The organism is Pseudomonas sp. Colony2, assembly GCF_019382755.1.
GTDB lineage: Bacteria > Pseudomonadota > Gammaproteobacteria > Pseudomonadales > Pseudomonadaceae > Aquipseudomonas.
Genome location: NZ_CP080030.1, coordinates 3,036,755 through 3,093,463 on the forward strand (window position 1 = coordinate 3,036,755; position 56,709 = coordinate 3,093,463).

A 56,709-nucleotide genomic window follows, 5' to 3' on the forward strand; every position below is an offset into this window, starting at 1 on the left:
TTGCTCCTGGGGTGGTGGCCAAGGCGATTCGCGCCCTGGTTCGCGATGACTTTTCAGACTTCTTCGACTGGCAGTTGCGCAATGGCGAAGTGCTGAGTCTCAACATCGCCATAGAGCCCAATGTGGCGAGGGAGCTTGCTCCCGTTGGGGTGCGAAGCGCCCCCTGGTAGGCCGCTGCGGTCTTTCAGGATGGGCCGGTCAATGCTTTTGGGGTTGCTGCGCAACCCAGCGGGAGCAAGCTCCCTCGCCACAGTGTGGGTGTGAGTCATGTCTACAGGGGAACGCTCAACGCCTGCGCAAACGCCTGGGGCGTAGGGCTTTCCGGGCAGGTCGGAACACCCTCCGCCAGCGTTACCCACGGCTGCTTGTGCCGCAGCCAGATATGCGCCACCGGCTGCACGGACGGGCTCTCATCCAGTGTCCCGACCCGCAGCACAACCAACCCCGGCGCGGCCGTCGTGGTGTTGCAGATCCGCGTATGGCACACCCCGCACAACCGATGTTCCGAGCGCTGCCCATCAACGTCATAGGCATATTTCGTCAGCGAACCTTCAACCCGCAGCGCATCCGCCGGCAACAGCGCATGCAGGGCAAACGCGCTGCCGCTCCAGGTCTGGCAGTGGCGGCAATGGCAGGCATACACCGCCAGCGGCGCGTCGGTATCGAGGGTGTAGGTCACGCGGGCGCAGCGACATTGGCCGGTGAGTGTCATCAAAAACGATCCTGTGCAAAGTGAGGGCGAAAGCCCCATCGGTTATGCTCGCCAGCATGCCGCAGCCTCCGAACAAAGAACATCCGCCAAAACTGCCCAGCGGCTCACAGGAAATGTATGAACGCCCCGCAACTCCAATGGGAAACCCAGCGCGCCTTCCTCGCCGTGCTGCGCACCGGCAGCCTGTCGGGCGCGGCCCGTTTGCTGGGGATCGCCCAGGCCACCGCGCGGCGAAGGATCGAGGCCCTGGAGCAGAGCGTCGGGGTCAGCCTGTTTATCCGCTCACCCGCCGGGCTATTGCCCACCGACACGGCCAAGGACCTGATCAGCCACGTTGAAGCGATGGCCGTTGCCGCCAACGCCTTCAGCCGCGCAGCCTCGGCCGACACGGCCCTCGCCGGCGGCACGGTGCGGCTCACCAGCGGCAAGCTGCTGGGCGTTGAAGTGCTGCCGCCCATGTTGCGCAGCCTGCGCCGTGATCATCCGCAATTGGCCATCGAACTGAGCGTATCCAATCGGCTGCAGGCACTTGCCCGGCAAGAGGCCGACGTCGCCGTACGCATCCGTCGCCCGGTCGAATCCACGGTGGTCGCGCGCAAGGTCGGCGACCTTCACGTAGGGTTGTACGCCGCACCCGAACTGTTGGCAGAGCAGGGCACGCCGGACACCGTTGCGCAATTGCACGGCTACCCGCTGATCGGGCCGGACCGCAACTTGCTGGAGATCGAATTCCTGGGTGAGCGCGGTTTCGACTGTTCGGCGCCCAGTACGGTGATTCGCACCGACGATCACCTCGCGCAGTTGGCCGCTCTGCGTGCGGGGCTTGGGATCGGCGTGTGTTCAGCCCAGGTGGCACAACGTCACGGGCTGGTGCGGGTGTTGCCCGCGCAGGTGGATTTCAAGGTTGACGTGTGGATCGCCATGCATCAGGACATGCGCAAGGTCCCGCGCATCGCCGTGGTGTTCGATGGCTTGGGCGCGGCCCTGACGGACTTCCTTCAGCCGCGATAACGCAACGCTTCCACCAACAGCGCAAACGCGGGCCAGCCCGTGCGGGCCATTCGCCCCGGCGACACGGTATGGATTGCACCCGGTGTCAAGCATTGGCATGGCGCCACGGCGAACACCGCCATGACCCATATCGCGATCAACGAAATGCTCGACGGCAAGGTGGTGGACTGGATGGAGCAGGTCAGCGACGAACAGTACGCCGCGCAGTAATCGGTCTCACCGCCGCAACTGCGGCTCGCCTTCAATGCAGCTCACCAGAAACTCCATCACCACCTTCACCGAAGGCGAGCGGCGCATATCCGGATACACCGTCAGCCAGATATCGCGAACCGGGCCTTCGGTGGTCGTTGCCAGGCGCACCAATGCCGCGTCGTGATCGCCCACCAGCGTGGGCAACACCACCGCACCCACCTGGGACCGGGCGGCCATTTGCTGGGTGATCAGGTCGCTGGCGGCGAAGGCAATCGTGCGGTTGCCGCGCACCTGATGCATCCACGCCTGTTGGGGCAGATGGTCGCGGGTGGCGTCATAGGCAATGAACGTCCACTGTTCAGCGGGTAACTGCTTGAGCTCGGGCGTGGCATAGAGCCCGAAACGCACGGCGCCGACCTTTCTGCGTACCAGCGCTTCTTCATCGGGACGCACCGTGCGCAGGGCAATGTCGGCTTCGCCTTTGTCGAGGGCGGCCAGCGTCGTCGAGGACATCAACACGATATTCAGCTTGGGATACTGCGCCCTGAAGCGTGCGACATGGGGCGCGATGCAGTGGATGGCAATCGACGGCGGGCAACTGACCCGCACGGTGCCGGCCACTTCGATCGGGGCCACGCGGGACAGGCGCATCACTTCGGTGGCCATCTCGCCCATGCCGGCCGCCAGCTTCGCCAATGCCAGGCCTTCCTCGGTGAGCGGCCGGCTGCGGGGCAGGCGATCCACCAGTTTGACGCCGAGGGCTTTTTCCAGGGCATCGACGCGCCGGCCAACAGTGGCGTGTTCCACCTGCAGTTCGCGGGCGGCAGCCGACAGTGATTGGGTGCGCGCCAGCACGGTGAAGAAATACAGATCCTGCCAGTCGAACATCGGGTTATTTTCGCACGGAGGGTGGGAGGTATTGGGGAATTCTCGTACAGAGTAGCGTCTTTTACCATGGCGCATTCCCACTGCAAACGGAGTTGTCCCGCGATGAAAGCCCTCACCCTTGAAACCTACGGCGGCCCGGAAGTTGTTCAACTGCGTCACGATGTCCCCACACCTCAGGTGACACCCGGCCATGTGCTGGTCAAGGTGGCCTGCGCCGGGATCAATTTCATGGATGTGCACACCCGCCAGGGCAAATACGCCAGCTCGGTGACCTACCCGGTTAGGCTGCCGTGCACCTTGGGCATGGAAGGGGCCGGTGTGGTGGTGGCGGTGGGCGAGGGCGTGAGCCATCTGGCGCCGGGTGATCGAGTGGCCTGGTGCATTTCATGGGGCGCGTTCGCCGAATACGCCAGCATACCCGCCGCGCGAGTGGCGCAGATTCCCAATGCGATCGGCTTCGATCAGGCGGCTGCGGCGATGTTCCAGGGCTGCACGGCTCACTACCTGATTGAAGATGTTGCGCGGTTGCAGGCGGGCAACAGCTGCCTGATCCATGCCGCGTCCGGCAGCATCGGCCAGTTGCTGGTGCAAATGGCCCATCGGCTCGGTGCCACGGTGTTCACCGCCGGCAGCAGCGTCGAAAAGTGCGCGATTGCCCTTGAGCGTGGCGCGGATCAGGCCTGGCAATACGACGGGTTTGCCGAGCGGGTGTTGGAGGCCACGCAAGGGCAGGGCGTGGATGTGGTGTTCGATTCGGTGGGCAAGGCCACCTTGCGCGAGAGCTTCAGGGCGTGCCGCACGCGGGGGGTGATCGTCAATTACGGCAACGTCTCCGGTTCGATCACTGATCTGGACCCGATGGAGTTGGGGGAGGCCGGTTCACTGTTCCTGACTCGCCCACGGCTCAACGACCACATGGCCGACGGGCCTACGGTGCAGAGGCGTGCCAATGCGGTGTTTGCGGCGGTGCTCGAAGGTTCGCTGACGGTGGATATCGAAGGGCATTACGCGCTGGACGAGGTGCAGCAGGTGCACGCACGGATTGAGGCACGGCAGCAGATTGGCAAGGCGGTGGTGTGGCTGGACCGTGAACTTCACTAATGGCCAGAGAGCTTGTGTGGCGAGGGAGCTTGCTCCCGCTGGGCTGCGAAGCGGCCCCAACACCTGCCAATGGTGTCTTCCTGGAGAAACGCAGTGAGTTCATTGGGGCTGCTGCGCAGCCCAGCGGGAGCAAGCTCCCTCGCCACAGGGGTCGTGGCGCTTGTGAGGATCAGTTAACAGCAGGCGAAAAAAAGCCGGCTGATCAGGCCGGCTGGGGGTGAACCGCGAACGACAGGGGTTACGCGCGGTTTTCCATCAGGCGGTCAGCGCCACCTTCAGCTACACGGTTTTCTTGAAGACGGTCAGCACCACCTTCGGCTACGCGGTTTTCTTGAAGACGGTCACCACCACCTTCAGCTACACGGTTGCCCTGGAGACGTTCAGCGCCCCCTTCAGCAACACGACGTTCCAGCAGGCGATCAGACCCGCCTTCAGCAACGCGGCGTTCCAGCATACGGTCAGACCCACCCTCAGCCACGCGGCTGTCCATCAGGCGATCCGCGCCGCCTTCAGCGAGGGCAGGTTGGGTAAAGGCGCTTACAGCAAGTACCGAGAAAGCGAGGCTAAGCAAGAGTTGGCGTTTCATGAGGGTGTGCTCCGGGAAAGTCGTTGGTTGGTATGGATGCGATGTTACGCGGCAGATTTTTTAAGAGAACTTCATTGGGCTGATGGTGACTATCGACGCCAGCGATGGCCCGTTTTCCCGGGCCATCGCGTCGCTCATCACGGCATTTCTGGCAGTTCGCGAGGGCGCAGGTCGAACACCAGCACCTCGGCGTCCTCCCCATGGCTCAGGTGAATCTCCCGCTCATCGCGCACTCGGGCGCCGTCGCCTTCGTGCAAGCGCTGGCCATTGACTTCAACGCTGCCCCGCGCCACATGGATGTAGGCGTAGCGTTCCGGGGCCAGCGGCAGGCTGGCGGTTTCAAAGCCGTTGAACAGCCCGGCATACACCCGCGCGTCCTGGCGCACGCCGAGGGAGCCGTCGGTGCCTTCCGGCGAGATGATCAACTGCAACCGGCCGCGTTTCTGCGCCTCGGTGAAGTGCTCCTGCTGATAGCGCGGTTCGGCGCCCGCCACATCCGGCACGATCCAGATTTGCAGGAAGTGCACGCCCTGGGTGTGGCTGTGGTTGAACTCGCTGTGGGCCACGCCGCTGCCGGCGCTCATCAGTTGCACATCGCCGGGGCGGATCACCGAACCGGTGCCCAGGGTGTCCTTGTGTTCCAGGGCGCCTTCGAGCACATAGGAGAAAATCTCCATGTCGCGGTGCGGGTGTTGGCCGAAGCCCTTGCCGGCGGCAACCCGGTCATCGTTGATCACCAGCAGGTCGGAAAAACCCTGTTCTTTGGGATTCCAGTAGTTGGCGAACGAGAAGGTGTGGAACGACTTCAACCAACCGTGATTGGCGGCGCCGCGTTCCGAGGCTTTGCGAAGGGTCAGCATGGGGTGTTCTCCTCAAGGGAAGCCTGGCTGCGAGATGCAGGGCTTCGGTGTGAGGAGAAGATTACTGGTTAACGATAGGTTGATTAAGAAGCTGAAATCGGAATGACTGTCTCTTTTAGGTTGACGATCGCCAGCTGTGCCGTCCGCAGATGATGGCGGTAGCGCAGCTGAAGTTTGCGCCAGGACATTGGGTTCACGCCTTCGCTGCGGCTGAACAGGTGACAGAAGTGCGCCTGGTCGCAGAACCCGCATTCCTGGCTGATCTGCGTCAGGCTCAGGGCGGAGCCGGTGATCAGCACCTTGGCCTGCTTGATGCGTTGCTGGCGAATCCATTCCTGGGGCGATACACCGGTGGTGCGCTTGAAGGCCCTGGAGAAATGGCTGCGGGACAGCTCACAGGCGCGAGCCAGTTCCGTCACCTCCAGGGGGCCAGCAAGATTGGCGAGGATCAATTGCTTGACCCTCTGTTCCCGCTCTGAACACAGGGTTCCGGTTGCAGCTGCTGGTTGAGCCATGATCGCTATCCGTGGTCGATGGGCGCTTGTTTTCACACACCTTACCGGTGAATGAATCCCCAGTGTAGACCGCTGCAAGCATCTGTTGAACTGAGCACATGCATGCAATTTTTCTGGATCGGGCCGTCGCACACTAGCGCGAACGTTCAAGCATCCAGGGGAAGGGCACGATGGACTCAACAGCACAAGGCGGGCCGGACGAGGTCGTGACCCTGGTGGTCAAGCACCGCATAAAACCCGGGCTTGAAGCCGACTACGAAGCCTGGCTGCGACGCATTGTGCGTATTGCCGGTGAGCGTCCCGGCCACCTCGGCGTTGACGTGGTGCGCAGCAAGCAGGGCGGCCTTGCGCTGTTCACCTGCGTGCTGCGTTATCGCTCCACCGAAGACCTGGAGCGCTGGCTCGATTCGCCGCAGCGCCTGGAGCTGATCAACCAAGCCGCACCGATGCTGGCCGACGGCGACCAGACCGAAGTCGGCGCGGTCAACGAGTTCTGGTTCTCGCCCCTGGCCGATGCTGCCGCCAAGCCGCCGCGCTGGAAACAGGCAGTGGTCACGCTGCTGGTGATCCTGCCGCTGACGTTGCTGGTGCCGATCATCTGGGGCCCGGTACTGCGGCTGCACCCGTTCCTGTCCAACTACATCGTCGCCACCTTCCTGGTCACCCTGACCATCGTTGTACTGGTGGTTTACCTGCTGATGCCGGCGGCCACCCGTCTGTTCGCGCCCTGGCTTGAAGCCTCTGTAAAGGAAACCCTATGAACGCCGACCTGATTCTGTTCAATGGCCAGTTCCACACCGTGGACCGTGAAAATCCCCGCGCCACGGCAGTAGCGATCCACCAAGGACGCTTCGTCGCGGTGGGCACCGACGGCGAAGCCATGGCCCTGCGCGGCAGTGGTACCCAGGTCATCGACCTCAAGGGTCGCACTGTCATCCCTGGCCTCAACGACTCGCACCTGCACCTGATCCGTGGCGGCCTGAACTACAACCTCGAACTGCGCTGGGAAGGCGTGCCGTCCCTGGCCGATGCCCTGCGCATGCTCAAGGATCAGGCTGACCGCACGCCCACGCCGCAGTGGGTGAGGGTGGTGGGCGGCTGGAACGAATTCCAGTTCGCTGAAAAGCGCATGCCCACCCTCGACGAACTCAACCAGGCCGCCCCCGACACGCCGGTGTTCGTGCTGCACCTGTATGACCGCGCCTTGCTCAACCGCGCCGCCCTGCGGGTGGCCGGCTACACCAAGGACACACCGAACCCGCCCGGCGGCGAGATCGTGCGCGACCATAACGGCAACCCCACCGGCATGCTGGTGGCGCGGCCCAACGCGATGATTCTCTACGCGACCCTGGCCAAGGGCCCGAAACTGCCCCTGGAATACCAGGTGAATTCCACCCGCCAGTTCATGCGCGAACTCAATCGCCTGGGGCTGACCAGCGCCATCGACGCCGGCGGTGGTTTCCAGAACTATCCCGACGATTACGCGGTGATCGAACAGTTGGCCAAGGACCAGCAACTGACCGTGCGCATCGCCTACAACCTGTTCACCCAGAAGCCCAAGGAAGAACTCAGCGACTTCAAGAACTGGACCGGCAGCGTGACCCTGCATCAGGGCGACGACTATCTGCGCCACAACGGCGCCGGCGAAATGCTGGTGTTCTCGGCGGCCGACTTCGAAGACTTCCTCGAGCCACGCCCGGACCTGCCGCTGACCATGGAGCAGGAACTGGAACCGGTGGTGCGCCACCTGGTGGAACAGCGCTGGCCGTTCCGCCTGCACGCCACCTACAACGAGTCGATCTCGCGGATGCTCGACGTGTTCGAGAAGGTCAACCGCGACATCCCGTTCAACGGCTTGCCATGGTTCTTCGATCACGCCGAAACCATCACCCCGCAGAACATCGAGCGCGTGCGGGCGCTGGGCGGCGGCATCGCGATCCAGGACCGCATGGCGTTCCAGGGTGAGTACTTTGTGGAGCGCTACGGCGCCAAGGCCGCCGAGGCCACGCCGCCGATCAAACGCATGCTCGCCGAAGGCGTGCCGGTGGGCGCTGGCACCGACGCCACCCGGGTGTCGAGCTACAACCCCTGGACCTCGCTGTACTGGATGGTCAGCGGCCGCACCGTCGGCGGGCTGGAACTGCACGCCGAGGGGCTGCCCCGGCTGACGGCCCTGGAACTGTTCACCCACGGCAGCGCCTGGTTCTCCTCCGAGCAGGGCAAGAAGGGCCAGATCAAGGTCGGCCAACTGGCGGACGTGGCGGCACTGTCGGCGGACTTCTTCAGTGTCGACGAGGAAGCCATCAAGTGGATCGAATCGGTACTCACCGTGGTCGGCGGCAAGGTGGTGTACGGCGCCGGCGACTTTGAAGATTTCGCACCACCCAGCGTGCCGGTGCTGCCGGACTGGTCGCCGGTGGTCAAGGTACCGGGCCACTGGCGCCCGGCGTCAGCGCTGCAAGCCCAGGTGCACCAGTGCAGCGGCCCCTGTGGCGTGCATGCCCATAGCCATGAACGGGCGCGTCTCTCGAACGTGCCGGTCAGCGACTTCCAGGGTTTCTGGGGCGCGTTTGGCTGCTCGTGTTTTGCCTTCTGAACCCACCCCCAAAGGACTGTACTCATGACTTACAAACGCTTGAACAAAGATGACGCCGTGGTCCTGCTGGTGGATCACCAGACCGGCCTGATTTCCCTGGTGCAGGACTTCTCGCCCAACGAGTTCAAGAACAACGTCCTGGCCCTGGCGGACCTGGCCAAGTTCTTCAAGCTGCCGACTATCCTCACCACCAGTTTCGAAAGCGGCCCCAATGGCCCGATGGTGCCGGAGCTGAAAGAACTGTTCCCGGACGCGCCGTACATCCCGCGCCCTGGCCAGATCAACGCATGGGACAACGAAGACTTCGTCAAGGCAGTGAAAGCCACCGGCCGCAAGCAACTGATCATTGCCGGTGTGGTGACCGACGTGTGCGTAACCTTCCCGACGCTGTCGGCCCTGGCTGAAGGCTTTGAAGTGTTTGTGGTCACCGATGCTTCGGGCACCTTCAATGAGACCGTGCAACAGGCGGCGTGGGCACGCATGACGGCGGCCGGTGCACAGCTGGTGAACTGGTTCTCGGTGGCCTGCGAGCTGCAGGTGGACTGGCGCAACGACATGGAAGGCTTGGCGAATCTGCTGTCGCCGCGTATTCCCAACTATCGCAATTTGATGAACAGCTACTCGGCGCTGACGGCCAAATAAACCGCTCTCTGATATGCAGGTAATCCAATGTGGGAGCGGGCTTGCTCGCGAAGGCGGTGTGCCAGTCAATACATGTACCGACTGACCCACCGCCTTCGCGAGCAAGCCCGCTCCCACATTTTGATTTGTGGTGTGGCGACTGACCGGCTATAAAACAGCCCAGCGTCCACCGAGAAGCGACAATGAACCCCTTCGAAGACATGCGCCTGTTTTGCCAGGTCATGGAATCCGGCAGTTTCACCGCTGCCGCCGAGCATCTTGGCCTGTCCAAGCAGTTTGTCAGCCGCCGCCTGATCCAGCTGGAAGAGCGCCTCGGCGTACGCCTGCTCAACCGCTCCACCCGCCGCCTGGATGTCACGCCGCTGGGCCAGAGTTACTACGAATCCGCCCTGCGCCTGCTCAGTGAAGTCGAGCAAGTGGAGCAGGGCATCGCCGGGCAAAACACCGAGCCCCGAGGCACCATTCGCCTGAGCGCGCCGTTGTCGTTTGCCATGGCGCACCTGGGTTGCCTGTTGCCGCTGTTCCTGCAACGCCACCCTCACGTCACCGTGGAAGTGGACCTCAGCGACCGCCCGGTAGACCTCATCAGCGAGGGCTACGACCTGGTGCTGCGCATCGGCACCCTCGAGGATTCGACCCTGATCGCCCGACGCATCGCCAGTGTGCAGCGCGTCTATTGCGCCAGTCCCGACTACCTGGCCCGCCACGGCACGCCGCAGAGGCCCGATGACCTGGCCGATCACGCATGCCTGCCTTACGGCCATGGTCGCCAGGTGCAATGGCACTTCAAGGTCGATGGCAAACCCCACACCCGCAACGTCAGCGGGCGCATGCGGGTCAACAACGGTGAGTTGCTGCGGGATGCCGCCGTGGCCGGGTTGGGCATCACCTACCTACCCAATTTTATCGTTGCCCAAGCCTTGCAGGACGGCCGCCTGGTGACGCTGCTGGAAGACTGCGCGCCCGAACCCCTGACCCTTTCCGCCGTTTACCCCCAGCACCGCCAGAGCTCGCGCCCGGTGCAGGCGTTGATCGAGTTCCTGCGTGAACGCCTGGCTGGCGGTTGTTGAATCAGAACGCGTACTGCACCCGGCTGTAGTAATACCCGCCGGTAAACCCGAACGGCGAATAGCTGCCCCAGTTATCGCCGAACGACGAGTTCTTCACGCCGATGTGATCCGGGTATTTGTCGAACAGGTTCTGCGCACCTACGGCCACCGTCAGCTGTTTGCTGATCGCGTAGGCCACGTCGAGGTCAGTGATCCACTTGGCCGAATACGTGCGGTCCAGGCTCGCGTCGCTGGAGCTGTTGACCTCGGTGTAGGTGCCGTAGCGAGTCAGGCGCAGGTTGACGTCGAAGTCGTGGATCGCCCAGTCGGCGGAGAAGATCATCTTGCTGCTGGGTGAGGTCTTGGTGATCAGTGCCCGTGACTGGCGACCCATCAACTGGAAGTTGCCCAGGGCGGCGAGCTGCGCCGGGGTGTCGTTGACGCTGAGGATCTGCGTGTGGTTGTAGTTCAGCGCCGCCGTCCATTTCACCGAGCCGTAGCGGTCGAGGTTCTGCCGGTAGTTGCCCACCACGTCCACCCCGGAGGTGCGGGTGTTGGCGCCGTTGGTGAAGTACTGCGCGCCCGCCGTGGCCGGTACGCCGATGCTGTCCAACAGGGAGGCAATGCCCGGGCCCTGGAAGCGTTCGCTGAGCACCAGGCGGTCCCGCAGGTTGATCACGTAGCCGTCCACCGTGAGGCTCAAGTCATCGCTTGGGGTCACGGCGAAACCGAGGCTGAAGTTGGTCGAGCGCTCCGGCTTCAGTGACTTGGCACCCAATGCCTGAGCGCCGGCGGAATCCACCGGCAGGATCACGTAGTTATACGACTGGTACACGCCATTGATGGTGTCGAACCCGGTGGAGCGTGCGGTGAAGATCTCGTTGGCCAGGGACGGTGCGCGAAAGCCGTTGCTCACGGTGCCGCGCAGGGCGAACACGGGGTTGAACGCATATCGTGTGCTGAGCTTGCCGCTGCGGGTACCGCCGACGCCTTCGTTGTAATGTTCGTAGCGCCCGGCCACGCCGACGTACCACTGCTCGGTGGGGTAGAACCCGAGATCGACATAGCTGGCGACGCTGTTGCGGCTGACCTTCTGCGCGTCTTCCGGACGGATGCCGTTGGTGACCTGGGCCCCCGGATCGGGACGCTGCCCGGCACGCGGATGGCCTGCCGGGAACACGTAGCCGCCATCGATATAGGAAGCCTCGGAGCCGGCGCGGGTCTCGTAGCTTTCGCGCCGGTGCTCCAGGCCGAACGCGACGTCCAGCGGCTTGGCCAGGCCGATCTCGTAGGTGTTTTTCAGGTCGAGGTTGGTGGTGAGCTGGTCGGCGATGTAGATCCCGGAGGTGAACTTGTTCGGTGTGCTTTCGCCCAGGGACGGGTTCTGGTTGTCGTAGGTGCGCTGCTTGGCGTAGTTGCGCCCGTAGGTGCTGCTCAGGTCCCAACCCCAGCCACCGCCAAGGTCATTGCCCTTGGCACCGAAGGCCGATTGGAAGTCGGTCTCGTTGACCAGCCAGTACGGGCTGTAGCCTTCGGGGTACCCATTGGGCCCGGTGGTGATGGTGTTGCGGCCGTTGGGCAGGCGGAAGTTCTGGCCGTCGTTGTTCTCCCGGGTGGCCAGGGTGGAAAACGAGTACAGCGTCAGGTTGTCGTTCAGCGGCAGGTCGAGGTTGTACGCCACATCGCCCAACTGGCTGCGGGGCGAGCCGTAGCCTTTGTAGGTGTGGTGGCTGGAGGTGGCTTCGCGCGGGTCGGGGGAACCGTCCGCCAGCGGGTAGTAATGGCTGCTGTAGCCGTTGCTGCCGGCCTTGTTGTCGCGTTCCTGGTAGCGGGTGTCGAGGGACACGTTGAGCACCCCGGCTTCACCCACCTGGAAGCCATAGTTCAGCGCCTCCTGGCCGGTGCCGCGCTTGCCGTCGTAGTTCTGGCCCAGGGTGGTGTCGGAACTGCCGCCGGTGGTCTGCTTGAGGATGATGTTGATCACCCCGGAAATCGCATCCGAGCCGTATTGCGCCGCCGCACCGTCGCGCAGCACCTCCACATGGTCGATGGCAGCCACCGGGATCAGGTCGAGGTCGCTGGGGGCCGCGCCGCTGTTGATGCCGTTGATGTTCAGGGTGGCGCTGGTATGGCGGCGTTTGCCGTTGACCAGCACCAGTACGTGAGAGGCGGTGAGGCCGCGTAGGGTGGCCGAACGCACCACGCCGCTGGCATCCCAGCCGGCGCGGTCGGGCAGGTTGAACGAGGGGATGAGCTTGCCCAACGCTTCGAGCAAACTCGGCTTGCCCACGTCCCGCAGTTGTTCGCCGCTGATCACATCAATCGGCGTGGGGCTGGTGGTGACGGTGCGTTGTTCGGCGCCACGGTTGCCGGTGACCACCACGGTGTCGAGGGTGGGGGAGCGGTCTTCGGCAGATTCGACGCCGAAGGACGCCAGGCCGCACGCCAGCGAGAGCGGCAGGAGTTTCAGATGATTGTACCGATGTAGCCTTTTACGATGAGCGAGCTTGCTGTGRYGAGGRAGCTTGCTGTGGTGAGGRAGCTTGCTGTGRCGAGGGAGCTTGCTCCCGCTGGGCTGCGTAGCAGCCCCAATACGGTCTTCCGGGGAAATTGCGGAGTCAGGCTTCAGGGCCGCTACGCGCCCCAGCGGGAGCAAGCTCCCTCGCCACAAAGGTGCCGTCAGCCAGTTGAATTTTCGCATGAGAGTGGAGCTCCTTGGTCTCGAGTGATGTCCCTGTCAGCGTTTGCGCGCGGCAACCGCTTCGATTTCTACCAGCCCGCCGGGCAATGGCAGCGCGACGACTTGCACCGCGGTGCGCGCCGGTTTTTTCGGCTGCTCGGCACTGCCGAAAAACGGCGTGTAGCCTTCCTGCAACCCGGCAAAGTCGAGCTTGCCGCCCTTGGCTGGATCGCCCACCAGGAATATCCGCAGCTGCACCACATCTCCCAAATCCAGGCCCTGGCCTTGCAGCACACCCTTGAGCTTGTTGAGGATCGACGTGGTCTGGATGGCCGTGTCGCCATAGGCTGCAAACGAGTCTTTCGGTGCCTTGGAGTCATGCAGGTCGGCCAGCAACCCACTCACAAACAGCAGCTCGGTCTGCGGCGGCACCGACACCGACAATGAGATCGGGAAATTCGAGTTCGGCAGCGGCACGCGCTTGATCTCATCGGCGTGGGCGGCAAGGGTGGTGGCGGTCATCAGCAGTCCTGCAAAAAGCGTCTTCATCGGTTCATTCCTTGAGAGAGAAAAGTCAGGCGGCGACGCCCGGTTGCTGGCGTTCGGCATGCCGGCCGATCAGCGAGACGATGCGCCGCGCCGAATCGGCGGCGCTGTTCTGCCAGATGCCGACGCCGCCGTGGGCGAGGGCGTCGCTGGCCAGGTACGTGCGGCCCTGGGGCTCGTTGAGCAGGCGGTAGGCGCTTTCGCCGACCTCGTCGTTGACGATCCACGGGCCCTTGCTGTAGCTGACTTTCGACCAGTTGATCGCCACCGGTTTTTGCAGCTTGGCGCTGTGGCCGGGGTGCAACAGCTCCACCGCCTGGCGTGAGGAGGCGAACTGTTCGGCCAGGGATTTCTGGCTGAAGGCCTGGGCCGATTCACTGGTGTTGTAGGCCGCCACCAGAATCCCCTGGGCGCTGTTGAGGCGGTCGCTGGGGTACCACAGGCCTTTGACTTCATGGTCGAGGTACGACAGGCCGCCGTAGATGTTGAAGTCGGTTTCCCAGAAGCGCGGCGCCTGCCAGGCCACCTTGTTGGCCTGGTCGCTTTGCGCGGTCTGGATCGCCTGCTTGAAGGGTGCCGTGAAGTTGGTTGGCAGCTTGGCCAGCAGCGGCAAGGGCACGGTGACAATCGCGTAGTCGGCACTCAGCACCTGGGTCTTGCCGCTGATGCGGTCGCGGTAGGTGATCCGGCTGCCTTGCTCCGAGGTCTGGATATCGCTGACTTCGGCGTTGAAGCGCACCGCATCTTTCAGATGTTCGTAGAAGGCATACGGAATGCGGTCCATGCCGCCCACCGGCTGGAACATGGTGGAGGAAAACTCCGGGATTTCATCGAACACCAGTGCGCCCCACAGCTTGGGATTAAGCAGGGTCTGCAGCTCCAGCGGCGCGCGGGTCACGCCGGTCTGGTCGCCGGCGCCGGGCACGCGGGTGTAGCCGGAGCGCACCGAACCCTTGTATTGCAGGTCGCCGTTGAGGTCGCCGTACACTTTGAGGAAACTCAGCAACGCTTTGCGGTCATCCACGCTCAGGTCCTGGTCCAACGCCTTGCGGCTGACCGTGCGGGCCAGCAGTTCCGAGAGCTGGCCACGGGTGTCATTGACCGCCTGGCGCAACTGGAACGCCGGCTGTTGCGTATCCGGCCGGGCCAGGGCGTTGCGGCTGCTGTTGACCAGTACTTGCAGCTCCACACCCAGCTCGCGGCAGTAGCCGAGGATCGTCTGGTGGTGGCTGGGAATACGCGCGGGGCCGGCGTTGAAAAACTGCCCGTCATCAAAGTCGACGGTCTGGCTGACGCCGTCGTCGAAATCGACCTTGGTGCCTCGGCGCAGGGTCCAGTTGCGTCCACCCACCCGGTCGCGGGCTTCCAGGATCGTCACGTTGAACCCGGCCTTGCGCAGCTCATAGGCGCTGACCAGCCCGGAGATCCCGGCGCCGACCACCACCACCTGCTTGCCTTTGCCGGTGCTGCCCAATTGCAGCGGGGTAAAGCTCGATGCCACCGCCTGAGGCGTCAGCCCCAGCGCGCCCAATGCGCTGACAGCGGCGGAATAACCGCCCACGGCGGCAATACGGGAAATCAGTTCCCTGCGGGTAAAAGCCATGATTCGCTCCTTGAGATAGCGGTTTGTCAGAGGTCGTAGCGCACGGTCAGCAACAGGGTTCGCGGGTCGTTGACCGAGTAGTAGCGGGCGCCGCTGGAGGGCACGTAGCCCACCGACTGCGGGTAGGCGCGGTCCAGCAGGTTTTTCACCGCCAGGGTGGTGGTCCAGTGGCCGTCGCCGCTGATGTAGCGGGTGTTGGCGTTCCAGAAGGTCTGTTGCGGGATTTCCTGGATGTCGTCGTTCAATGCGTAGGCATAGGACTTGGTCTGGAACTGCGCATCGGTGCCTGCCAGCCAGGTGCCCGGCAGCCCGGCCGGGATGGTGTAGTTCAGGCCAACGCTCGCGTTCCAGCGTGGCGAGAACACCAGTTGCTTGCCGTTGGCATCCACCCCGGCACCGCTGGCGTTCTGGAAGTCGTCGTACTTGCTTTGCAGGTAGCCGACGTTGGCGGTCAGTTGCAGGTCGCGGCTCAGGGCGGTGAGGGTTTCCAGCTCCACGCCGTAGGTGTGGGCACGGCCGACGTTGGTGCGCAGGCTCACCCCCAGCGCCGGGTCATAGGCGTTGGTTTGCAGGTCTTTGTAGTCGTTGTAGAACAGCGCGACGTTGGCCCGCAGGCGCTGGTCGAAGAAGTCGCCCTTGACCCCGGTTTCCCAGGTGGTCACGTCTTCCGGGGAGAACGCCTGTTCGGCGGCGGCCTGGGTGGGGGCGCGGTTGTCGTAGCCACCGGCCTTGAAACCCTTGGCGACGTAGGCGTACTGGTTCAGGTGCGGGGTCCAGGCGTATTCGAAGCCGATCTTCGGGCTGGTGGACTGCCAGGATTTGCTCGACTCGGCGGTGAAGTTGGTGCCGGTGATTTGCCGGTCGGTGTTGATCGCGTAGTTGGTGAAGTCGAAATTCTTGTGCTCGCGAGTAAAGCGCAGGCCGGCAATCAGCGACAGTTGTTGCGTCAGCTTGTAGGTGCCCTGGCCATACAGCGCATAGCTTTCGGTGTTGGTGGTGCTGTATTGGCCCTGGCCGATCACCCGATTGCGGGCGATGGAATAGGTAAGGTTGTCGCGGTCGGCGTCGAACTTCTCGCGGTACAGGTACACCCCGGTGCTGAAGCTGAAATCGTCGTAGTCGCCGTTGAGCTGGAACTCCTGGGTCGCATAGTTTTGCTTGTACAGGATCAGGTTGTTCTGGATCAGCGCGGCTTGCCCTGAGTTGTCGTAGTCCACCGGTTGGTGGAACGCCGAGTAGGCGGTCACCGACTTGAAGTTCAGGTTGTCATTGATCGCGTAAATCGCCCGCAGTACCGAGCTGCCCTGGTCCAGGCGGTTTTTCGGGTCGAGGCTGCTGTAGCTCTTGAACTTGTCGAAATGCCCGTTGGCGTCGAAAGGCGTGTAGCTGGTGGTGTCGCCCCGGTCGAAGGTACCGGCCAGGGTCAGTTGCACATCCCACGGCGAATCCACCGGCTTGTAGCGCAGCTTGCCGCGGTAGGACTGGATGTCGACGTTGTTTACATCCTTGCCCCGGGTGGGGTCGGAGACGGTGCCGTCGCGGCTCAGGCGGATCGCCGAGAAACTGCCGAACAGCGCGTTGTCCACCAGCGGGCCGCTGATCAGCAGGCGTGCGTTCTGCGCATCGTAGTTGCCGGCGCCCAGCTCTACAAAACCACGGGTTTCCTGGGTCGGGTCGCGGGTGATCACGCGGATCGCGCCGGCGCTGCTGTTGCGTCCGTACAGGGTGCCCTGGGGCCCGCGCAGCACTTCGACACGCTCCACATCGTTGAAGTCGAGCATCGACGAAATCGCACGCGGGATGTACAGGTCATCGGCATACACGGCGACGGCGGCTTCCTGGATCGGGTCGGTTTCACCGATACCGCGAATGCCGTAGGTCTGCGCGCTGTAGGAGATCGACTGGCGGCTGAGTGTCAGGTTCGGCACCTGGCCCGAGAGGTCGCGCACGCTGTTGATCTGCTTGTCTTCCAGGGCCTTTTCATCAAACGCGGAAATCGCCAGCGGGGTTTTTTGCAGGTCTTCGCTGCGGTGCTCGGCGGTGACATTGACCACCGGCAGGGCGGTGTCGTCGGCGTGGGCGGCGAGGCCAAACAGGGCGAGGGAAATGGCCAGTGCCAGGCGATTGGGTACGGCGGTAGGACTCATGATGGACCCCTGAGGTGGTTGACGGTTTAGGCAAAATTGGGCCTCCACCTGGTCAGGGGTCGGTACTGGATGTAACAGTATTTGTATAAATGCCGGGCGTAAAAGTCCGATTAGTTATAAGTTAATTATAAAAAATAGGTATGTATTGGTTTGAATGTGATGCGTAAGGTTGATGATATTTTTCAGCCGACAAAAAACAAATGTGGGAGCGGGCTTGCTCGCGAATGCGGTCGCTCAGTCAACATTGATAGTGACTGAAACACCGCATTCGCGAGCAAGCCCGCTCCCACATTTTGATCTCTGTTGGGTTTAGTAACCGCGTTGGGTATCAGCGAGGTTTTCCAGCGGCCGATCGCTCAGATACCTTTCCAGATTGCCCAGGAAACTGTCCGCAATGTCATGCCGGCTATTGGTCGAAATCGCTGACGTATGCGGCGACACCCTGACCCTCGGATGCCCATACAACGCATGCCCGTCCGGCAATGGCTCGGGCTCGGTCACATCCAGCGAAGCCAGCCCGATATGGCTGCTGTCCAGCGCCTCCAGCAGCGCCTCATGATCCACCAATCCTCCCCGGGCAATATTGATCAGGTGCAACCCTGGCTTGGCATTCGCCAGCGCCTCCCGATCGACGATATGCCGTGTGGCCTCGGTCAGTGGCGCTGCCAGCACCAGGTGATCGGAACGAGCAAACAGGTCATGGATATCCCGCGCCGCTTCCACACCCTCCACGTCAAACGGCGTGTCAGTTTGGCGTAATGCCACCACCTTGATCCCCAACCCATGAGCCTTCTGCGCCAGGCTGCGGCCAATCGCGCCAAACCCGAGAATCCCCAGGGTGGTGCCCTTGAGCGGGCGCAACGGGGTGAACTGCCATTGGGCATCCTTTACCCAGATATCCGGCAAATGCTTGGCCGCCGCGAAGATTGCCGCCAGGGCGAACTCGGCGAGGTTTTCGGCGGCGCTGCCCCGTGAGGTGCTCACCGGCGGCCCGTTGAACAGCCACCTGGGATAGAAGTCGATGCCCGACGACACCACCTGGATCCACTGCACGCCGTACGGCCAACCCGGTGGCGGTGTGTCCGGCGCGGTGTAGCCGCGCACATTGATCGGCCGGGCCAGCAGGATATTGGCCTGGGCCGGCAAGTCGCTGGGCACACCGGCCGGCACGCTGATCACCTCGGCACCGGGGTGCGTGAGGGCCAGGCGCTGGCGGATGACTTGATTGAAATCTTCGTCCAGCTGGCTGGCGATAATCATCTGGCTCATGGGCGTTCCTTGTGTCGTTGAGCGAAGACGGCCTTGCCGACGCCTTGCAGCACCGCGTCGTTCTGCGGGGTATGCACGCGGCTGCACAGCACGTCGCGGTAATGCCGCTGCAGTGGGCTGTGTCGGGACAGGCCGGGATTGCCGGAAGCCTCGATGGCCAACTCGACGGCGCGGATCGCGTTGCCGGTCACCAGGTATTTGATCTGTGCGGCGTGGGCTGCCGGGGTGTGCCCGTCGGCGGCGGCGTCCAGCAGGCTGCGGTTGGCAAACAGCAGAGTGTCGATATGCCCGACGGTCTCCTGAAAGCGCGGCAAGGTCGACAGCGCGGCGCCGAGGTTGGACGGCTTGCGTTGTTCCAGCCAGTCCACCAGCCAGTCGCGCGCGGCCTGGGCCACGGCGTCGTACACCGATGAGAGCAGTACCGACATCCACAGGAACCCGTCACCGTCCAGTTCCGCCTGCGGTGCGCTCCAGGGGCTGACGCTGACCGCGTGGTCCAGCGGCACCAGCACGTTGTCGAACACCACTTCATGGCTGCAGGTGGCGCGCATGCCGAGGTGGTCCCAGGTGTCGATGATGCTGATGCCGGGGCTGTCCCTGGGCACCAGCCAGGCGCCTACCAACGGGTCTTCATCGCTGCTGCGGGCCCACACGCTGAACCAGCTCAGGCCATGGCTGCCGGTGGAGTAGATCTTGCGCCCGCTGATGCGCCAGCCGGCGGCGGTACGCCGGGCGATGGTCGCGGGCAGGCCGCCACGGGCCGGGGTGCCGAGATCGGGTTCGACGCGCAGGGCATTGATCAGCGCCCCATCGCGCACAGCGTCTTCGGCGACCTGGGTGCGCAGGGCGGGCGGCCAGGTTTTGCTGTCTTGCAGGCGCGTGTGTTGCAGGTACTGCATCACCAGGATCAGCGCGGTGGACGGCTCGCCCTTGGCAATCGCGCTGATGGCCTTGCGCGCCTGGCTCAGGTTGGCACCGCCACCGCCGAGGGCCTTGGGCACGGTCAGGGCGACGAGGCCGTGTTCGTGCAGCAGCTTGAAGTTGTCGTGGGGGAAGGTGCCGCATTCATCAACGCTGTGTGCAGTGGTGGCGAGCTGGGCGCTGAGGCGTTCCAGCAAGGCTTCGAAATTGGCCACTTCCACGGAGCGCAGTGACGGTTGAGAAGAAAGGCTCATGATGGGTGTACTCGTTCAAAATGTGGGAGCGGGCTTGCTCGCGAAAGCGGTGTGTCAGGTTGCACATCCGTTGGCTGATCCACCGCTTTCGCGAGCAAGCCCGCTCCCACATGGGTTATTCGGCGTTTTCGAAGGCGGGTTATATCGGCAGCAACTTGAACTGCCGGTCCCACAACGGGCTGACATCCAGCCGCTCGTTCAATACCCCGGCATTGAAGAACAGGTCCGCCACTTCCTGCTGCGAAGCGATGGCCTGGTCGTTCACCTCGATCACGCTGTAGGGCTGGCTGCGGTTGTTGTACACGTCGAGGAACACTGCCTTGTCCACACCGAGCAACTTCGCCGATTTTTCAGCCCACGGTTCAGGGTTGTTGTTCATCCATTCCAGCGTGCGCGCCTGGCGCTGCAAGTAATCCTGGATCGCCTGTTTGCGCAGCGGGTCTTCCAGGGCGGCGGGGCGGGCGCCGATCAGGTAGTTGCCGGAGAGGTAGCCGAGGGCGGTTTTCAATACCCGGGCGCCGCTGCGGAATTTCGCCAGCTGGATAAACACCCCGTAGATCACCCAAGCGTCCAGCTGGCCACTCTGGAACGCGCTGAAACCGTCCTGTGGCGTGAGTGCCACGGGGGTGATGTCGTTGAAGGTCAGCCCTTGCTCCTTCAAGGCCTTGATCAAGAAGTAGTGCGAAGTGGTGGAGCGCACATAGCCCACACGCTTGCCTTTCAACTGGGCGATGGATTCAATTTTCGACTCCTTGGGAATCAGGATCACCTGGTTATTCACGTCACCTTGCAGCACCGCAATCAGCTTCGGCTCGCGGTGGCTCTGGATCGAGAAGATCGGCGGGATCTCGCTCATGCCGCCAATGTCCAGGCTGCCGGAGGCCAGCGCTTCGACGATCAGGTTGCCGCCGGCGAACTCGGCGTAGTCGACTTTATAGGGCGTGTTGGAAGTGCCGGCGTCGTCGGTGAAGTACGAGTCCTGGCCACGGTAGGTGGCGACGGCCAGGGTCAGGTCCGAGAGCTTCGCAGGTGCAGCGAAAGCCCGGGGCACCAGCGAGGCGAGGCCCAGCGCGCCAAGGGCAATCGAACTGGCACCCAGGAAGCCGCGACGATTGAACTGTCCGTGTTTGATCGTGTTCGTCATGGTCGTGCCCTGGTCAGATGGCGATCTGCGTTGGTTGAGTTTCGAACGGGGTGCTGTAGCGGTTCGCCGGCACGTCCAGGCCAAGGTTTTCCCGCAGGGTGGCGCCGCTGTATTCGCTGCGCAACAGCCCGCGTTGTTGCAGCACCGGCACTACCAGCTCGGTGAAGTACTGCAAGCCGTCCGGCAGCAGTGAATTGATGATGAAGCCGTCGGCCGCGCCGGCTTCGAACCAGGTCTGGATCGCGTCGGCGACCTGCTCCGGGGTGCCGACAAAATCGCGCTTGGGCCGGGAGAACCGCAGGGCCACTTCCCGCAGGGTCAGGCGTTCATCGCGGGCCAGTTGCTTGATGCGGTCGGAGCCGCCTTTCTGGCTGTTGGAGCCCAGGTCGCCGAGTTCCGGGAAGGGTTCGTCCAGCGGGTACTTGCTGAAATCGTGGTCGTTGAACGGGCGGCCCAGGGCGACGATTGCGTCCTCGACGGTCACCAGCTCCACAGCTTGCTGATAGCGGCTTTCCACCTCGGCTTCGTCGCGGCCAACAATCGGCCGGATGCCCGGCAGGATCGACAACTGATCAGCATCACGGCCAAAACTGCGGGCGCGTTTCTTCAAGTCCTGGGCGTAGGCTTTGGCTTCGTCGAAGGTCTCGGCATGGACAAAAATCGCGTCGCTGTTTTCGGCGGCAAAATTGCGCCCGTCCTCGGAAGTGCCCGCCTGGAAAATCACCGGCTGGCCCTGGCGCGAGCGGGCGATATTCAGCGGGCCCTTGACCGAGAAAAACTCGCCCTTGTGCCCCAATGCATGCAGCTTGCCGGGAGTGAAGAATTCGCCGCTTTGCTTGTTGTACGCAAAGGCATCGTCTTCCCAGGAATCCCACAGGCCCTTGACCACATTCACGTGCTCCCTGGCGATGCGGTAGCGCACGGCGTGGGGCGGGTGCTCGGCCTTGCCGAAGTTGTCGGCGGTGCCGCTGAGCCACGAAGTCACCACGTTCCAGCCGGCGCGGCCGCCGCTGATGTGGTCCAGGGAGGCGAACTGGCGTGCCACTTGGAACGGTTCGGTGTAGCTCACGGTGACGGTCGCCACCAGGCCGATGTTCGAGGTCAGGGCCGCCAGGGCCGAAAGAATGGTCAGTGGCTCAAAACGGTTGAGGTAGTGCGGGCTGGATTTTTCATGGATATGCAGGCTGTCGGCGATGAACACGAAGTCGAACTTCGCGCCTTCGGCCAGTTGCGTCTGATGCTTGTAGAACCCGAAGTTGACGCTGGCATTGGGTTGCGCCTGTGGGTGGCGCCATTCGCCCCAGCCGTGACCGACGCCGTGCACCATGGCACCGAGTTTCAGTTGGCGTTTGCTCATGTTCTCTCTCCTTTTAGCGGGAAGCCTGGGTAAGCGGGGCACGTTTGGCGTTGAAGCTTTTGTCGAAGCCTTGGGAGACGTCGATGTGTTTGGTCAGCAGGCCTTCGTCCTGATAGATGTCGGCGGTGGTTTGCAGGCCGCTGATCACCGAGTCGTCAATCGCCACCGGTTGCATATGGGTGGCGTTGGCCACGGCTACGTGCACCTCCAGCGGCAAGCCGGTGATTTTGGCCATGGCGGCGGCGAACGCCTGCGGGTGATCGTTGCTCCAGCGGTAGGCGCGGTCGACCCGGGCCACGAAGTCGTCCAGCTGCACGCGCTTGTCGGCAATCGCCTTGCTGGTGGCGGCGAGGTACAGGTGATTGCTCAGCAGGTTGTTGCCGCTGGCAAGGACCCTTGCCTGGCTCTGGCTGGTGACCACGGTGGTATAGGGGTCCCAGGTCGACCAGGCATCGGCGGTGCCGTTATCCAGCACCAGCCGTGACTCGCTGGGCAGCAGGAAGATGAACTGCACGTCGTGGGTGGAAAGGCCGGCGCTGCGCAGCGCCTTGATCGCCAGGAAGTGCCCGATGGAGCCGCGGGTGGTGACGATGCGCTTGCCCTTGAGGTCGGCAAGATCGTGGATCGGGGAGTCTTTCGGAACAATCAGCGCGGTGGTGTTGCGGCCTTCGGCGTGGATGATGCTCACCACCTTCAGCGGTGCTCCGGCACCGAGGGCGAACACGTAGGGCGCATCCCCCAGCGCGCCGATGTCCACGGCCCCGGCGTTGAGGGCTTCGCCCAGCGGTGCGGCGGCGGGGAACTCGGACCACTGGATTTCGTAGGGCACATCCCGGGTTTCGCCGGCGACTTCCAGCAGCGCCTTGATGGTGGATTTCTGGTTGGCCACTCGCAGGGGCTGCAGGTCGGCGGCCTGGCAAGTCGCCCCCAGGGTGAGGGCGGCCAGTAAAAGGGCAAGGGTAAAGCGCATCAGGCGGGCTCCAGGCTAGGTCTTGCGTTCAGTCGCCTCCGCCTGGAGAAGGGGTCGGCTGGCAGTGGGAAGAGGAGCGAGCGGACTCGCTCCTGGGGGTGTTCAGATCACATAAAACCCGTGGGTGCCGTCGCGGGCCAGCTGGTCCACCAGGCCGAACTCCCAGTCGAGGTAGGCCTGCATGGCTTCCTTCGGATTGTCGGTGCCTTCGTACGGGCGGCGGTAGCGGTCGATGCGCGGTGAAGCGAGGCGGGTCTCGCCTTCCTCCAGCGGCAGTTGCGCGGCGATCCAGCTGGCAGTGCCGTCCTGCAGCAGGAACACGGGCTTGCCGGTCAGCGCTTCGACTTGCGCCACCGCGAGGCGCGCCAGCTGGCTGCTGCCACAGGTCAACACGTAGCGTTCGGCAGCAGGCACCTTGCGCAAGGCTTCGGGCAACTGCCCGCGCAACGCCCACCAGGCACCGGGAATGTGGCGCTTGACGTAGTTGGCGCTGGCGGTGAAATCCAGTACTGCGGTGCCGCCATGAGCCTGCCATTCGGCGAGGGTGTGCGGGCTGATGAGTTCGGCCTGTTGCGGCGCCGGGACGGGGGCAACCCAGGCCCCCGGTTCGCTGAAGTGCGCAGGTTGCAGGTCATCCAGCACATGCACTTCCCAACCCAGTTGTGCGAGCCAGGACGCAGACATATTGGCCCGCACGCCGTCGTCATCCACCAGTACCAGCCGGGCGCCGCGTACGCTGGCGACGTGATCGGTTTCCTGCACCAGTTGGCCGCCCGGTGTGGAGCGCGAGCCGGGCAGGTGGCCGGCTTCGAATTCTTCCGGGGTGCGTACGTCGAACAGGTAAGTGGTGCGCGCCGCTTCCTGCTGCCAGCGTTGCAGGTCGGCGAGGGTGGCGCGGCCTACGCGGGCCTTGTCGGCGACTTGGCGGGCGTCCCTGGCGGCGATCTGGCGGTGTTCTTCCGAGGTCGGCGCGAAGCGTCGAGCCTGGCCGTGTTGCAGCTTCTGCCCGGCCAGGGTCCAGCCGATGGTGCCGTTGCGCAGGGCAGACACCGGGTTGGCGATGCCGGCATTGATCAGCGACTGGGTGCCGATGATGCTGCGGGTACGCCCGGCGCAGTTGACGATAATGCGCGTGGCCGGGTCCGGTGCCAGCTCACGGGCGCGCAGCACCAGTTCGGCGCCGGGCACGCTGATGCCGGTGGGAATGCTCATGGTCTGGTATTCATCGAAGCGGCGGGCGTCGAGCACCACCACGTCGGCGTTGCTGTCGAGCAACGCCTGCACTTCTTCAGCCGCCAGCGACGGTGTGTGGCGCTGGCTTTCCACCAGCTCGCCAAAGGATTTGCTTGGCACGTTGACGTCGATAAACAGCTCGCCACCGGCGCTGCGCCAACCGTCCAGGCCGCCTTCCAGCAGGCTGACCTCGGTATAGCCGAGCGCCTGCAAGCGCTGGGCGGCGATCTGTGCCAGGCCTTCACCGTTGTCGTACACCGTCACCTGGGTATCCCGGCGTGGGATGCGTGAATACACTTCCAGTTCCAGTTTCGACAGCGGGATATTCGCGGCGAACAGCGGGTGGGATTCGGCGAAAGGCGCTTCCTCGCGCACATCCACAAGGGCGACTTCTTCACGGTCCAGCAGGGCCTGGCGAATCTGGGCGAAGCTGCGGTTCGATACAGTCATGGGGCAGGGCTCTCTTTGGACAGGGCGTCTTTGGACAAATCCCAGATGTTCGGGAGAAAAGCGTTGGAATAACCGGAGATAAACAGTTTCTCGCTGCCGTCCGGCTGGTACACGGCGCGGCGCACCGCACCGATGTTGGCGCCATACACATGAATGCTGATGGACACCTGGTCACTGAAGGCATTGCTGACTTGATGGATGTCACCGATCTTCGGCGACACGGCTTCCACCTGGCCGGGTTCCAGCTGGATGCGCTTGCCGTCGGCGACCAGTGCGCCCTCGGCGTTACGCTCAAAGCCCTGGGAATACTCGGAACCGCGCAGCATGCCGATCAGCCCCCACACGCGATGGTCATGGATCGGCGTGGTCTGCCCCGGCCCCCACACAAAGCTGACGATGCTGAAGCGCTGGCGCGAATCGGCGTGCAGCAGGAATTGCTGATAACGCTCGGGGTCGGGTTGGGCAAACTCGTCCGGCAGCCAGTCATCGTGGCTGACCAGTTGCGCCAGCAGCTTGCCGCCGCGGTGCAGCAGGTCGCCTTCGCGAGGGTTGCCGTCGATCAATTCCGCCAGGGCGCCAATGAATGCTCTGAGTCTCTCCGGGTGTCGGGCCTGGGTCATGACAATTCCATCGTGGGTGGTTCGTGGTGATGGGTTTATCTAAGCATAATGTTTATAGTTAATATGCTATTTTTTAATGATTAGGTTATAGCGGAAAGTAATTTAGAACCGGTTTGAATAGCGTTAGACGTTATCGATCCGGGGGTTGGGCTATCCAGCCACCGTTTATGGAACTATGCTTTTCACACATCTTAATGACTGTTCTCTATGTGCGGCCCAAATGAAAATTGACGATATCGATGCCTTTGTCGAAGTGATTCGTTGCCAGTCCATCAGCCATGCCGCCGAGTCGCTGCAACTGACCCAGCCGGCCATTACCCGTCGCGTGCAGAACTTCGAGCAGGCGCTGGGGGTGGAGTTGTTCGACCGCAACACCAAGCCGCTCAAGCCTACTTTGATCGGTACGCGGGTGTATGAACAGTGCCGTTCGATCCTTCGGGAAATGGACGCCCTGCGTGAACTGGTGGCCACCGACGCGCCGCCCACCGGCCTGCTGCGCCTGGGGGTGCCGCAGACCATTGGCGACGTGGTGTTGCTGGACGCCCTCAAGCACCTGCGCAGTGAATTCCCCGAGCTGCGGGCCCAGGTGGCTACCGGCTGGGGCAGCCAACTGGTGGGCAAGATCGAGCGCGGCGAACTGGACGCGGCGGCGGCGCTGTTTCCGGCGGGCAAGATCTTCCCGGACAACATCGTCGGCGAGTCCATCGGCAAGATGGAACTGGTGGTGGTGTGTGCCAAGGCCCAACTGCCGAAGAAGCCCTGCAAGCTGGCGGACGTGTACCAGAATGGCTGGATCCTGAACCCGGATGGCTGCGGTTTCCGTGCCGGGTTGCAACGCACCCTGTCGGACCAGGGCCTGGCGTTGCGGGTCAACCTGGAGACCTTCGGCACCGAGCTGCAACTGGGCCTGGTGGCTGACGGCCTGGGCCTCGGCCTGGTGCCACGCCCGCTGCTGGAGCGCAGTGCCCATCGCGATCAACTGGCGGCCATGCCACTGAAGGACTTCAAGCCGGTGATGGACCTGTGGCTGATCTACCCGCATTTCCTGGGCAACCTGCAAGGGCCGGTGGACGCGTTTGGCAAGCTGGTGGCGGCGTCGTTGCACAAGGTGCGCAATGCGGCGTGATATGAAAAAAAATAATAATTAGCTTAGATTAAAATGTGCTTTTTATTATTTTTGGTCATCCCCTAGGCTTGCCTGGAAGTCCTTAAGGCCATCCAGGAAGTTTTGCCATGAGCAGCGTCACCTCGATCTCCAGTGTCTCGAACAACGTCCGCCAGCGGGTTACCCCGGAAGAGTGGGAGGTGCGCGTTAAACTTGCGGCGGCCTATCGGCTGGCGGCCTTGTACAAGTGGACCGACCACATCTACACGCACTTCTCCGCCCGGGTGCCGGGGCCTGAGGAGCATTTCCTGATCAATGCCTACGGGCTGTTGTTCGATGAGATCAGCGCTTCGAATCTGGTCAAGGTGGATATCGACGGCACGATTGTCGATGACCCTACGGGCCTGGGGATCAACTATGCGGGCTATGTGATCCACAGCGCTATCCATGCGGCTCGCCACGATTTGCAGGCCGTGCTGCATACGCATACGCGCGACGGTATTGCGGTGTCGGCGCAGAAGGACGGGTTGTTGCCGATCTCCCAGCATTCCATCGGGTTTTCCGGGCGCGTTGCGTACCACGGGTATGAAGGTGTGGCCCTTGACCTGGATGAGCGTGAGCGGTTGGTGGCGGACCTGGGGGACAAGAGTGTGATGATCTTGCGCAACCATGGATTGCTGACGGCGGGGGTGAGTGTGGAGCATGCGTTCCAGCAGCTGCAGGGGCTGGAGCGGGCGTGCAATATCCAGATTGCGGCGCAGGCGGGGGGAAATGCCGAGTTGATCTTTCCGCCGGCGGAGGTGGTGGCCAAGGTGGAGAAGCAGGCAGAAGTGTTCAAGAGCGGGGATGGGCCGGGGGTGGCGCGGCACTGGGATGCGTTGATTCGGCAATTGGAGCGTACGGATACTGATTACAAACTTTGACGTTGTGGGTTTGGTATTTACGCTTGGTTGTGGGTGTATATCCGTTATTTAGGTAACGGCCACTATTGGTTCCGCTCTTACAGCGGCTCACTTTTGAACAGCGCAAAAGTAAGCAAAACGCTCTTGCCCCACCACTCGGCACCTCGCCTAGGCTCGGTGTGCCCTCACTCCGGCATTACTCCGCGGGCCGCCGCGACGGGGCGTCCCTGCCCCGTCGCGGCTAAACCGGCGTCCTGCCGGTTTACCCGCTCCGTAATACCTGCGTTCGGCCAGCGTGGTTTAACGGGGCGCCTAAGATCAAAATCAAGATCAAAAGCAGATCAAGAGCACAGCGGCCTACCGGCCGGCTTGAGTGTTTAAAAAGCCAAATCAAAAGCTAAAGCGGGCACGGTCCACTGTAGGMGCTGGCTTGCCGGCGATGGCATCACCTCGGTGTACCTGCAAGACCGAGTTGCCTGCATCGCCGGCAAGCCAGCTCCTACAGAAAAACAGAACCACCCCCCCACAGAAAAGCAGAGCTGCATCAGCTTCAGATTTGGCTTTCGCTCTGGATCTTGCCTTTGCTTTTAACACTCAAGCCGGCCGGGAGGCCGCTGTGCTGTTGCTTTTGATCTTGATCTGCGGGCCCCGTCAACCACGATGGCCGCAAGTAGGCACGGTGGAGCGGGTAAATCGGCAGGGAAGCCGATTTAGCCGCGCCGGGCCATGGATGGCCCGTCGCGGCGGCCCGCGGAGCCGTGCCGGAGTGCGGGCATGCCGAGCCTAGGCGAGGCACCGAGTGGTGGGGCAAAGACCTTTTGGTTACTTTTGGCTGGGCCGGCATTCCGGGCGTTTGCCAAAAGTGACCCGCTGTAAGAGCGGAACCATAAGCCGCCGTTACCGAAGAAACGGATATGTACTCGGTCCCCCTCCCTCAGGCCACTTTTCCAGCCGCCTGGCGCTCCCGCTCAGCCACCAACTGCCGAGTCAGCGGAATCAGCCTCTTCCCGTAATCAATAGCATCATTCAGCGGATCAAACCCACGAATCAAAAACGTCGTGATACCCAGGTCGTAATAATCCAGCAACGCCTCGGCCACTTGATCGGCCGTACCCACCAGCGATGTAGAGTTACCCTGGGCCCCCAGCAACCCCGCAATCCCGGTCCACAACCGCTTATCCAACCGCGACCCCTGGGCCGCCGCCGCCAACAGCCGCCGCGACCCCTCATTCGGCGGTTCACGCCTCACAAACCCATTCTTCTGCGCCAGCGCCGTCGCCTGCTCCAGGATGCGATCCGCACGCTCCCAAGCCAGCGCTTCAGTCTCTGCCAGAATCGGCCGCAACGACAAACTGAAGCGAACCGTACGCCCATGTTTGGCCGCCTCAGCCCGCACCTGGGCGACCACTTCCTTCACCTGCTCGTAGGTCTCACCCCACAGCGCATACACATCCGCATGCTTGCCCGCCACCGCAATGGCCGCCGCTGAAGACCCGCCAAAATACAACGGTATATGCGGCTGCTGTGGTGACTTCACCGTCGAAAACGCACCCTCGTACCGGTAGTAAGTGCCGTGATGGTCGAAGGGCTTTTCACTGGTCCATTCCTGCCGCACCACGCTCAAGTACTCGTCGGTGCGCGCATAACGCTCATCCTTGTCGATATGACTGCCATCGGCCCGCAGTTCACGGTCGTCGCCGCCGGTGATGATGTGCACCGCGGTGCGCCCGCCGTTGAACACATCCAGCGTGGCGAACTGCCGCGCAGCGAGGGTGGGTTGGACGAAGCCGGGCCGGTGGGCAATCAGGAACTGCAGCTTTTTCGTCACGCTGGCCGCATGGGCAGCGATCAACGTACTGTCCGGGCTGTTGGAATGGAAGGCCACCAGCGCGCGGTCGAAGCCGGCCTCTTCGTGGGCGCGGGCCACGGTCTCCACGTAGTCGGGCTGCAAGGTCGGGCCGCTGCGAGGGTGGATCTCGGAGGCGTGGTGGCCGCCGATATAGCCGATAAATTCGATGCTCATGGTCAGTCCTTGTTGAGGGCAGGAATAAAGCTGCTATCGAAAATAGGGGCCGCACCCGGGCCTGTAAAATGCCGATTGGTTCTATCCTAATTATAAAAATACAGAATCATATTTTTATATCGTTATCAGTAATACGCATTTTAATCGTATTAGGTTATTCCCAAATAGAATTTCACTGAGGTTTTTTATGCGAATAGCATGAAACCGCAGCGGCGCTCCTGGCCGTGTTCTTGATGAGGAAGGAAGCCCGATGACTGAAAAGTCCCTTAACGCCAGTTCGTTTTCCGTCGACAAGGCCGAGGGTCAAGCCGGCGTTGCGTCCCGCTTGATTCCGCGCTGGCTGCGCAACTGGCGCACCCCCGATGTGTTGCTGCGGCTGGTCAGCCCGATTGTGTTGCTGTTGCTGTGGGAAATGGCCTCCGAGCTGGGCTTGATCCCGGCACGGATCATCGCCGCGCCGTCTCAGATTGGCGGCACCCTGTGGGCAATGATCGTCTCCGGAGAGCTGGGCAAGCACCTGCTGGTGTCCCTGCAACGGGCGCTGCTGGGCTTGAGCATCGGCGTGAGTATCGGGGTGGTGGCCGCGTTGATCACCGGCCTGTCGAAGCGCGGCGAGGTAATCCTCGACTCACCGATGCAGATGCTGCGCACCATTCCTTCCCTGGCACTGGTGCCGTTGTTCATCCTCTGGTTTGGCATCGGCGAGTTCACCAAAATCGCACTTATCGTTACCGGCACCACCTTTCCGGTGTACCTCAACCTGTTCGCCGGCATCCGCAACATCGACCCCAAACTGATCGAGGCCGCCAACACCCTCGGCCTCAACCGTCGCGAGCTGATCTGGCACGTGATCCTGCCGGGCTCGTTGCCTTCGTTTTTTGTCGGCCTGCGCTATTCCCTGGGCATCTCCTGGCTGGCCCTGGTGTTTGTCGAGCAAATCAACACCACCGCCGGTATCGGCTACCTGGCCAGTGATGCGCGGGACTTCATGCGCACCGACGTGATCGTGATCTGCCTGTTGATCTATAGCGTGCTGGGCCTGCTGATCGACGGCTTGATCCGCACCCTGGAACGTTTTGCCCTGGCCTGGCGCCCATCGTTTGTGAGGAACTGACATGTCGATTCTCGAAGCTTCAACAGCACCGGTGCAGTTGCGCAATGTGGTGCGCCAGTTCGGCCAGCAGCGGGTCATCGACGGCCTGGACCTGGATATCGCCCCGGGGGAGTTCGTTGCGTTGCTGGGCGCCAGCGGGTCCGGCAAGACCACTTTGCTGCGCAGCCTCGCGGGCCTGGACAGCATCGACAGCGGCCAGTTGCGCGTGCCCAAGGCCCGGGCGGCGGTGTTCCAGGAGCCACGCCTGATGCCGTGGAAGCGCGCCTGGAAAAACGTGATTCTCGGCCTGCGGGTTCCCGACGCCAAGGCCCGTGCGGTGCAGGCGTTGACGGAAGTCGGGCTGGCCCATCGGCTGGAGGCGTACCCGGCGACCCTCTCCGGCGGCGAGGCCCAGCGCGTGGCATTGGCCCGCGGCCTGGTGCGCGAGCCCAAGCTGCTGTTGCTCGACGAACCGTTCGCCGCGCTGGATGCGCTGACCCGCATCAAGATGCATCGCCTGATCATCGAACTCTGGCGCAAACACACGCCGGCCGTGTTGCTGGTGACCCACGACGTCGACGAAGCGATCCTGCTGGCCGACCGCGTGATCGTGCTGGCGGAGGGCAAGATTGCCGAGCAACTGCGCATCGACCTGCCCCGTGCACGGGATACCGGCCAGGACGGTTTCCAGGCGATTCGCGCCCGCTTGCTGAGCCTGTTGGGGGTTGAAGTGGACGCCCCGGCCGCCCAGCCTGCGAACGCCAGCGTCAGGCGGTTTGCCCATGGTTGAATTCAGAACCCTTTGCCTGTTGGCGGCTGCACTGCTGATGGGCGGCTGCGACAAAGCCGCTGAAGCGCCGAAGTCAGCATCGGATCTGTCGGGTGTGACCTTGATCCTCGGTGACCAGGCCAAGGGCTTGCGCACGGTGGTGGAGGCCGCCCACGCCCTGGATGGCATCGACTACAAGGTCCAGTGGGCCAACTTCCAGGGCGCCGCGCCGCTGTTCGAGGCCTTGCGCGCCGGCGCCGTGGACCTCGGCCCGGCCGGGGATACACCGGTGCTGGCGGCTGCCACCGGAGGCACGCCGCTGCGTATCGTTGCGGTGCGCCGCAGTCAGGCGCGCAGCATTGCGATCCTGGTGCCGCCCGATTCACCGATCCACAGCGTGGCCGATCTGAAAGGACGCAATGTGGTGGTGTCGTCAGCCCGTGGGAGCATTTCCCAGTACCTGCTGATCCGCGCCCTGGCGAATGCCGGCGTGGATGAAAAGGACGTCAACGTCGGCTTCGTGCTGCCCACCGATGCATTACCTGCGTTCAACGCCGGCAAGATCGAAGCCTGGGCGACCTTCGGGGTGTACCAGGCGTTCGCCGAACAGCAGGGCGCGCGGGTGCTGATCAGCGGGGAGGGCATCAATACCGGCCTGACGTTTATTACCGCGTCCGATGAAGTGCTCAGCGACCCGCTCAAGCGCCAGGCGTTGCGTGACGTTTTGCAGCGGTTCGCCAAGGCTTTTGAATGGGCGCAGCAGAACCCCGAGGAATACGCACGGGTGTTTGCCACGGTCAACGATATCCCGCTCAAGGTTTCACAGTTGCTGCGCACATGGGGTGATGAGTCGCTGCTGCCGGTAGAGGAGCGGGATGTGCAGGCGTTGCAGCAGGTGGATGATTTGTTTGTGGAAAAGAAGATTTTCCCGCACCGGGTAGAGGTACGGAAACTGACGGATACCGAGGTGTTTTCGCCGCAATCGCTGGCTGGCGCGCCCTGAAGTCGTTGTGTTTTGCCCGGACCTGAGGTCTCATGGGTCCGGGAAAAACTTGCGGGTAGGAAACAGCACTTGATACGGGAAGAACTGGCGCAATATGGCGGTATCACCGTCATGATTCCGGCCGCAGTGGTGATCGCCGTCTGGCTCTGGTATTCCCGGCCCCAGGCGGTCAAGTGGTGGCTGATGACCATCGCCTGCACCTATTCCATCGTGGCGTTCAGCAAGTTGCTGTTCAAGGGCTGGGGCGTGGCGCTCCAGCAGCTGGATATTGCGGTGCTCAGCGGTCACGCCATGAATACGTCGTTGATGGTGCCCGTGGCGATGAGCCTGGTGGCGCGCCGGGTCAACCCCGAGTGGCGCTGGCCCGCAGCTATCGCCGGGATGTTGATCGCCGGCTGGTTCAGTGCTTATTGCGTGGCACCCTATATTCATCCACTCAACGAAGCACTGGCCGGTGGCTTTTTGGGCGGCATGGCGGCACTGGCGTTTCTGTGGCGCCTTGAGGTGGTTGAAGTGCGGGTTTCCCCATCGTTGATCGGTGGGGGAATGGTGATCCTGTTGTTAAGTGCGATGGCACCCAAGTACAACGCCGAGAAGCTGCTCAACCATGTGGCAGTGGCCGTATCAGGTGCCGACCAAGCCCATCAGGAGCCTTCCTGGCGGGCCTCTTCCATGCAGTTGAACGCCGAGTAAGTGGCCAGGTCCAGGGCCAGGTTACTTTCCACCAGCAGCTCCAGCAGCACCGTCTGGCAATTGAAGCGTCGGGCATCGCCACGGCGCTGCGAACGCTTCATCTGCTTGAACAGCGTGTCGGTTATGTCCTGCGGTGAGTTGCCGCGCAACTGATCCAGCCAGTGGGACATGATCCGGGTGTTGCGCGCATATTGCTCCGCCGGCAGTTGTTCGTGCGGTGCCAGGCCCACGAAACCTTCAAACGTGTTCGTCAGCCTTTTCAAGGCGTAGGCCCGTTTCAGATCCTCATAAATGCTCATGGCCGCTCCTCGGTGCAGGAAATATTCGCCAATAGTTCGGCCGTCTTCATTTGCATCAGGTGGCTGTCGCCGCGGCTCTCCACGCACAGGCAGATGGACAGGGGATTGCTCACCTGCAACTTGAAGCGCCAGTCGGCAAACACCATTGAAAGCCCGGTACAGGATTCGTCACTGTCCAGGGAATGGCCGGCGTATAACACCTGCATGCGTTCTACAACGGTGGTTGAACTATTAACCTTGACGTGAATGTTTCCCGAAGAAGGAAACAGGCCGATACGCTCTACCAATAGCTTTGAACTTTTCATGGCCGTCCCTCGCTGTTAATTCACGTATTACTTTATTCTCAAGAGGTGAAAAAGTAAGCGGATGTTATTTTTAGTCTGTTATTAAGTTGAATGTTATTTCTTGTCTGTTCAGCGCCGCTATCAGTCACTTCTTTGCACTCGGCTGATTTCTGCCAATGGCAAGTTGATGCGTTGTTCCCGTTGCAGGAAGTTCATCAGCAACACCACCCGTTCCTCACCGTCCATGGCCAGGAAGACCGCTTCAAGTTCGGCAAACGGCCCTTCATTGATGCGCACGCTTTCGCCGGGCTGCAACAGGGCGCTCACCACGGCCTTGTGGTCCCGCTCCTGGAGTTCGTCCACCAGCGTGTCGCTGATGGGCAACGGGTGCGCGCCGAATGCCACCACCCGCGACACACCGCGGGTCGAGCGCAGTGAGCTCCAGCTGTCCTGCTGGCTCATTTGAATAAACAGATAGCCGGGGAACAACGATTCACGGGTGGTCCTGCGCTGGCCCTTCAACAGCCGTTCGCGTTTATAGGTAGACCGGAAGCAGGTATAGCCCTGGCGCTGGAGGTGCTCCTCGGCGCGCTCGTCCTGCCGGGATTTGCACTGGACCAGGTACCAGGCTTTGTTGGCATTTGCGCTCATGGGCGTTCCTCTTCCTATATTAGGGCGATACGTGACAAGGCTGTAATTTAAAGCCGATGGGAGTGACGAAGTAATGAACGTTATAAATTGTCGGTTTGAAGGCGGTGGTTGTTATTTTTCGTCCGGAGATAATTTTGGGGGAAGTAAGGGTTACGTGTTAATAAATACTGCCGTGAAGTAATGAAGTTGAAGAGGTTGCTTCATGGGGTAATGGATGGCCCGGGGATAGTGCCTTGTTTAAAAGAGTGTTGATTGTCTGTATTGGCAATATTTGCCGTAGTCCCACCGCGGAAAGTCTTTTGCGTGGGGCACTCCCGTGCTCCGATATCAAGATCAGTTCTGCAGGTATTGCCGCGTTGGTCGGCAAGCCGATTGAAACCACCGCCCGTGCGGTACTCGAAGCCCACGGTCATCCGGCCGACAAGCACCAGGCCACCCAGTTGGCGCCACAGGCGATCAGTGAAGCCGACCTGATCCTGGTCATGGAACGACAGCACATCAATGCCGTACTCAGCATGGCGCCCGAGGCACGAGGCAAGGTCTTGCTGCTGGGCAAATGGCAAAACGAGCGAGAGATCAGCGACCCGTACCGTCAAGGCAAGGCCGCGTTTGTGCACGCTTATGCGTTGATCGAAGAAGCTGTAAACGCATGGGCGCAGCGTCTTGCACGCTGATCGCCACTACTTTTTGAATCGAAATAAAGGCTAAGAATCCGACTTATGCAGCAAACGCCAGCAGTCACCGTACAGGAAGACGATAACGGGGAGATTGATCTCCTCGGTCTGTTTGGAACACTGATCGACCATAAATGGCTGATCGCTGCGGTGACCGGTGCCTTTATGGTCACTGGCGCCGCCTATGCGGTGCTGGCAACCCCGGTCTACCAGGCGAATGCCCTGCTGCAGGTCGAAGCGAAAAAGAACGACTTGCTGGGCTTCTCGGACATCGGCGGGATGCTGGGCAAGGAGTCGCCGTCGGCCACCGAGATCGAGCTGATCCAGTCCCGCTACGTGATTGGCAAAACCGTCGACAACCTGAAACTCGATATCGTCGTACAGCCGATGTACTTCCCGGTGGTGGGTGAGTTCCTGGCGCGCCGCTTCCAGAAGGCCAACCCCGGTGCAATCGCCGAGCCGCTGCTGGGCCTGGACGGCTTCGCCTGGGGCGGCGAGTCGCTGAAGATCTTCAAGCTGGACCTGCCCGACGGGCAATTGGGCAAGAAGCTGACCCTGACCGTGGGTGAAAACGCGCACTACACCCTGGTGGATGAAGATGACCAGGTGCTGGCGGCCGGCGAGGCCGGGCAGCCGTTCGAGCAAAATGGCGTGGCATTCCAGATTGAAGAACTGCGCGCCAAGCCCGGCACGCGTTTCCGGGTGATCCGCAATGCGCGACTGACCAGCATCCTCGACTATCAGGAAAACCTGGATGTGGTCGAGCGAGGGAAGGAGTCGGGCATGATCGGCCTGGCGCTGGAAAGCACCGAGCCGGACCAGGCGATCAAAATCCTCAATCAGATCGCGGCGATCTACGTGCGGCAGAACGTGGAGCGCACCTCGGCTGAGGCGGCGCAAAGCCTGGCGTTTCTCAAGGAGCAACTGCCGGAGGTCAAGAAGGACCTGGAAAAAGCCGGGAAGGCCTTGAATGAATACCAGACCCGCAGCAAGTCGGTGGACATCACCCTGGAAACCAAGGCGATTCTCGACCAGATCGTGGGCCTCGATACCAGCATCTCCGAGCTGAAGCTGCAACAGGCCGAGATGGACCGCAAGTTCACCCGCCAGCATCCCGCGTATCGCGCATTGCTGACCCAGATCGGCGAGCTGACCAGCAAGCAGCAGAGCCTGGCGAGCCGGGTCGAGAGCCTGCCTTCCACCCAGCAGGAACTGCTGAGCCTCACCCGGGATGTCGAGGTCGGCACGGCCATTTACACCCAGTTGCTCAACAAGTCCCAGGAACTCGATGTGATGCGCGCGGGCACCGTGGGCAACGTGCGCCTGATCGACACCGCAGACGTCAATTTCTTCAAGCCGATCAAGCCGAAAAAGATCCTCATCGTGCTGATCGCGACGCTGCTGGGCGGCTTCCTGGCGGTGACGCTGGTGCTGCTGCGCAAGGCGCTGAACCGTGGCCTGGAAAGCCCCGAGGCCATCGAGCAACTGGGCTTGCCGGTGTACGCGTCGATTCCGTACAGCACGCTGCAAAAGGTCGAAGAAGACAAAATCAGCCGCGGGCGTGGGCGTGCCGATGCCGGTTCTTCATTGCTGGCCATCAGTCACCCCACGGACCTGGCAGTGGAGGCCTTGCGCAGTTTGCGCACCAGTTTGCACTTCGCGATGCTCGAGGCGCCGAATAACCGGATCATGATTTCCGGCCCCAGCCCCGAGGTGGGTAAAACCTTTGTCTCGGTGAACCTGGCGGCGGTCATCGCGCAAACCGGGCAGCGCGTGTTGTTGATTGACGTGGATATGCGACGGGGCTACCTGCACAAAGTGCTGGGTGTGCCGGCCAAGGATGGGCTTTCCGACATCCTCTCCAATCAATGCACCCTTGAATCCGCCATCCACAAAACCGGCATTGAAAACCTCGACATCATCAGCCGCGGGCAAATACCGCCGAATCCTTCCGAGCTGCTGATGCACCGCAACCTGACCGAGCTGTTGGCGCAGGTCAGCGAACGGTATGACCTGGTGATTCTGGATACGCCACCGCTCTTGGCCGTGACCGACGCAGCCATCGTGGGACGGCAATCGGGGACCAACCTGATCGTCACCCGCTATGGCTTGAACCCGGCAAAAGAGATCGAGCACACCATGCGCCGATTTGCCCAGAACGGCATCGTGCTCAGAGGCGCGATCTTCAACGGCGTTGAAAAGAAAGCGTCGGCCAAATATGGCTACGGCAACTACGGGTATTACCAGTACGAGTACCAGGCTGATCGGAGCTGATTCACCACTGTAATTGCAGGATAGAGGTCACGTTTTCAGGAAATGAACGAAAAATCCTGGGGCGGTAGCGTGCCAAATTCAAATCAGTATAAAGAATACCCAGCCATGTTTTACCTGTTATCCCTTATCGCGCTGTCAGCGGGTTTGCTCGCGGCGAAAAATCCAAAATACTCAATCGTAGTGTTCGGGATAATGCTGGCTGTTATTCCCACGGGTAACTCCTACAGCGAAATAATCTCGCTCAAGGGTATCTACTTCTTTGACTTTTATATCGTGGGCGGGCTGGGCGCACTGCTGATCCGGCAGGTGGCTACACAGAAGAAACAATTGACGGTACCGGGCGGCCTGCTTTTTGGTTGCGGGCTGTATGTGGTGTTACTCGCCTGCGGCCTGCTGGAGTCCTCGAACAAGTACCTGTTGAAGGATGTTCGGCCTTTTATAATGATCCTGTCGTTTATCGTGCTCTCGAACATCGCGACCCTTGCCGCAAAAACGCTGAAGTTGCAGACAGTGCTCCTGCTATTGATCGCGATGACCGCCTTCAATGTACTGGACATTGCCTGGTTACGCTTGGGCTTGTACAAGTTTCAAGACGTCTACTATGAAGAAAACGCCTACCGCTACCTGGACGGCGGTACGTACGCCGCCGTGGCCTATCTGATTTATTACTTCATAGACCCACGGCTGTTCGAACACAGGAAAAAGCTCGCAAGCATTTGCCTGGCCACTTCATTCATCTGTTTGTTCATTGCCAACTCTCGCTTCATCTTTGTCTCGGTGTTTGCGGCGATTATCATCCACCAATACACCCGGCCCGCCCGCATGATAGGCGTTGCCCTGGCCGGGGCGGTGGTGCTGATGGCGTTCATTGGCATCAGCAATATGATCGGGGCTGATCGAATCAATGATGGTTTGTCGTCCGAAGGCATGGCCGCCCAATTGGCCACGCGCTTCAGCCCGGCACTGGAGTTGATTCGTGGCATGAACCCGCTGCATTACTTTGTGGGACTGGGCGCGGGCACGCCGTTCGAGATTCCCTGGTTCGAGTACCGTGGCCTCGATGACAAGAACTCGAATATCGACAGTGCCTACTTAACCTACTTCGTTAAGTACGGGCTGATAGGCGTGTACTTGCTGTACGTGTTCATTACCTCGATTACCCAGCACATGAACAGCCGGGTGGCGGTTTCGATCGCCATCTTTCTGGGGGTGATGTTCGTTGTCTCGGCCACGCCTTATCAGCCGTACGCCATCGGTATCGCGTATGGCGCGATTGTGCTCCGGGTCTGTTCCGAACACACCGCCAGGCAACGCAAAAAGATCCTCAAGCCTGGCCAGCCGCTGATAACCACACCCTTGCAGGTGAATGCCGGATGAACAGCACACTGTTGAAAAAGTTCGTGTCCAGTACGGCATGGAGTTTCGTTTCTGCCGTGGCCACCAAAGTGTCGGTGGTCATCACCGGCATCCTGGTTGCCCGGGTATTGGGTGCGCAATCGTTTGGCGAGTATGGCTTGATCCAGAGCGCGATTGTGATGCTTGCCAACGTCGCCGCCCAAGCAACCACCACGGCGACGGCCAAGCATATCGGGCAGTTCAAGGAGACCTGTCCCGAGAAGACCGGCAGGGGCATCGCGCTGACGCTGCTGTTCTCGGTTGTGTTCAGCGGGATGATCATCGGGACAGCGCTGTTTTTCCCGCACTTTTTCTCCAGCGTTATCCTGGGGGCAGACAGCCTCAGCGCTGCATCGCTGATCGTATTGAGCACCATCACGTTGATTATCCTGTCGGGATGGACCCAGGGCTGCCTGACCGGTTGGGGCCAATACCGGACAATCGCGACCATCAATGGAATCATTGCGATTGTCGCGATCCCGGCGACGTACTTCCTGACCCTGCAGTTCCGACTCAATGGTGCGCTGCTGGGCTTGGCCGGTTCTCAATTGCTGATCGTGTTCTTCAGCGCACTGGCCTGCTGGAAGACTTTGAAGGCCCGAAATACCACGCTGAGTTTCAAAGGTGCAATGACTGAAAAGCACGCAGTGCTGTCGGTTGGCCTGCCGGTATTGCTGACGGGGTTGATGGTCGCCCCGATGAACTGGTTCGCCAACAAGTTGCTGGCGGAAACAACTAACGGCCTTGCCGCATTGGGCATGTACGCCGCCGCGATGCAATGGAACGCGATCTTTTCCCATGTTTCCGTGGTGTTGGGCTCTGTGCTGGTGCCGATGCTGGCCACCGCGCTGGGCGGTAAAAGCCGCAAGTTGGACGCCTTGAACTTTCTGTCGGGCTGGCTGGTGGTGTTGGTGATCATACAGCCGGTGATCATGTTCCCCGAGTTGCTGGCCAAACTGTATGGCAGCAGTTTCCTGGGGCGGGATTTTGAAGTGACGTTGGTTCTGGTAATCCTGGGTTCGCTGCTCAGTGCATTCAAGTCCGGTATTTCAAGAAAAATGATCGTGATGAACCTGGCCTGGTTCAGTGTGATGAGTAACATTCTATGGGGAGTGTTATTCATTGCCGGAGCACTGTGGCTTCGGGAAGAAGGTGCAATCGGGATTGCCAAGGCATTTATCGGTTCGCAGTTTATTCACTTCCTGCTGGGACTGCCGTATTTCGTCTACAAGAAGATATTACCTCTGGAGTTGCTCGTATCTCCCAGGATCCTGATCTTGTGGACATTGCCTTTCATCAGTTTCATATCAAGCGCCTATGTCGAAAGTGTGCTGTATCGATTAATGATCATGGCGCTGATATTTATCTACATTCTCGCAACAACGTTTGCCTTGAATGCCGTGTTTAATGACCCCGTGGAAAATGGAAGCCCAGCATGAATGTCAGCAAAGTATATATCCGGGGGGCATACGGTCCTGGTAATTTGGGTGATGACGTATTAATGCTATGCGTGATCAATATTCTGAAAAAACGCTTTAAGGAATCGGATATAGCGGTGGGTGTCGATCATCCGCAGATCGCCAGGAACTTCAACCCGCGTATCAAGTGGCTGCACATCAAGGAGCCGGTCAAGGCTGACCTGGTGGTGTTGGGCGGTGGGGGCCAGTTCTTCTCGTTCATCCCACCGGCCAAAGAGGCGGCTGCCAACAAAGGCATCGTGGCGAAGCTGTGCAAGAGCATCAAGGCGCAGACCGACCTGAAGTCCACGCTTCTGCGTTTGTATGTCGGGATGCGCGGTGGTGTCGACAGGATCTATTTCCACCGGCGCCTGGCAGCGTTCTGCATTGGCCTGGGCCCCTTCGATGGCGGCGGCAAGCTGCTGACCCGCGCCGTCAGCGTGATCAATCGCTGTGACTACATTTCCGTGCGGGACGGTACCAGCCAGCAGCATTGCAAGGCCTTCGGAAAGTCCGACGTCGAGGTGTACACCGATCCCAGCCTGCTTTCCGACCTGTGGATCTCCAGCAAAGACCTGGAGGTCGGCAGCCTCAAGAAGGGCAAGTACCTGTCCTTCATCCTGCGCGACTGGCCCCATGACGCGAACGGGCAACAGTTCATCAAGGCGATGGTCCAGGCCGCGGATGAGCTCGCCAAGCGTGGCGAGCAGGTACGCCTGGTCTCGCTGTACAAGGAACGTGACCAGCACCTGATCGACAAGTACCACACGTTCGAATGGTTGTGCTGGGACGCGGCGGGCGATACGCCCGAAACCTTCATGGCGAAACTGATCGTCGAGTCCGACGTGATCATCAGCGCCCGTGCACACGGTGTACTGCTGCCGGCTTCCCTGGGCTTTCCCACCATCGCGGTTGAAATCGAAAACAAGCTGAAAAAAGTCCATGAAATGCTGCCGCAGGGCACCCGGCTGGTCAGCACCCCAGACCCTGAGGTGATCAAGGCCACCATCAGCGAATTTCGGCAATCCAAGGCGCAAATGGCCGAGCACCTCAAGCAGGAGATCGCCCAGCGTTCTTCCCTTGCGCAAAAAGCGGTCGACGACTTTTTGAAATGGGTCGATGAAAAATAAAGTGGAGGGGCAACCGACGTGAAAAAGACAGCCTCGACGCTACTCATTGTGGCGTTCGCCCTGCAGGTGGCTGCCAGCGGCGCATCTGAGTTGAACGACCGTTGCGAGCCAGGCATCAAGAACATCTACCCGTCACTGCCGGACGTTTCGCAGATGGCCGACGGGCCCCAGGCGCAAAGCAGCATAAAGGGCAGGGCCAATCTGACGAACAAGGCCTACAGCCAAAAGATCAAGGACATTGCCGTGCATTTTCCGGCCGGCTCCTATGACCCGGGTTCGATGGTGCGGCTTGGGTTGCCCTACGGCGGCATTGAATTCAAATCCCCATTGCCGCAACCGGGCAGGGAATGCCTGGTACTGACCTATGAGTTGAAGTTCGACAGGAATTTCGACTTTGTAAAAGGCGGCAAGCTCCCGGGCCTCTACGGTGGCACCGGCAATACGGGCGGCAAGATACCGAACGGCCATGACGGCTTTTCCACGCGCTACATCTGGAAAGAAAAGGGCGCCGGCGCCATTTACGCGTATTTGCCCACCAGTAAAACCTGGGGCACGGCAGTCGGGTTGGGTTCCTGGATCTTTACGGTAGGGCAATGGCACAGGTTGGAGCAACTGGTGAAGTTGAATACGCCGGGGCAGGCCGACGGTGTGATTTCCATTTGGTACGACAACCAGCTGGTGCACTCGGAAACCGGGCTGACGTTTAGAGACACGCCGGAGATCACCATCGACGGCTTGCTGTTTTCGACGTTCTTCGGTGGCAATAACCCGTCTTTCGCCACGCCGGTGAGTACCAATATCCGCTTCAGGAATTTTGTGATGAGTTCACAGCGCGTAACGGATACTTCAGGGCAGGGCGAGTAGATGAAGAACCTGAAACTGAACATCAAGAAGGCCGCTGTTGCGCTGTTCAATACGCTGCTCAGCCTGGCGTTGTTTTTCAATCTGCGACGCGCGTTGCTCCGGGCAACCGGATGCCGGGTGGGCGCCCGGACCACGATCCACCGCAACGTGGTGTTTTTCTCCTTCGGCAACTTCTCGGTCGGGAAAAACTGCACGGTCAATTACGACTGCTACCTGGATAACCGGGCGGGCATCCGCATCGGCGACAACGTCAATATTTCCCATAACACCCGGGTTTATACGCTGGGCCACGATATTGATGACCCCATGAGTTGCCTGGTGGGGAAGCCGGTGTTGATTGAAGACAATGCCTGGATCTTTCCCAATGTGATGGTGATGCCAGGCGTCACCATCGGAACAGGCGCGGTTGTTTATCCGGGCAGTGTGGTCACGCGCAACGTTGCAGCGTATTCGATCGTGGGTGGCAATCCGGCCAAACATATCCGCTTCAGAAACAACACCATTCGATACAACGCCGACTTTCCGATCTGGTTTGCAGTGTAAGCAATCTCACTGGCCCCACCTTTATTTATGCAGGACTCTGACGTGAAATCATTAATGATTGCATGGATTGGCTATCAACGACGCGCCGATACCATGAAGCAATACTGGGCGTATGACATTCTACATCTGCCCAACCAGTTCAAGAAGAAATCCGCGCGGCCGCTGGATTACTTGATCAAGTCGTTTAAAACCCTGAAGACCCTGTTGGCCGGTTCGCCTGACGTGCTGTGGGTGCAGTTGCCGCCGAGCCCGGTATTGCATATAGCACTGGCCTACAAGTTTATATTCAACCGGCGGCTGAAGATTATCGCCGATGCCCACAACAGCCTGTTGCGCAAGCAATGGATAGGCTTTCCGGGCACGGTAGCGCTGTTGAATAGAATCGATGCCGTCGTCGTTCATAATTTTAAAGTCAAAGAAGAGTTGGCCGGCCTGGGCGTCAAGGACACCAATATCTTTATCCTGGAAGACTTGCCGTGTGACTTTCACGCGGCGCCCGCCAGTGAGCGCGAGACACCCTATGTACTGTTTCCGTGCTCGTTTGATATCGATGAACCGATCGAGATCGTGATCAACGCCGCCCGGGAAATGCCCGGTGTCGACTTCCTGATCACCGGCAAGCATCAGGGCAAGCTCTCCGAGGAGCTCGTGGCGTCACTCCCCGAGAACATCAAGCTGACCGGCTTCCTCAGCAAGGCGACCTTTGAACAGCTGCTGTGCCACGCGAATGTGGTGCTCGGCCTGACCACCCGCGACAACGTTCAGCTGAGCGTGGCCAACGAAGCGGTCAGCGCCGGCAGGCCGATGGCGCTTTCGAATACCACGGTACTGCGCTCGTTGTTTTCCGAGGCGGCGGTGTTTGTCGACACCCTGGACCCGCTGTCCATCAAGGCCGGCGTCGCGCAGCTCATCGCCAATCAAGAAACCTATAAAGAGAAATCGGCCTTGCTCAAAGCCAAGCGAATAACCCGCTGGAAAGGCCAGGCCCAACTGTTAAGAACTGCCGCCACTATTTAATGATGTCTATTACACCTGACAGGAAGGGAACCGTCATGAGTCAATCAAGTGATGTTTTATTGATTTGTTCTGGAGGTGGGCACTGGGTACAAATGAGCAAGTTGCTGCCTGCCTTCGACGGTCAAAAAGTTACCATCGCCACCGTGGATATCAGCATTGGCTCGCAGTATCCAACCCATGCCTTCGCGCAAGTCCCGGACTTTAATCGCAGTGAACCGTTGAAGATCATCAAGGGCTTTTGCCAGATCTTTGCGATCGTTTACCGCAGCAAGGCCAGGTACGTGATCTCCACCGGGGCGGCACCGGGGTTGCTGGGGCTGGTCGCGGGAAAACTCATGGGCAAAAAGACCCTGTGGATCGACAGCATTGCCAATCCCAAGAAGCTCTCGTTGTCCGGCAGGATCGCTGTGTATTTTGTCGATGAGTTGCTGACCCAGTGGCCCACGCTGTCGCAAAACAGCCGGGCCCAATATAAAGGGAGGATTGTATAAATGATATTTTGCAGCGTTGGCACTCAAGCACCCTTTGAAAGAATGCTCGGCTACTTGCATGAGTGGAGTCATGCAAACCCGCAGGTCCCGATTGTTGCCCAGGTGGGCAATAACGAAAATGACCTGGGGCGCATTACGGCTTACAAGACCATCGCCGAGCCGCTGTTTTCCAAGAACTTCAATGCGTCAAAGGTGATTGTTTCCCATGCAGGCATGGGCAATATCATTCGCTCTCTTGAACTGGGCAAACCGATTGTTATTGTCCCGCGCGACAGTCGGCGCGGTGAACACATCAATAATCACCAGTACGACACCGCCGAAAACTTTGCAGACCTTCCCTCTGTGTTTATCGCCCATGATAAAGATGCGTTCTTTTCGGCGATTGATTCGGCGCTTAACTACAGCAGTGCCGAAAGTTCACTGGACTTTACCGAAAGGGACCGCTTGATCAGTTATGTGAAGTCATTCACTTCTTAAGTTTCGGCTGTTTGTCAATCCGCTCTTATTGCCTTTAATCATCGAGTAATCGTTATGATCCCAGTTATATTGTCTGGCGGTTCAGGCACGCGCCTGTGGCCGCTTTCAAGAGCGCTTAAACCAAAGCAGTTTATTGCGCTGCACGGTGACTTGAGTTTGTTTCAAACCACCTTGGATCGCATCAAGAACCTGTCGATAGAGGGCGAGACCGTCAGCCCGCCGATCATTGTGTGCAACGAAGAACACCGTTTCATCGTGGCCGAGCAAAGTCGATCACTGGACGTGATCCCGCAGAAAATCCTCCTTGAGCCGACCGCCCGCAACACCGCCCCGGCGATTGCGGCGGCAACCCTGTCGGCGCTGGCGGATGGGGACGATCCGATCCTGCTGGTGCTGGCGGCGGACCATGTGATCGGCGATACCCAAGCGTTTAATGCGGCCTTGACGCTGGCCAAGGTGGAAGTCAACAAAGGCAAGATCGTCACCTTCGGGGTTGTGCCCACCAAGCCGGAGACCGGCTACGGCTATATCCGTACTCAAGAGGCTGCGGTGGACGGCGCCGCGCATGTCGATGCCTTCGTGGAAAAGCCCGACCTGGCGACCGCGCAAGGCTACCTGGAACAAGGCAACTACTTCTGGAACAGCGGCATGTTCATGTTCCGCGCCTCGGTGATGAAGGCCGAGCTGGAGCGCCTGAGCCCGGAGATCATGGTGGCCGCGGAACTGTCCCTCTCCAACGCAGCCCATGACCAGGATTTCACCCGGCTCAGCCAGGTGGATTTTGTGAACGCACCCAACGTGTCGATCGATTACGCGGTGATGGAAAAGACCCACATCGCGTCGGTGGTCATCCTCGATTCGCCGTGGAGCGACCTGGGTGCCTGGGACTCAGTGTGGGAAGCGGGCCTCAAGGATCAGAACCAGAACTGCACCCAGGGCGACGTGCTGCTGCAGGACGTCACCAACAGCTATGTGCATGCCAGCCACCGCCTGGTCACGGTTGCAGGGATCAATGATGTGGTGGTCGTCGAGACCGCCGACGCGATTTTGGTGACCACCAAGGACCACGCGCAAGACGTCAAGAAAATAGTCGCGCAGCTGACTGAAAAGCACCGGATCGAGAGCACCAGCCACCGCGAAGTCTATCGGCCGTGGGGCAAATATGACTCGGTGGACCAGGGCTATCGGTACCAGGTGAAGCGGATCACGGTGAAGCCGGGGCACAAGCTGTCGGTGCAACTGCACCACCACCGGGCCGAGCACTGGATCGTGGTGTCCGGCACCGCGAATGTGCAAATCGCCGACAAGCAAGTGCTGCTGACCGAGAACCAGTCCACCTACATCCCCATTGGCGTTGTGCACTCCCTCGAAAACCCGGGGCGAATCCCGCTGGAGCTGATTGAAGTCCAATCGGGTTCGTACCTGGGCGAGGACGACATCATCCGCTTTGAAGACCGCTATGGCCGCCTCGAGCTTGTTTAAAGGAAGATTGAAATGAATGTAACTGTATTTGGAATCGGCTATGTGGGTCTGGTGCAGGCAGCGGTGCTGGCCGACGCGGGGCATGAGGTGTGTTGTGTCGACGTGGACGCGACTAAAGTCGAGAACCTCAAGGCCGGCATTATTCCGATCTTTGAGCCCGGGCTGAGTGCGCTCGTCCAGAAGAACCATGATGCCGGACGCTTGCACTTCACCACCGACGCCGCGCAAGGCGTGCGGCATGGAGAGGTGCAGTTCATCGCCGTGGGCACCCCGCCTGATGACGATGGCAGCGCCGACATCAAGTACGTGCTCTCCGTTGCCGCGACCATTGCGCTCAACATGACCGAGCCGAAGATTATCGTTAACAAGTCCACGGTGCCGGTGGGGACGGCGGACAAGGTCCGGGCGAAGGTGTCCGAGGTGTTGACGTCGCGGGGGCTCGAGGTGGAGTTCCACGTGATCTCGAACCCCGAGTTCCTCAAGGAAGGTTCGGCGGTCGCCGACTGCACCCGGCCCGACCGGATCATCATCGGCAGCGACAGCAGTTACGCCGTGGACCGCATGCGGGAGCTGTATGAACCCTTCAACCGCAACCACGAAAAGATCATCACGATGGACATCAGGAGTGCCGAGCTGACCAAGTACGCGGCCAACTGCCTGCTGGCCACCAAGATTTCCTTCATGAATGAAATGGCCAATTTCGCCGAACGCTTGGGCGCCGACATTGAGGCGGTTCGTAAAGGCATTGGCTCCGATCCACGGATCGGCTACGACTTTATCTACCCAGGCTGCGGTTATGGCGGCTCGTGCTTCCCGAAAGATGTGCAGGCGCTGGAGCGCACCGCGTCGTCGATCGGCTATCAGGCAACGCTGTTGTCTGCCGTCGAGGAAGTCAACAAGCGCCAGAAGCAGCACCTGTTCGGGCATATTCACCACCACTTCGGCGGCCAGCTGGAGGGCAAGACCTTCGCCATCTGGGGCCTGGCCTTCAAGCCCAATACGGATGACATGCGCGAAGCCTCGAGCCGCGTGTTGATCGAACAACTGCGCAGCGTGGGTGCCAGGGTCCAGGCATTCGACCCCGAAGCGATGGCCGAGACCCAGCGCATTTACGGGATGAACGAAGACCTGTTGCTGATGGGCACCAAGGAAGCGGCGTTGCAAGGTGCCGATGCGCTGGTGATCGTGACCGAATGGCGGGAGTTCAAGGCCCCGGACCTGGACTTGATAAAAGAAAAACTGAGCACGCCGGTGATCTTTGACGGCCGCAATATATTTGATCCGCAGCGTATGAAAGCCAATGGTTTCGAGTATTACGGTATTGGTCGCGGGTTATCGGTACGCCCCGTTGTTTAATCCTGACGATTATTAACATTGGTGGTTTGAGCTATCCACAAGTGAGATGATTTCGAGGAGGTTAAGTGCGTGATCCAACAGGATCTTTGCGCAGTTTGCATAGCCTGTTTATCTCCGTTCCATCACTACGCCCTTATTGCATTATTTGATAAGGGGTAAATATCGAGAAGGAGTCTGATATGAGGAAAATACTGTTGGCCGGCGTGCTGGCCTTTAGCAGTACTGCGGCATTGGCGGCAGGTGAAGTCGCGAGCGAGGCCTTGAGCGATGCGGCCGGCGCGAGCGAGCCCCTGTCGTTGAGCACCCCGCTCGTGGGCGGCGTGACGCTCGGTGAAACCGTCGGGGTCGGTACCGCGGTAGTCGGCGCTGCGGCGGCGGCTTCCAACTCGGGCGGCAGTTCCAATGGCGGTACTTCCGGCACCGGCGGCACCACCGGTACAGGCGGTACCACCGGTACCAACTAATAACCCGCAATGTGTGTTGTTCAAGATCACCCGGAACTTCTGGGTGATCTTTTTTAGACTCGCCCTCGACTAGCGTAGTGCCATTATGATTCGTAGGTTACCTGTTCTTTTGCTGGCAAGTTTCAGCTTGCACGGCTGCATGTTTTCGCCTGGTCAACATATGGACACCAGTCAAATGTCCAGTGAGGGTTCTTCCGAAAGTACTCGGGTAGAGTTGATTCCCATCACCCCCAAATTGATTGCCATGGATGCCGCCACGCATGTTCGTGAATCGGTGCCGGCAGAACTGTTGTCTTATGTGCCCGGTGGCTATCGCGTCGGTGCCAATGACCTGTTGTTTATCACGGTTTGGGACCATCCCGAGTTGACGGCACCGTCCGGGTCGCAACAGCAGATCGACGCCAACGGGCGCCTGGTTCGCCCCGATGGCACGTTGTTTTATCCGTATATCGGCAACGTCCCGGTGGCCGGCAAGACCATCGAAGAGCTGCGGGCCTTTATCGCCGGGCGCTTGTCGCAATTTATTGAAAGCCCACAGGTCGACGTCAGCGTCCTGCGGTTTGCCAGCCAGACAGTGGTGGTGACCGGGGCGGTGATCAAGGCCGGGCAACAGCCGATCACCACCACGCCATTGAGCGCCGTCGAGGCCATTGGCGCCGCCGGTGTCGACCCCACGAATGCCGACCTCTCGAGCCTGACCCTGACGCGCGACGGCCGTGAGTACACGCTTGACCTGGACAGCCTCAATCGCCAGGGCTCGCAACTGCAGGGCATCTACCTCAAGGGCGGCGACCGATTGTACCTGCCCTATAACGACCAGAAACGTGTCTACCTGATGGGCGAAGTCAATCAGCCCCGGGCCCTGACCTTCAAGGGCAAGTCGATCAACCTGACCGATGCCCTGGGTACCGTAGGCGGCTTGAACCAGACCACTTCCAATGGCAATGCGGTCTATGTGATTCGCGGCGTGGACAACCTGGAAGCCGAACCGGCCAAGGTGTTCCAACTCGATGCCCAGTCACCGTCCGCGCTGGTGCTGGCCACCCGGTTCGACTTGCAACCCCAGGACATCGTGTACGTCGGGCCGGCCGGCGTGACGCGCTGGAACCGCCTGATCAGCCAGTTGCTGCCGACCGCCAGTGCCATTGGAATTGGTGCCCGATCGGCCAATGACCTCAGCGAAGTCAACAGCAGATAAGGCGTTATCCCGTGGTGAAAATGTTGCCTACCAGCGCCTGCCTGTCGATGGCGCTCTTGTTGTGCGGGTGTAACCCGTTGATGAGGGCGTCGTGGTACACCCTCGAAACCTCTGTGACGGGCCCGGCCCCGATCAACGTGACCCGCGCCCAGGTCGACGCGGTGCCATACCCGCAGATTCTGGTGACCACCGCCGTCAGCGAGGGCGTGATGGCCATGGCCCGGCGCCGGGGCGACCTGCAGTTCTGGGTCGCTTCCGGCAAGCAAGTGGTGATGATGCGTGACGGCCTGGTGGTACGCACTGTCGGGCTGGGTGTTTCCCTGGATGGCACGCGTTTCAGTGGCGAATCGCCGTTCAAGCGCGGGCTCCAGCATCTGCCCGACGGTTACACCGGCACACGCTGGATCGACCTCTACGACGGCAACCGAATCGGTATCGCGGTCAACAGCCGTTTCAGCAGCCACGGTATCGAGACCCTCCGCATTCTGGACAAGGATTACGCCTTGCTGCGCATCGACGAGCAGGTGGACGCTCCCACCTTGAATTTCCGCGCCACCAACCATTATTGGGTCGACCCGCAGGATGGTTTCATCTGGCGCAGCGAGCAGCATTTGACGCCCCGGTTGGCCCTGAAAATCGTGCAGTTGCGTCCCGACCGGGAGGCAGCCCGATGAAGTGTTCGAAGCTTTTATGGCTGGGCCTGTTGCTGATCGGCCCCGGCACTGGCCAGGCGGCCGTTACAGTCAGTGGCGATGTGCGCAGCCCCGGCGCCTTCGAGGTCAAGCCGGGGGCGCGTTTGCTGGACGTTATTCGTGTGGCCCAACCCAATGCAGAAAGCTACTGGTTGGGCGCCGCGTGGCTGCACCAGTCGTTGGTGAGCACGCAGGAACGCTTGAAGGCAGGGGTTTTGTTCGATCTGAAACTGCTGCAACGAGGGGCCTTGCTGGATGACCGTGGCTCCCGGGCGGACTTGAGTGCGCGTCTGTATCGACAGGTCGAACAGTTGCCGGTCACTGGCCGCCAGGTGCAAGTGCTGGACCCGATCGCCGTCGAGGCGGGGTTCGCGCGCAACGCATTGCTGGATGACGGGGACCGGCTGGTCTACCCCGTGAGGCCGTCCACCGTGCACGTGCTCGGCGCGGTCGCGCAGTCCTGTGATGTGCCGTACCGGGCCATGCGCGAGGTGCGGGATTATGTTGGCGACTGCACGGTCCTCGATGACGCCGAGCGCGATGACCTGTGGCTGATCCAGCCCGACGGCCAGGTACGGCGCGTGGGCGTGGCGGCGTGGAATCGCGAGGACGGCGTGGTGGCGGCCCCCGGCAGCAGGATCCTGGTGCCGATCCGCAGCGACGACCTTGAGACGCCGACCCCTGATCTCAACCAACAACTGGCCGAGTTTTTCGCCACTCAACCGTTGGCTGAGGTGAACCCTTGAATTTACGTTTTGCGGCTGTACTGCTGTTGCCTTGCGGGTTGGCTCACGGTGACCCCCGTTACACCCAAAATGATTTCGGCGGCGTGGGCCTGCTACAGACCCCCACCGCACGCATGGCCCCGGCGGGAGAGTTGAGCGCCAACGCCAACCGCACCGATCCCTACTCGCGCTACAGTTTTTCCCTGCAACCGTTCGATTGGCTGGAGGGTTCGTTTCGTTATACCGCCATCAGCAACCGCAGGTACGGCGCCGAGGCGTTGAGCGCAAGCCAGAGCTTCAAGGACAAGGCCATCGACTTCAAGGCGCGGCTCTGGGAGGAAAGCCGGTGGGCACCGCAGGTGGCTTTCGGTGCCCGGGACATCGGCGGTACCGGGCTGTTTTCCAGCGAATACTTTGTCGCCAACAAGCGCCACGGCAACCTGGATTTCAGCCTAGGCATCGCCTGGGGCTACCTGGGAAACCGAGGCGACTTCGGCAACCCGCTGTCGGTGTTCGGCAGCAAATTCAACGACCGGCCCAAGAGCACTGCGGTCGTCGCCAGGGCAGGGGATGTGAACTCCAACGCCTATTTCAGGGGCCGCCCTTCGTTGTTCGGCGGGATCGCCTATCAAACGCCCTGGAAACCCCTGAGCCTGAAGCTCGAATACGAGGGCAATGACTACAAGCACGAGCCGTTGGACAACCCGATCAAGCAGGACTCGCCGGTAAACATTGGCGTGGTCTATAAGCTGGCTGACAGCGTCGACCTGAGTGCGGCCTGGGAACGCGGGAATACCGCGATGTTCGGCATCACCCTGCACACCAACTTTGTCAGCCGCAAGGCACCGGTCAAGACCTATGACCCGCCCGCCGAACCGTTGCCGGCGCGCATGCCCACCACCCCGGCCGACCAGGTCAACTGGGCCAACGTCGCCGACAGGCTGCAGCAGAATGCCGGCTACAAGGTGGAGCGCATTGCCCGGCGCGGCTCGGAATTGATGGTGTATGGCGAGCAGCAACGCTACTTCTATTCAGCCAAGGCCGTGGGACGCGCCAGCCGGATTCTCGACAACAGCGCCAATCAGGATATCGACTGGTTCACCCTGGTGAACAAGCGCTATGACATGCCCATCGAAGAAACCAGCGTGCCCCGTAACACCTTCCGCGCCGTGGTGAACAACCAGCAGCCGTTGACGGACCTGCACCGTAATACCGAGGTCAACCCGGCGGTTGCCCATCGGGAAACCACGCTCTACAGCGGAAAATCCGAGCCGTTCAACTATGGCCTTGGCCTGGGTTACAAACAGAACATCGGTGGCCCCGACGGCCTGCTTTATCAGTTCACTGCCGACGCCGACGCGGAGTACCGTTTTACCCGCAATACCTGGTGGAGCGGCTTGCTCAGCGCCAACCTGCTGAACAACTACGACAAGTTCACCTACGACGCACCCAGCGGCTTGCCGCGAGTACGCACCGACCTGCGCCAATACATGACCACGTCCGATGTGACGATGCCGAACTTCCAGGTCAACCATGCGCAGCGCCTGGACCGCGACCTGTATGGCATGGTCTACGGCGGCTACCTGGAGTCCATGTACGCCGGGGTGGGCGGCGAGGTGTTGTTCCGGCCGGCGGGCAAGCACTGGTCAGTGGGCGCAGACCTGAACTTCGTGCGCCAGCGTGATTTCAACCAGGGCTTCGGCCTGCGGGATTACCAGACCATCACCGGCCATGTCACCAGCTATACCGAGCTGCCCTATGACACCCTGGCCGCCGTCAGTGTGGGGCGTTACCTGGCGCGGGACTGGGGCACCACCGTCGACATCTCGCGCCAGTTCAAGAACGGCGTGAAGTTTGGTGGCTGGGTGACGCTGACCACCGCCTCGAAGGAAGAATATGGCGAAGGCAGCTTCGACAAGGGTATCTATATTTCCGTCCCCTTCGACGAATTGATGAGCACCTCGACGATGCGTCGGGCCAACGTCGTATGGGCGCCACTGACCCGTGACGGCGGCGCACGCCTGAACCGCGGCTATTCGCTGCAGACCATGACCGACGGGCGTGACAGCGAGTTGTTCTACAACAACTTCGAGAAGATCACTGAGTGACGGTGCGGCATCTGCCGACCAGGTTGTCGACTGCCCGGCGTTGAATGCGCCGGGCAGTCGCCACGCCGAACGCTACAGCGCCAGGTGCAATGCCGGCGCGCAACACTTGCCTGACTTTCCTCTTTGATGACTATGCGAATGGCCCGGGCCCGGGCGTTGCTGTGGGCGCTATCGTTGCGCCTTGCGGGGAGTGGTGGCGGGGAGGGCGCAAAGCGCGCCTGGTGCCCCGCGCCGCCGATGCAGCGGCACGGGGAAGGGCGGGGTCAGTAGATGTCTTTGGACAGCAGGGTAAACGGCGTCTTGAACAGGATCTTGATGTCCAGCCACAGCGACCAGTTGTTGATATAGCGCAGGTCGATATCGACGCGTTGCTGCATCTTCTCCAGGGTCTCGGTTTCACCCCGGCAGCCATTGACCTGCGCCAGGCCGGTGATGCCGGGCTTGATGCGATGCCGCGCCATGTACGCGCGAATCTTGCCCGAGTAGTAGTCATTGTGGGCGACGGCATGCGGGCGTGGGCCGACCAGTGCCATATGCCCTTGCAGCACGTTGAACAGCTGGGGCAGCTCGTCGATGGAGGTGCGGCGGATAAAGCGCCCTACGGGGGTAATGCGTGAGTCGTTGCGGCTCGCCTGGCGCACTTCGTGGTCGTCATGCACGCGCATCGAGCGGAACTTCCAGACCTTGATCACCTCGCCGTTCCAGCCGTGACGATCCTGCTTGAAAATTACCGGGCCGGGAGAGGTAAGTTTGATCAGCAGGGCGAACAGCAGCAGCAACGGGCTGAGCAGGATGATCGCCAACAGGGCCAGGCTCTTGTCCAGCAGCGACTTGCTCAGTGCGGCGGTCGGCCGGCTGGTCAGCGGGCTTTCATTGAGGAAGATCGCGGGCAATCCATCCACCTCGGCCACGCTGTGGTTGAGCAGCAGCATGTTGTTGAGGTCGGGCACCCAGATCACGTCCACGCTGATCTCCAGCAGGTTGAGGTACAGCGCCTCGATGTGGGTCGCTTCCTGGAGAGAGTGAGTGATGTACAGGCGGCGGATACCGTGCTGGCGGATCAGCGCGGGAAGATCGGGCAAGTCACCGAGGATCTGAGGCTGGGTGCCGGCCTGGGGGGAGGTGGTGCGGGGACCTACGAGACCCACCAGAGGGGAGCGTTTTTGCCTGGCGAGAGTATTGGCCAAGTCGGTTGCAAGTTTTCCCGTACCAATAATCAGCGATTTCTGGCGCTCATGTAGTTGCCGGTGGTAGTACCTGGATAGACTGTGAATGGGAATGTAGCAAAGGGCTAGTATTGGATAGCTGACAGCAGCCCAGAGTAGCAGGATCTCGATGGGAAACAGCGAACTGGCATTACAGGCTATGCCGACCGCGAACAATATGCCCAGGGTCAATAACCAGCCGGTGAATAATCGTCCCAGCCCAACAAAAAAGTCATCTTTTTTGCTATAGACGTCACATAACATGTAGGCCGGTATAGAGGCCAGTATTGTAATGGCTGCCAATATCCGGTAGTGGGATTCCAATTGCCCGGTCTTGAAAAGTACCAGTGAAAACAAAAGTACAACGACCACACTCAGGGCAATTGCCCACTGCCCCCAAAAGGTCAGGCCTTTGGGTGTAAGGTTACGATGCATTCTTCTGTTGTTAAGCATACTTCTGCTCCCTGTGGTATCCACTCACGTGCTGGCAGGTTAAAGCGAGGCGTGGTTTTAATGACTATCAAATGGCAGGCGCACGCGTAGGCGTGCGTATTGATAGTAATAAATGGCAGGGAGCAATGGCTGACGACTTATAACGCGGTCATGTTGTTATAAAATGGCAGATAGAAAGGCGTTCTAATAGGCAGGGTGAATTGTAATTTTTATGAAATAATTATTTTTCTGTGACGTTTGCGCGACTGCTCAGCGGGCTTTTTATTTTTTGTGTCAGGCAGTAGCCACGGTTACGCACCGCGCGGAACAGGCGTTCGCCATCATTCACGCGCTTGAACTTGTCCTGCAATCGGCTAAGGCACATTTCAAGCCCGCGATAGAGGTCGGGCTCACGTCCGATGTTGCGGATAAGTTCTTCCTTGCTGACCACACGTTCTTCATGGTTCAACATTTTCTTGATCAATGCCGACTCAATAGTGGTCAAGGAAATGCGTAGCCCACCTTTCACCAGCGCACGATCTTGCTGGGTAAGTAGCCAGACATCGGGGCCGCGTAATGCAGAGGATGAGTTAACTGTTTCCGCGGTGGTGTTATTCAGGTCCGGGTGTGTGACGTCTGATTTTAGAGCCGTGATGTTAGGTTTTTTTGACGCGTCGTAAAGTTGTCGGGTCAGCCGATTACTGGCTTCGTAAAGTCTTTTGGCGGCGACATAGTTACTGAGCCACAGATTGAAATTCTGCTCTTTGGTAACGGCGTAGGAACTGGTCGAAGCGTCCGATGTTTTTTCCACGGTTTCGATCAGCGGCCCGCTGTCGACGTCGTAATGTAAAAATGCCACATTTGGCGTGAAATCGTGCAGTGCGATTGACGGGTACGTCGATGTAAATGTGTGTTTCTTGAGAGAACTCATGGCATTCACCGATTCCAGGAAAGTACGGGGGTTCATAAACTATCAGCAGGGGAGAAGTAGGGGCCCTGAAAATAGTCAAAAGGCAAGCGTCTGGCGAGAAGTGCGCTGTCGGCGTGCTCGACGTTGTCGGCGATGAAGGAGACCCGGGTGGTGCTCATCAGCCCCAGCATCTGGTCGTAAAGCCGGTCGAACAGGCCCGAGCGGGTGTTCAGACTGAGCCTGAGGGCCGAGTCTGGAAAAGGCATTTTTATATAGTCATAAAGACTCAAGTCGATCAGCAGGTCGGTGTTTTTTGTATTTAATGTGTAATTGTTATAGGCAAGCTTCAGGTTGCTCTGGTCTTTCAGGCTATACAGTTGACGGATCATGCTCCGGCGTTCCAGCGGGCCCGGAAGGGTGTCCAGTGTGTTTTCAACGCTGACAATGAGTTGTTGTCTGTTTTTTTCCAGCGTGTGTGAAGTATCGATAATTTCCTTGAGCAGGTCCTCATTCATCAACAGCGATTGCTCAATTCGGAAAAACTTGTGGAGGCCCGGGCTTTTATCCGCGCGCAAACGTTTACTTGTGCGGGCAAATGAACTCGGCCTGGCATGTTGCAGGGCTTCGCTGTAGGCGTCTTTAAGTTGTTCGGAATAAAACGGGCAGGCGTCATCACGCGGGCTGTCGAGCTCAGGCTCGGCGTGGACGCGGATCTCACTGCCCCACAGCGTGCAACTTCGTTCAAGTATCGCTTGCCGCGAAAAGGTGAAGCAGGCTGACGCCTCACGTAATAAGGTTCCGCTATTCACGGTTCGACCGCTCCCTGACGGGGTGGATATGATTAACCGAAGCCAGCCCTCTGCTTAGTTTGTAGCCGTAACCGCGAATGCTCTGAATTATATTGCTTCCGTAATGTGATTTTATTTTGCCACGTAACCGGCTAATCGATTTTTCGAGGGCCCTTGAATCATAAAATCGGGGATTCAGCCCCATTACCACGGCGATTTCATCATGGCTGAGCAATCGATTATGAATGAGCGCTTCCAGTACTTTCATTTCGACAAAGGACACTTCGAGCTTTTTGCCACCCCCGTAGATGCACATGCGGTCCTGATCGAGTAGCAAATCAGTATTACTTAGCCAGTATGTCTCGCTGAGGAACGCGGCAAACAGGGCAAGTTTTTTCTCGGGCGAGCTCTCGACGACCTTTATGCAGTAATCGGCGCCTGCGAGATAATATTTGGTTTTGCTTAGTGTAGTGGCGAAGGTGACAACCAGGAAAATGGTGCTGCCAGGATTTTCCGATCTGGTTTTTTTAATGATGTCCAGCGTTTGGGTGCTGGCAGAGGGGGTGTCGATCTCTATGATGATGGCACGGTAATGTCCATGGCTTGCATAGGGACCGATTAGTTGGCCGTAGGAGCGTGTATCGACTTTTAGATTTTTCGGTACAGTACGAACTATAAGCTCGCTGAAGTCCTCGGATTTCGATGGGGTCCGTGCAATAGCGAGGACGTTGGAAAAATGCATCACGTTGCTCCCTTTTCCGGCATGCGAGGCCGTCAATTCAATCGCTGCAGGCGTTTAGATGTTAATCGAATTGAATACGCCAAAACGTGACAAATTTTAACATTCGGCACTTTATTT

At 60.4% G+C, this 56,709-nt stretch carries 53 protein-coding genes and 1 pseudogene; 30 read left to right on the forward strand and 24 right to left on the reverse strand.

The features are described from left to right. Window positions 1-271 precede the first annotated feature (271 nt). Complete coding sequence (locus JV201_RS12105) at window positions 272-712, reverse strand: GFA family protein (protein ID WP_219406968.1); 441 nt, start codon at window positions 710-712, stop codon at window positions 272-274. Window positions 713-829: 117 nt separating this feature from the next. On the opposite strand from JV201_RS12105, the gene JV201_RS12110 reads away from it, so the two are divergent. Beyond that, window positions 830-1,723 (forward strand): LysR family transcriptional regulator, encoded by an 894-nt coding sequence (locus tag JV201_RS12110; protein WP_177039848.1) that lies wholly within the window; start codon window positions 830-832, stop codon window positions 1,721-1,723. A gap of 30 nt (window positions 1,724-1,753) precedes the next feature. After that, window positions 1,754-1,933: pseudogene (locus JV201_RS12115) on the forward strand (cupin domain-containing protein); the annotation flags it as partial. A gap of 6 nt (window positions 1,934-1,939) precedes the next feature. Here the strand turns inward: JV201_RS12115 and JV201_RS12120 are convergent. Beyond that, window positions 1,940-2,803 (reverse strand): LysR family transcriptional regulator, encoded by an 864-nt coding sequence (locus tag JV201_RS12120; RefSeq protein WP_219406969.1) that lies wholly within the window; start codon window positions 2,801-2,803, stop codon window positions 1,940-1,942. A gap of 102 nt (window positions 2,804-2,905) precedes the next feature. On the opposite strand from JV201_RS12120, the gene JV201_RS12125 reads away from it, so the two are divergent. Beyond that, the gene (locus JV201_RS12125) at window positions 2,906-3,904 is read left to right on the forward strand and encodes a quinone oxidoreductase (protein ID WP_219406970.1); all 999 of its coding nucleotides are present in this window, start codon (window positions 2,906-2,908) and stop codon (window positions 3,902-3,904) included. Between the two features lie 238 nt (window positions 3,905-4,142). Here the strand turns inward: JV201_RS12125 and JV201_RS12130 are convergent, their stop codons facing one another. The 3 genes from JV201_RS12130 to JV201_RS12140 form a co-directional block, all read right to left on the reverse strand. Next, complete coding sequence (locus JV201_RS12130) at window positions 4,143-4,490, reverse strand: hypothetical protein (RefSeq protein WP_219406971.1); 348 nt, start codon at window positions 4,488-4,490, stop codon at window positions 4,143-4,145. A gap of 137 nt (window positions 4,491-4,627) precedes the next feature. After that, window positions 4,628-5,350 (reverse strand): pirin family protein, encoded by a 723-nt coding sequence (locus tag JV201_RS12135; RefSeq protein WP_008434624.1) that lies wholly within the window; start codon window positions 5,348-5,350, stop codon window positions 4,628-4,630. An 83-nt stretch (window positions 5,351-5,433) separates the two neighbouring features. Continuing rightward, a complete protein-coding gene (locus JV201_RS12140; protein WP_219406972.1) occupies window positions 5,434-5,865 on the reverse strand; it encodes an AraC family transcriptional regulator in 432 nt (143 codons plus the stop codon). 170 nt (window positions 5,866-6,035) lie between these two features. On the opposite strand from JV201_RS12140, the gene JV201_RS12145 reads away from it, so the two are divergent. The 4 genes from JV201_RS12145 (at window position 6,036) to JV201_RS12160 (ending at window position 10,173) form a co-directional block, all read left to right on the forward strand. Next, window positions 6,036-6,626 carry an antibiotic biosynthesis monooxygenase gene (locus JV201_RS12145; protein WP_003207311.1) on the forward strand — a complete coding sequence of 197 codons (591 nt, stop codon included), beginning with the start codon at window positions 6,036-6,038 and terminating at the stop codon, window positions 6,624-6,626. Beyond that, window positions 6,623-8,461 (forward strand): amidohydrolase, encoded by a 1,839-nt coding sequence (locus JV201_RS12150; protein WP_003207313.1) that lies wholly within the window; start codon window positions 6,623-6,625, stop codon window positions 8,459-8,461. Before JV201_RS12145 ends, JV201_RS12150 begins: the two co-directional genes overlap by 4 nt. Window positions 8,462-8,485: 24 nt before the next feature. Continuing rightward, window positions 8,486-9,103 carry an isochorismate family cysteine hydrolase YcaC gene (gene ycaC / locus JV201_RS12155; protein WP_003207315.1) on the forward strand — a complete coding sequence of 206 codons (618 nt, stop codon included), beginning with the start codon at window positions 8,486-8,488 and terminating at the stop codon, window positions 9,101-9,103. Between the two features lie 182 nt (window positions 9,104-9,285). Next, window positions 9,286-10,173, forward strand: coding sequence for a LysR family transcriptional regulator (locus JV201_RS12160; protein WP_177067613.1), 888 nt, complete (start codon window positions 9,286-9,288; stop codon window positions 10,171-10,173). 1 nt (window position 10,174) lies between these two features. Here the strand turns inward: JV201_RS12160 and JV201_RS12165 are convergent, their stop codons facing one another. The 11 genes from JV201_RS12165 to JV201_RS12215 form a co-directional block, all read right to left on the reverse strand. Continuing rightward, entirely contained in the window at window positions 10,175-12,853 is a 2,679-nt protein-coding gene (locus tag JV201_RS12165; RefSeq protein WP_257903313.1) for a TonB-dependent siderophore receptor, read from the reverse strand. A 36-nt stretch (window positions 12,854-12,889) separates the two neighbouring features. Continuing rightward, a complete protein-coding gene (locus JV201_RS12170) occupies window positions 12,890-13,381 on the reverse strand; it encodes a RidA family protein (RefSeq protein ID WP_219406973.1) in 492 nt (163 codons plus the stop codon). A 25-nt stretch (window positions 13,382-13,406) separates the two neighbouring features. Then, the gene (locus JV201_RS12175; protein WP_008434613.1) at window positions 13,407-14,981 is read right to left on the reverse strand and encodes an FAD-dependent oxidoreductase; all 1,575 of its coding nucleotides are present in this window, start codon (window positions 14,979-14,981) and stop codon (window positions 13,407-13,409) included. A 26-nt stretch (window positions 14,982-15,007) separates the two neighbouring features. Continuing rightward, a complete protein-coding gene (locus JV201_RS12180; RefSeq protein ID WP_219406974.1) occupies window positions 15,008-17,128 on the reverse strand; it encodes a TonB-dependent receptor in 2,121 nt (706 codons plus the stop codon). A 309-nt stretch (window positions 17,129-17,437) separates the two neighbouring features. Further along, window positions 17,438-18,397, reverse strand: a complete 960-nt coding sequence (locus JV201_RS12185; protein ID WP_219406975.1) for a D-isomer specific 2-hydroxyacid dehydrogenase family protein — start codon at window positions 18,395-18,397, stop codon at window positions 17,438-17,440. Then, the gene (locus tag JV201_RS12190; RefSeq protein ID WP_219406976.1) at window positions 18,394-19,572 is read right to left on the reverse strand and encodes an acyl-CoA dehydrogenase family protein; all 1,179 of its coding nucleotides are present in this window, start codon (window positions 19,570-19,572) and stop codon (window positions 18,394-18,396) included. Before JV201_RS12190 ends, JV201_RS12185 begins: the two co-directional genes overlap by 4 nt. A 139-nt stretch (window positions 19,573-19,711) precedes the next feature. Beyond that, window positions 19,712-20,716, reverse strand: a complete 1,005-nt coding sequence (locus tag JV201_RS12195) for an ABC transporter substrate-binding protein (RefSeq protein ID WP_003211303.1) — start codon at window positions 20,714-20,716, stop codon at window positions 19,712-19,714. 13 nt (window positions 20,717-20,729) lie between these two features. After that, window positions 20,730-22,073 (reverse strand): LLM class flavin-dependent oxidoreductase, encoded by a 1,344-nt coding sequence (locus JV201_RS12200; protein WP_177055041.1) that lies wholly within the window; start codon window positions 22,071-22,073, stop codon window positions 20,730-20,732. Between the two features lie 13 nt (window positions 22,074-22,086). Beyond that, window positions 22,087-23,043 (reverse strand): ABC transporter substrate-binding protein, encoded by a 957-nt coding sequence (locus tag JV201_RS12205; protein WP_003211301.1) that lies wholly within the window; start codon window positions 23,041-23,043, stop codon window positions 22,087-22,089. A gap of 102 nt (window positions 23,044-23,145) precedes the next feature. After that, entirely contained in the window at window positions 23,146-24,726 is a 1,581-nt protein-coding gene (locus JV201_RS12210) for a rhodanese-related sulfurtransferase (RefSeq protein ID WP_219406977.1), read from the reverse strand. After that, window positions 24,723-25,346 (reverse strand): cysteine dioxygenase, encoded by a 624-nt coding sequence (locus tag JV201_RS12215; RefSeq protein ID WP_008434600.1) that lies wholly within the window; start codon window positions 25,344-25,346, stop codon window positions 24,723-24,725. The genes JV201_RS12210 and JV201_RS12215 overlap by 4 nt, the downstream gene beginning before the upstream one ends. A gap of 220 nt (window positions 25,347-25,566) precedes the next feature. Between JV201_RS12215 and JV201_RS12220 the strand changes: the two genes are divergently transcribed. Beyond that, window positions 25,567-26,472, forward strand: coding sequence for a LysR family transcriptional regulator (locus tag JV201_RS12220; protein WP_008434597.1), 906 nt, complete (start codon window positions 25,567-25,569; stop codon window positions 26,470-26,472). A 107-nt stretch (window positions 26,473-26,579) separates the two neighbouring features. Continuing rightward, the gene (locus tag JV201_RS12225; protein ID WP_219406978.1) at window positions 26,580-27,374 is read left to right on the forward strand and encodes a class II aldolase/adducin family protein; all 795 of its coding nucleotides are present in this window, start codon (window positions 26,580-26,582) and stop codon (window positions 27,372-27,374) included. A gap of 913 nt (window positions 27,375-28,287) precedes the next feature. Here JV201_RS12225 and JV201_RS12230 read toward each other — a convergent pair. After that, window positions 28,288-29,376 carry an LLM class flavin-dependent oxidoreductase gene (locus JV201_RS12230; protein WP_177022027.1) on the reverse strand — a complete coding sequence of 363 codons (1,089 nt, stop codon included), beginning with the start codon at window positions 29,374-29,376 and terminating at the stop codon, window positions 28,288-28,290. Window positions 29,377-29,626: 250 nt separating this feature from the next. Here JV201_RS12230 and JV201_RS12235 point away from each other — a divergent pair, with 250 nt between their 5' ends. The 4 genes from JV201_RS12235 to JV201_RS12250 all read left to right on the forward strand — a co-directional run bounded on the left by JV201_RS12235 (window position 29,627) and on the right by JV201_RS12250 (window position 32,934). Then, the gene (locus JV201_RS12235) at window positions 29,627-30,490 is read left to right on the forward strand and encodes an ABC transporter permease (protein WP_219406979.1); all 864 of its coding nucleotides are present in this window, start codon (window positions 29,627-29,629) and stop codon (window positions 30,488-30,490) included. A gap of 1 nt (window position 30,491) precedes the next feature. Beyond that, window positions 30,492-31,259, forward strand: coding sequence for an ABC transporter ATP-binding protein (locus tag JV201_RS12240; RefSeq protein ID WP_008435484.1), 768 nt, complete (start codon window positions 30,492-30,494; stop codon window positions 31,257-31,259). After that, the gene (locus JV201_RS12245) at window positions 31,252-32,241 is read left to right on the forward strand and encodes an ABC transporter substrate-binding protein (protein WP_008435483.1); all 990 of its coding nucleotides are present in this window, start codon (window positions 31,252-31,254) and stop codon (window positions 32,239-32,241) included. The genes JV201_RS12240 and JV201_RS12245 overlap by 8 nt, the downstream gene beginning before the upstream one ends. A gap of 69 nt (window positions 32,242-32,310) precedes the next feature. Further along, the gene (locus JV201_RS12250) at window positions 32,311-32,934 is read left to right on the forward strand and encodes a hypothetical protein (protein WP_087694216.1); all 624 of its coding nucleotides are present in this window, start codon (window positions 32,311-32,313) and stop codon (window positions 32,932-32,934) included. Here JV201_RS12250 and JV201_RS12255 read toward each other — a convergent pair. The 3 genes from JV201_RS12255 to rfaH all read right to left on the reverse strand — a co-directional run bounded on the left by JV201_RS12255 (window position 32,886) and on the right by rfaH (window position 34,168). After that, on the reverse strand, window positions 32,886-33,233 hold the full coding sequence (locus JV201_RS12255) for a hypothetical protein (protein WP_177008627.1): 348 nt from the start codon (window positions 33,231-33,233) through the stop codon (window positions 32,886-32,888). The two genes, JV201_RS12250 and JV201_RS12255, sit on opposite strands and share 49 nt — an antisense overlap. Then, entirely contained in the window at window positions 33,230-33,538 is a 309-nt protein-coding gene (locus tag JV201_RS12260; RefSeq protein ID WP_023658750.1) for a hypothetical protein, read from the reverse strand. The genes JV201_RS12255 and JV201_RS12260 overlap by 4 nt, the downstream gene beginning before the upstream one ends. A 120-nt stretch (window positions 33,539-33,658) precedes the next feature. Then, window positions 33,659-34,168, reverse strand: coding sequence for a transcription/translation regulatory transformer protein RfaH (gene rfaH / locus JV201_RS12265; RefSeq protein WP_219406980.1), 510 nt, complete (start codon window positions 34,166-34,168; stop codon window positions 33,659-33,661). Window positions 34,169-34,401: 233 nt separating this feature from the next. On the opposite strand from rfaH, the gene JV201_RS12270 reads away from it, so the two are divergent. The 17 genes from JV201_RS12270 (at window position 34,402) to JV201_RS12350 (ending at window position 52,515) form a co-directional block, all read left to right on the forward strand. Continuing rightward, window positions 34,402-34,842, forward strand: coding sequence for a low molecular weight protein-tyrosine-phosphatase (locus JV201_RS12270; RefSeq protein WP_032899408.1), 441 nt, complete (start codon window positions 34,402-34,404; stop codon window positions 34,840-34,842). Window positions 34,843-34,887: 45 nt separating this feature from the next. Beyond that, a complete protein-coding gene (locus tag JV201_RS12275; protein ID WP_177028135.1) occupies window positions 34,888-37,116 on the forward strand; it encodes a polysaccharide biosynthesis tyrosine autokinase in 2,229 nt (742 codons plus the stop codon). Window positions 37,117-37,221: 105 nt separating this feature from the next. Beyond that, entirely contained in the window at window positions 37,222-38,493 is a 1,272-nt protein-coding gene (locus JV201_RS12280; RefSeq protein ID WP_008435476.1) for a DUF6369 family protein, read from the forward strand. Further along, window positions 38,490-39,950 (forward strand): oligosaccharide flippase family protein, encoded by a 1,461-nt coding sequence (locus JV201_RS12285; RefSeq protein ID WP_219406981.1) that lies wholly within the window; start codon window positions 38,490-38,492, stop codon window positions 39,948-39,950. The genes JV201_RS12280 and JV201_RS12285 overlap by 4 nt, the downstream gene beginning before the upstream one ends. After that, window positions 39,947-41,098: a polysaccharide pyruvyl transferase family protein gene (locus tag JV201_RS12290; protein ID WP_219406982.1), complete on the forward strand. Its 1,152-nt coding sequence runs from the start codon at window positions 39,947-39,949 to the stop codon at window positions 41,096-41,098. The genes JV201_RS12285 and JV201_RS12290 overlap by 4 nt, the downstream gene beginning before the upstream one ends. Before the next feature lie 18 nt (window positions 41,099-41,116). Then, entirely contained in the window at window positions 41,117-41,962 is an 846-nt protein-coding gene (locus JV201_RS12295) for a polysaccharide lyase (RefSeq protein ID WP_256662413.1), read from the forward strand. After that, complete coding sequence (locus JV201_RS12300) at window positions 41,963-42,505, forward strand: DapH/DapD/GlmU-related protein (protein WP_087694222.1); 543 nt, start codon at window positions 41,963-41,965, stop codon at window positions 42,503-42,505. It abuts the gene before it with no gap. 54 nt (window positions 42,506-42,559) lie between these two features. Further along, window positions 42,560-43,522 (forward strand): hypothetical protein, encoded by a 963-nt coding sequence (locus JV201_RS12305; protein ID WP_087694223.1) that lies wholly within the window; start codon window positions 42,560-42,562, stop codon window positions 43,520-43,522. Between the two features lie 35 nt (window positions 43,523-43,557). Then, window positions 43,558-44,013, forward strand: coding sequence for a hypothetical protein (locus JV201_RS12310; RefSeq protein WP_023658755.1), 456 nt, complete (start codon window positions 43,558-43,560; stop codon window positions 44,011-44,013). Beyond that, the gene (locus JV201_RS12315) at window positions 44,014-44,490 is read left to right on the forward strand and encodes a glycosyltransferase (protein WP_177035422.1); all 477 of its coding nucleotides are present in this window, start codon (window positions 44,014-44,016) and stop codon (window positions 44,488-44,490) included. Window positions 44,491-44,544: 54 nt separating this feature from the next. Beyond that, window positions 44,545-45,972, forward strand: a complete 1,428-nt coding sequence (locus tag JV201_RS12320) for a mannose-1-phosphate guanylyltransferase/mannose-6-phosphate isomerase (RefSeq protein ID WP_219406983.1) — start codon at window positions 44,545-44,547, stop codon at window positions 45,970-45,972. A 12-nt stretch (window positions 45,973-45,984) separates the two neighbouring features. Beyond that, window positions 45,985-47,328 carry a UDP-glucose/GDP-mannose dehydrogenase family protein gene (locus JV201_RS12325; protein WP_003211357.1) on the forward strand — a complete coding sequence of 448 codons (1,344 nt, stop codon included), beginning with the start codon at window positions 45,985-45,987 and terminating at the stop codon, window positions 47,326-47,328. A 179-nt stretch (window positions 47,329-47,507) separates the two neighbouring features. After that, complete coding sequence (locus JV201_RS12330) at window positions 47,508-47,792, forward strand: hypothetical protein (protein WP_003211359.1); 285 nt, start codon at window positions 47,508-47,510, stop codon at window positions 47,790-47,792. A gap of 85 nt (window positions 47,793-47,877) precedes the next feature. Then, window positions 47,878-48,990 (forward strand): polysaccharide export protein, encoded by a 1,113-nt coding sequence (locus JV201_RS12335; protein ID WP_219406984.1) that lies wholly within the window; start codon window positions 47,878-47,880, stop codon window positions 48,988-48,990. 14 nt (window positions 48,991-49,004) lie between these two features. Further along, window positions 49,005-49,664 (forward strand): YjbF family lipoprotein, encoded by a 660-nt coding sequence (locus JV201_RS12340; protein WP_032899416.1) that lies wholly within the window; start codon window positions 49,005-49,007, stop codon window positions 49,662-49,664. After that, window positions 49,661-50,428, forward strand: coding sequence for a capsule biosynthesis GfcC family protein (locus tag JV201_RS12345; protein ID WP_219406985.1), 768 nt, complete (start codon window positions 49,661-49,663; stop codon window positions 50,426-50,428). Before JV201_RS12340 ends, JV201_RS12345 begins: the two co-directional genes overlap by 4 nt. Next, the gene (locus JV201_RS12350; protein ID WP_219406986.1) at window positions 50,425-52,515 is read left to right on the forward strand and encodes a YjbH domain-containing protein; all 2,091 of its coding nucleotides are present in this window, start codon (window positions 50,425-50,427) and stop codon (window positions 52,513-52,515) included. The genes JV201_RS12345 and JV201_RS12350 overlap by 4 nt, the downstream gene beginning before the upstream one ends. Window positions 52,516-52,778: 263 nt before the next feature. Here JV201_RS12350 and JV201_RS12355 read toward each other — a convergent pair whose 3' ends face one another. The 4 genes from JV201_RS12355 to JV201_RS12370 form a co-directional block, all read right to left on the reverse strand. After that, a complete protein-coding gene (locus JV201_RS12355; RefSeq protein ID WP_023658758.1) occupies window positions 52,779-54,173 on the reverse strand; it encodes an undecaprenyl-phosphate glucose phosphotransferase in 1,395 nt (464 codons plus the stop codon). A 220-nt stretch (window positions 54,174-54,393) separates the two neighbouring features. Beyond that, entirely contained in the window at window positions 54,394-55,083 is a 690-nt protein-coding gene (locus JV201_RS12360) for a winged helix-turn-helix domain-containing protein (RefSeq protein WP_219406987.1), read from the reverse strand. 32 nt (window positions 55,084-55,115) lie between these two features. Then, window positions 55,116-55,871 (reverse strand): EAL domain-containing protein, encoded by a 756-nt coding sequence (locus tag JV201_RS12365; RefSeq protein ID WP_219406988.1) that lies wholly within the window; start codon window positions 55,869-55,871, stop codon window positions 55,116-55,118. Continuing rightward, window positions 55,864-56,592, reverse strand: coding sequence for a winged helix-turn-helix domain-containing protein (locus JV201_RS12370; RefSeq protein ID WP_003211381.1), 729 nt, complete (start codon window positions 56,590-56,592; stop codon window positions 55,864-55,866). The genes JV201_RS12365 and JV201_RS12370 overlap by 8 nt, the downstream gene beginning before the upstream one ends. Between the last annotated feature and the right edge of the window lie 117 nt (window positions 56,593-56,709).

What these genes read in the sequence shown, in the direction of transcription:
- JV201_RS12335 (WP_219406984.1), top strand. Translation starts at nt 47,878, where the DNA reads ATGATTCGTAGGTTACCTGTTCTTTTGCTGGCAAGTTTCAGCTTGCAC.
- JV201_RS12345 (WP_219406985.1), top strand. Translation starts at nt 49,661, where the DNA reads ATGAAGTGTTCGAAGCTTTTATGGCTGGGCCTGTTGCTGATCGGCCCC.
- JV201_RS12135 (WP_008434624.1), bottom strand. Translation starts at nt 5,350, where the DNA reads ATGCTGACCCTTCGCAAAGCCTCGGAACGCGGCGCCGCCAATCACGGT.
- JV201_RS12325 (WP_003211357.1), top strand. Translation starts at nt 45,985, where the DNA reads ATGAATGTAACTGTATTTGGAATCGGCTATGTGGGTCTGGTGCAGGCA.
- JV201_RS12310 (WP_023658755.1), top strand. Translation starts at nt 43,558, where the DNA reads ATGAGTCAATCAAGTGATGTTTTATTGATTTGTTCTGGAGGTGGGCAC.
- JV201_RS12190 (WP_219406976.1), bottom strand. Translation starts at nt 19,572, where the DNA reads ATGAGCCTTTCTTCTCAACCGTCACTGCGCTCCGTGGAAGTGGCCAAT.
- JV201_RS12305 (WP_087694223.1), top strand. Translation starts at nt 42,560, where the DNA reads ATGATTGCATGGATTGGCTATCAACGACGCGCCGATACCATGAAGCAA.
- JV201_RS12355 (WP_023658758.1), bottom strand. Translation starts at nt 54,173, where the DNA reads ATGCTTAACAACAGAAGAATGCATCGTAACCTTACACCCAAAGGCCTG.
- JV201_RS12145 (WP_003207311.1), top strand. Translation starts at nt 6,036, where the DNA reads ATGGACTCAACAGCACAAGGCGGGCCGGACGAGGTCGTGACCCTGGTG.
- JV201_RS12370 (WP_003211381.1), bottom strand. Translation starts at nt 56,592, where the DNA reads ATGCATTTTTCCAACGTCCTCGCTATTGCACGGACCCCATCGAAATCC.
- JV201_RS12125 (WP_219406970.1), top strand. Translation starts at nt 2,906, where the DNA reads ATGAAAGCCCTCACCCTTGAAACCTACGGCGGCCCGGAAGTTGTTCAA.
- JV201_RS12170 (WP_219406973.1), bottom strand. Translation starts at nt 13,381, where the DNA reads ATGAAGACGCTTTTTGCAGGACTGCTGATGACCGCCACCACCCTTGCC.
- JV201_RS12195 (WP_003211303.1), bottom strand. Translation starts at nt 20,716, where the DNA reads ATGACGAACACGATCAAACACGGACAGTTCAATCGTCGCGGCTTCCTG.
- JV201_RS12255 (WP_177008627.1), bottom strand. Translation starts at nt 33,233, where the DNA reads ATGAGCATTTATGAGGATCTGAAACGGGCCTACGCCTTGAAAAGGCTG.
- JV201_RS12110 (WP_177039848.1), top strand. Translation starts at nt 830, where the DNA reads ATGAACGCCCCGCAACTCCAATGGGAAACCCAGCGCGCCTTCCTCGCC.
- JV201_RS12290 (WP_219406982.1), top strand. Translation starts at nt 39,947, where the DNA reads ATGAATGTCAGCAAAGTATATATCCGGGGGGCATACGGTCCTGGTAAT.
- JV201_RS12260 (WP_023658750.1), bottom strand. Translation starts at nt 33,538, where the DNA reads ATGAAAAGTTCAAAGCTATTGGTAGAGCGTATCGGCCTGTTTCCTTCT.
- JV201_RS12235 (WP_219406979.1), top strand. Translation starts at nt 29,627, where the DNA reads ATGACTGAAAAGTCCCTTAACGCCAGTTCGTTTTCCGTCGACAAGGCC.
- JV201_RS12225 (WP_219406978.1), top strand. Translation starts at nt 26,580, where the DNA reads ATGAGCAGCGTCACCTCGATCTCCAGTGTCTCGAACAACGTCCGCCAG.
- JV201_RS12105 (WP_219406968.1), bottom strand. Translation starts at nt 712, where the DNA reads ATGACACTCACCGGCCAATGTCGCTGCGCCCGCGTGACCTACACCCTC.
- JV201_RS12275 (WP_177028135.1), top strand. Translation starts at nt 34,888, where the DNA reads ATGCAGCAAACGCCAGCAGTCACCGTACAGGAAGACGATAACGGGGAG.
- JV201_RS12150 (WP_003207313.1), top strand. Translation starts at nt 6,623, where the DNA reads ATGAACGCCGACCTGATTCTGTTCAATGGCCAGTTCCACACCGTGGAC.
- rfaH (WP_219406980.1), bottom strand. Translation starts at nt 34,168, where the DNA reads ATGAGCGCAAATGCCAACAAAGCCTGGTACCTGGTCCAGTGCAAATCC.
- JV201_RS12175 (WP_008434613.1), bottom strand. Translation starts at nt 14,981, where the DNA reads ATGGCTTTTACCCGCAGGGAACTGATTTCCCGTATTGCCGCCGTGGGC.
- JV201_RS12330 (WP_003211359.1), top strand. Translation starts at nt 47,508, where the DNA reads ATGAGGAAAATACTGTTGGCCGGCGTGCTGGCCTTTAGCAGTACTGCG.
- JV201_RS12140 (WP_219406972.1), bottom strand. Translation starts at nt 5,865, where the DNA reads ATGGCTCAACCAGCAGCTGCAACCGGAACCCTGTGTTCAGAGCGGGAA.
- JV201_RS12320 (WP_219406983.1), top strand. Translation starts at nt 44,545, where the DNA reads ATGATCCCAGTTATATTGTCTGGCGGTTCAGGCACGCGCCTGTGGCCG.
- ycaC (WP_003207315.1), top strand. Translation starts at nt 8,486, where the DNA reads ATGACTTACAAACGCTTGAACAAAGATGACGCCGTGGTCCTGCTGGTG.
- JV201_RS12315 (WP_177035422.1), top strand. Translation starts at nt 44,014, where the DNA reads ATGATATTTTGCAGCGTTGGCACTCAAGCACCCTTTGAAAGAATGCTC.
- JV201_RS12215 (WP_008434600.1), bottom strand. Translation starts at nt 25,346, where the DNA reads ATGACCCAGGCCCGACACCCGGAGAGACTCAGAGCATTCATTGGCGCC.
- JV201_RS12300 (WP_087694222.1), top strand. Translation starts at nt 41,963, where the DNA reads ATGAAGAACCTGAAACTGAACATCAAGAAGGCCGCTGTTGCGCTGTTC.
- JV201_RS12245 (WP_008435483.1), top strand. Translation starts at nt 31,252, where the DNA reads ATGGTTGAATTCAGAACCCTTTGCCTGTTGGCGGCTGCACTGCTGATG.
- JV201_RS12360 (WP_219406987.1), bottom strand. Translation starts at nt 55,083, where the DNA reads ATGAGTTCTCTCAAGAAACACACATTTACATCGACGTACCCGTCAATC.
- JV201_RS12185 (WP_219406975.1), bottom strand. Translation starts at nt 18,397, where the DNA reads ATGAGCCAGATGATTATCGCCAGCCAGCTGGACGAAGATTTCAATCAA.
- JV201_RS12200 (WP_177055041.1), bottom strand. Translation starts at nt 22,073, where the DNA reads ATGAGCAAACGCCAACTGAAACTCGGTGCCATGGTGCACGGCGTCGGT.
- JV201_RS12210 (WP_219406977.1), bottom strand. Translation starts at nt 24,726, where the DNA reads ATGACTGTATCGAACCGCAGCTTCGCCCAGATTCGCCAGGCCCTGCTG.
- JV201_RS12240 (WP_008435484.1), top strand. Translation starts at nt 30,492, where the DNA reads ATGTCGATTCTCGAAGCTTCAACAGCACCGGTGCAGTTGCGCAATGTG.
- JV201_RS12285 (WP_219406981.1), top strand. Translation starts at nt 38,490, where the DNA reads ATGAACAGCACACTGTTGAAAAAGTTCGTGTCCAGTACGGCATGGAGT.
- JV201_RS12130 (WP_219406971.1), bottom strand. Translation starts at nt 4,490, where the DNA reads ATGAAACGCCAACTCTTGCTTAGCCTCGCTTTCTCGGTACTTGCTGTA.
- JV201_RS12205 (WP_003211301.1), bottom strand. Translation starts at nt 23,043, where the DNA reads ATGCGCTTTACCCTTGCCCTTTTACTGGCCGCCCTCACCCTGGGGGCG.
- JV201_RS12180 (WP_219406974.1), bottom strand. Translation starts at nt 17,128, where the DNA reads ATGAGTCCTACCGCCGTACCCAATCGCCTGGCACTGGCCATTTCCCTC.
- JV201_RS12160 (WP_177067613.1), top strand. Translation starts at nt 9,286, where the DNA reads ATGAACCCCTTCGAAGACATGCGCCTGTTTTGCCAGGTCATGGAATCC.
- JV201_RS12280 (WP_008435476.1), top strand. Translation starts at nt 37,222, where the DNA reads ATGTTTTACCTGTTATCCCTTATCGCGCTGTCAGCGGGTTTGCTCGCG.
- JV201_RS12220 (WP_008434597.1), top strand. Translation starts at nt 25,567, where the DNA reads ATGAAAATTGACGATATCGATGCCTTTGTCGAAGTGATTCGTTGCCAG.
- JV201_RS12230 (WP_177022027.1), bottom strand. Translation starts at nt 29,376, where the DNA reads ATGAGCATCGAATTTATCGGCTATATCGGCGGCCACCACGCCTCCGAG.
- JV201_RS12120 (WP_219406969.1), bottom strand. Translation starts at nt 2,803, where the DNA reads ATGTTCGACTGGCAGGATCTGTATTTCTTCACCGTGCTGGCGCGCACC.